Genomic DNA, 54855 nt, shown 5'->3' with positions numbered 1-54855 from the left:
GCTCCACTTCATCAACCGCGCCAGCCACGGGGCACGAGCCGGCAGGCCTCCGGGTCACTGTAGCGAGGACGGCGCTCCTCCGAGCCGGGAGACAGTCCTCCCGATAGTCCCTGTGGGCCAGAGCGGTTTCGCAGGATACGAGGTAGCGCTCGCCGCCGCGGAGCGTGGACATGGGTTCCGTTCCGGTAGTGAGGGTGTGCCCGGCGTCTCAGATCGGTCAGGTCGGGCCGAGCCCTGCTACATCTGAAGGTGCGCGTCGCACACCCAGGACTGGACCCAGCCCTCGGTCACGCGGTCGACCAGGACGTCGTGGCTGTTGGTGCCGGGCTCGCACGCCATGCAGTCGACGCGCTCGCTGCGCAGCAGCTGGCGCGGGGTGAGACGGGTGGTCGCGGGCAGGGTCCACCGCTCGGAGCGGACGGTCTCGGTGTCGTACGGGTGGTAGCTGACGGGGATGCGGGTCATGCCCGGGAGGTCGTGGTGATCGGTTCCGGTCACGGTGACCGTGGTGCCGCCGACGGAGAGGATGTCGCCCTCCCGCAGTTCGCGGGCCTCGACGGCGGTGACGACGGAGCCGGTCATGATGATGACTCCCTGGGGCAGGTCAGCAAGGCGCATCAGGCGTGTCCGTTCTCGGTGAGGGGCAGGTCGCATCCGGCGTCCGCTTCGGCCACGTCGGCCCAGATGACGGTCTCGTGGTTGTGGCCAGGTGCGCACGGCGGGGGTTCCTCGCCGGGTTCCAGGTCGAAGTACGGTTCGGTCTCTCCGGGGGAGGAGGGGCTCACCAGTGCTCGTCGGCAAAACGCACAGAACGGCAGGCAGATCTTGGGTGATGACGCGGAGGAGGCTTCCGCGGTGCGGCGGTCCTCGTCCAACTCGTGGTCAAGGTCGACGGTGAGCTGTGCTCCCTCCTCCGGACGCAGCAGTTCAGCGAGGGCACCGAGCGCGCTGGAGAGTACGGCGTCGTCCAGGTCGACGATTTCGTTCGGGTCTTCCTGACCGGCGGCGTAGAGCGCCACGTCGCGCTCGCTGTAGTCGGCGTGCCCCATGCACAGCTTCGCGTCGACAGCGTCGAACACGGCGGTCTCGTACTGGCGGCCGTCGCCCGGAGCCAGGAGGCGGACGCGGCGCGCGATCGCGCCTCTCAGTCGCGCTTCCTCTGCCTCGGCGGCGGTCTCGCGCAGCTCGGTGAGCATCGTCAGACCGACACTGTCAAGGAGCTGCCGCAACGCTCTCGTGCGCTCCTCCCGGCGCACCCGGTCCTCGGCTACGTGCGCGCAGCACTGCGAACGCCAGCATGCGCACCGGTGGCAGTCCTGACAGTCCTGAGCGCGGTCGCAGCCGCACTGGCAGGCGAACGCCCGGCAGCCGGCCCCGTGCTCTGGCTCCGACGTAGGCGCCTTCGGGATCGCGGACAGCGAGTGGGTGAGCTCGGTGCAAGCACCGTCGCCTTCCACGAAGGCGGCGGCCAGCGCCTGGCCGTCGCGGCGGAGCGCCTCGGCGAGTTCCGCGCAGGTCTGCCGCCGGACTACGAGGGCGAACGCCTCGACCTGTGAGCCGATGAGCAGCGGGACGGACTCCGGCGGCGAGGTGTGGTCAGGGAGGGGCAAGGTCTTCCTTTCGCGTGGGTGCCGGGTTGCGTGGTGTCGTGCGGGTCCGGGCAGCCGGCTGCCGAATGGCTGCTGAGCACCAGACACGTCGGGGGCACGCGAGAGGTGTCCTCTCAGCCACGGCCGGCAGCCGGGCGGGGGGTGGCGGTTCTGGGATTGGGCGACGGCGCCCGGTCGGGCGCCGCCGGGCGACTACTGCGCCTTCGCCTGCGCGCGGGCCCGGATGATGTCCGCCGCCTTGCGACCGATCTGGGCGTAGAGGGCCTCGACCATCTGGGCCTGACCCTCCGCGTCCAGAGTGAAGGCCGCCGAGAACGTCCCGGCGATCAGCCGCCGGGCCATGCCCTCCAGCACCTCGATCTGCCCGGCCTCGTCCGCCGGGTCGAAAACCGTCTCACCGGAGGTCTGCGTCATGGAGTGATCCCTTCCCAACAACCTTGCTGACTCTTAAGACTATACATACACATTCGCCGAGAGTCAAGTCTTAAGAGACGGTGGGGCCCCGCAGAGGTGGCGGGTCAGTGGGTCGGCTTGAGCACCAGCGCGGGCACGTGGGCCGGGATGGCGCCATCCTCCGCGTAGTCGATGGCTCCGCCGAAGGCCCAGCCGGAGGTGCCGCTGGCGGGGTCGGGCTGGTAGTAGCCGACCTCGACGCGGACGTCCGCGGGTGAGCCGATGCCCTGGCTCGGGTAGTCGGCGGCACGGATGGCGACGATCGCGTCGTCGGGCAGATCGATGTCGGTGACGGCCGCGCGCAGCTCGCTCAGGCGCAGGCCCTGGACGAGGACGGGGAAGGCGCCCCGCCATCCGGGCGCGCGACGGGCGTCGTGAACGGGCGCGCCTGCAGCGATAAGTGCATCGGCGACGTCGGCCCCCAAGGGCTCCAGGTCGCGCAGCGAGCAGGGATAAGCACCCTTGCTGTAGGTCCAATCAGTGCGAAGCATGCCGGCCTTCATCCCGAGAGTGTCTTCCTCCAGGCGCAACAGGTGATCCCTCGGAACCTGTGCGAGGCCGGGGTATCCGTCGACTTCGACGGCCCGGACGTCCACGGCCACGGTGGACCTGTCGTCGTGCATGAGCTGGCAATCTCCTTCGGTCAGCGAGCAGGCGAGGGCACATCAGGCGGGTTGCGTCGCAGGGCAGCCGACACCGGGTGGGGCGCGGGAGTTCACGCCGGCTCCCCGCCCTTCTCGAACAGCGTGATCGGGCAGCCGTCCTCAAGACTCAGGGACACCTCCGTCAGCAGTGCAGACTCACCGAGCAGGGCGAGCGGGGCGTTCACGTCGTATGCCTCGATCGCCTTGACCACGTCGAGCGCGCGGCGGTACGAGGAGGCCTTGACCCGTACGACGGCGGACAGTTCGACAGCGAAGGCGTACTCGGTCATCCCAGCGGCGTCCGCCGGGCGGACAGCAGCGTCGACGGCCTGGCAGCTCACCGGCCCGCCCCCTTCGGTGCGGCTTCGCTCAGCATCACTTCGATGGCCCTGAGCGCGTGATTGACGTAAGCGTGGGACGACGGACGGATCGGTGCCAGCCACTGGTCCGTATGGCCGTTGTGGTACTCGACCGTGGTGGTGCCGTGCGACTTCATCGTCACGACGACTTCATCCTTGGACAGTTCTGCGCCGATCAAGAGCAAGTAGTGCTCGACGTCAGCAAGGTGGTTCCTCTGGCGGCGGGTCAGACGGGGCACAGATTCCTCTCATAGAGACGGGTGAAGCAGGGCGCTACGTCCAGCAGTGGCGGCCCGAGGGGAGTTGAACCCCTTCCCTCCCCCGGCTTGGGGGTCGCTCTACCTACTGAGCTACGGGCCTGCCGGAGAGCGCGGATCGGCCGCTCCTCACTGTCCGGCGTCAGCGGGGTCGATCACCCCCGTCGACTCTTAAGACTATACACGTAAGCAGCTTGCACTGCAAGCCATAAGAGACGGCCACAGAGGCGAGCGAGTCACCCCCGGCGCTCAATACGACCGACCGCGCGACCAGGCCCAGGCTCTCACCGGACACCCCCCGCGAGCGCGCGAGGCAGTCGCGGGAGTCCCAAATTTCCGTCTCTTAAGACTTGCACGCCCAGCTTTCCGTGTGTAGAGTCTTAAGAGACAGCTCGGGGAGCCCCCCGAAATCTCTTGTGCAGAGGCTGCGATGGAGTCGCGGCCTGTCGAAAGGACTTGCGTGATCAGCACCGTCAGCACGACCGCCTCCCCCCGCTCGAACGCGTCGACGTCCGCCGCGTCGTACCTGGAGCCCGCCGACAAGCGCAACCTCGGCGGTGACTCCGGTGGCCCGCTCCTGGAGCTGCCGACCTGGAGCGCTGTGCGGGCCCACTACGGCCTGACGTGGGAGCCGGTGGCTGCGCCGGTCCTGGCCTCCGGCCCCGACGGGCTCCCGATCCTGGAGGGCATCGACGAGTCGGGCAACCCCGTCTACCAGACCGAGGGTGACCACAAGAAGATCGTGAGGGACGACTCCTGGGCGACCCTCGGCATCCCGCGCTCCGGGTACGAGGTCCTCGACCACGCGCTGCTCGGCCGGATCATCGCCCCGGTCATGGAGGCCCCCGGCGCGAAGGTCCGCATGCTCCGTGAACTCCGGGGCGGCCGTTCGGTGATGGGGCTGATCGAGTTGACCAGGGAGGCGCGGGGCTTCGCGGGCGACCCCTCGCCGTGGACCCTGACGGTCGGCTTCCAGGCCTCGCACGACGGCAAGGGGTCCCTGAAGGTGTGGGGCAGCGCGGAGCGCCTGTGGTGCACGAATCAGTGGAACGCCGCCATGAGGCGCTCCCGCGCGGCGGGCCACTTCTACACGATCAAGCACACCAAGAGCGCACTTGACCAGATCGAGCAGGCCCGGCACCTGGTGAGCGTGCTGCGCCGCGACTTCGACGGCTTCCTCAAGGACCGCGAGGCCCTCCACCGGATGCCCGTCACGCGGGCCCAGCGTGAGCAGTTCATCGAGCGCATGGTGCAGCTGCCCGAGCAGGCGGCGGAGATGAAGGAGGACGACTACCGCATCCGCCGCGTCCACGAGCGCCGGGACGTCCTGCGGGGCATCTTCGCCAGCTCCACCATGGCGGGCGTCGGTCTGACGGCGGGCGCGCTGGTGGAGGCGGCCGGGGAGCTGTCGGACTGGGGCGGACGCCAGACGGTGGACGGCCGGATCCGCCGGTCGCTGCTGGAGCAGAACACGTTCAAGATGCGCGCCATGCACGAGGCCCTCGCCCTCGCCGCGTGATCTCCCGTCCGGGGGCCCGCCCCCGGACTGTTCCCGGCCGGTCCGCCGCGACTCGGCGGACCGGCCGCCGCCCTGAACCCAACCCCCGATTCCGGCGCCCACAAGCCGCCTTGACCGAGAAAGAACCCACGACCTCCACATGACCGCAACGCACGTGAAGGGCGTCGCCGTCGTCGCCGACGAGCCTGCCCAGTCCCCGATCAGCCGCCCCGGTGTCAACGTGGTCTTCGACCAGATCCGGCATCTGTTGCTGGCCGACGAAAGCGAGTGGTACGGGTGCGTCCACTGCGACTACGTCTCGCAGAACCCGAACTCCATCCGGCCGCACCTCAAGGCGCACAAGCCCAAGCCCGCGCCGGAGGTGCGCAAGCCGCACAAGCCGTCGGGACCGGTCGGACGGACGGGCACGGCCCCGGCGAACCGCTCGGAGCCCGCCACCCGGCGCCGCCAGCCGAGCAAGCCGGCGCCGCCTCCGACCAGGGACCTGGGATCGCTGAATCTGGGGGAACTGGTTGAGCGCGCGCAGCTCACCGAACAGATGCGCGCCCAGCGGGACGCGGCCCGCCGCGAGGCCGCAGACGCCCAGGCCCTGGCGAACGACTGGAAGTCTCGGGCGGACGACTGGCGGCTGCGGTTCGAGGGCATGAAGGCGCGGATGGAGAAGGCGGAGGGCACGCTGTCCAGGATCCGCGCCATGGTGAAGTAGCGCCCGCAGCGGGGCCCGAGGAAGTACCCCAACCCAACCGCGTCTCTTAAGGCTTGCATTCACTCGACCTTGAACGTATAGTCTTAAGAGACATCAGGGGCTATGAATCGCCTCTCGACCAGGAGAGATCGGAGCCGCAGCATGCGTAAGCACAAGCCGCACAACACCTCGGGCAACCTGGCGCGCGTCGAGGCGGTGCAGAACCGCCGCCGGTCCGGCGCCAGCGGCACTCACGCTGCCGGTCCCCGCCGAGCCCGCGACCGCCGCGGCGGACAGCGCGCGGCCATCCGCTTCTCCGCCGACGCCGGCTGACCGGCCCTCCCGATCCGTCCCCGTTCGAAAGGTTCCCCGCGTGCGCGTCACCGTCTTCCACAACATGGCCCCCGGCTACCGCTCCGGGTACCGCCTTGAGCACCCGATGCTGCCCGTGTACGCCTACGACGCGCCCGACGGGCCGGTCGAAGACCAGCTGTGGCGGGCGGTCGCACTCTTCAACGGCGACCCGGAGTTCTTCGACGACAGCGGAGACCACGACCTCTGCGCCGACTACCGGAACAAGCACCATCGGTCCTTCTGCCCCGGCGACGGCTTCAGCGTCATCACCGAAGGCCCCACCCAGTTCTGGGTCAGCAACGGGCGCTCCCTCGATCCCCTCCCTGGCGGATTCCCGTCCCTCGCCGTCGACGGCGACCACGGGTCCGTGCCGATCGGGCAGCGGATCACGTACCAGGTCCCGGCCTTCAACCGCCAGGTCCGCGAAGGCCTCTTCGAGACCGGCGGCCCGAACGGCCAGACTGCGCAGAACGGGCCTTGCGGAAAACGTGGCTGAATACTCTGCGTGAGCATTCGCCCAAGCTTCTGCAAGGGTTGGGACCGCCACTGAGGGCGGTCCCAACAGGTTAGCGGATCGGGGCGGGGTGGTGGGGCCCGAGGCTGAGGTGTCAGCTCGGTAGTGATCGCCGGGGTTCGGAGTCGCTGTCGCTGAGGTCTGTGGCTTCCGCGTCGGCGTCGGAGTAGGTGGGGTCTTCTTGGTAGCGGGCGGCGCTGGTGGCGTTCTGGGCGAGGAGGAAGCCGAGGACGACGAGGCTCTGGGCTTCGGCGCCGAAGGCGATCATGCGGCGGTTCCAGAGGGAGCGGTCGAACTGGGAGAAGCCTGCTTCGGTGTCTTCGCGGCCTCCGTAGAGGGTTTGGTGGACGGCTGTGTTGTCGGGGATCTGGAGGAGGTGCTCGGCGCGGTGGAAGCCGGTTTCGGCGTCGCTCTGGCCTTCGTCGCGTTCTCCGGCGGTGGTGGTGACGCCGACGGGTTCTCGGTGTTCGTGGGGGCCGCGGGGGCAGATGATCGTGAGCAGGTGGTACCAGCGGTGGCTGTGGGCGCTGGCGCGTCGTTCGAGTCTGCGGACGGGCAGGGGCAGCAGGGTGCTGGTGCCGTCGTCGAGGAAGGCGCGTTCGTGGACGCGTCCGCCGCTGGACCACAGTTCGTGGCGGCAGCGGCCGTAGCTGACGGTGCGGATGTAGCGGGGCTTGGCTCCTTTGTGCTGTTTGTTGATCAGCAGGCGGCCGCGGCGGGCGATGACGTCACGGTGCATGCCGCGGAAGGCGCCGTCGTAGAGCACGCCCATGCAGCCTTCGGCTTCGTCGATGATGGCGCAGGCTAGGTCGAGGGCGACGGCGGCCTCGCCGCCCTCCTGGTCGTGGGGGACGTGGCGGTAGTTGAGGAAGACGCGTCGGAAGTAGCCGCGGTGCCGGGTGGAGAAGACCACGAACTTGGTGCCCAGGACCATCGCTTCTTCGCCCCCGCCCTCCTTCTCCCCGCCGCTCGTGCCGCTGTCCGCTTCGGCCGGCGCCGTGGGTTTGTCGTCCTCGTCGCGGTCGCCTCCGCCTTCCTTCTGCCAGGAGGAGGCGGGGTCGACGCGGTGGCGGCGGATCTCGCCGGTGGTTGGGTCGATGCTGTAGGGGGTGGTGGAGAGGGTCGGGGACTTGGCGACGGTGCCGTCTCCGGCGATCAGCTGGTGACGCTGAGGGCCGCTCCAGGAGCGTCGTGCGTCGGTGGGCAGCAGTCCTTGGCGCAGAGCCTGGGTGAGGGCGAGGTTGGCGAAGGCGTCGTTGAGTTCTTCCAGGCGGGGGACGAGGAGCTTGCGCTGGGCGTGCTGCCACTGGTGGCGGGAGGGCCCGGTCTTGGGCAGGCGTTTGGCCTCGTCCTTGCCGAGGTGGTGGGCGACGCCTTTGCGGATCTTCTTCCAGACGGTCTTGTCCTGCAGGTCGCCGGCGCAGTAGCGGGCGGAGCCGTGGATGCCGCGCAGGGCGAGGAAGAGGACGTAGACATAGGGCGGGTACTCGGGCGGGCGGCCGGGGCGGGGCCCGGACGTCGATTCGACGGTGGCGGCGAGGCGGTAGAGGTCCTCGAAGCGGGCGACGTCCTTGACCCGGCGGGAGGCGGTGCGCAGGTCGGCTTCGCAGGCCCGGCGGGCGGTCTTCTTGCGCTTGGCGCGCGGTACGCGGTCACCGAAGAGGTCGTCAGGCATCTCGGCTGTCTCCGTTCGGTGCGGCATCCGGGCCGGTGGTGTGCTGCCAGTCGTGGCCGATGAGGGCGGCGGCGCTGTCGAGGGAGCCCATGCCGAGGTGTCGGGCCGCGGCTTCGATGCGGCGGGTACGGGTGAAGGTCTCCCAGCCCGCGTAGGCCGTGATGGAGGCGGGGCGCACAGCCGGGTCGCCTCTGAGCCCGATGCGGTTGATCAGGTCGCGCAGGGCGACGCAGACCCGGGCCTGGATCTGCTCGTCGGTGCCGTTGCGGGACGACACCGCCAGCCGCAGCCGTCGGACGTCCTGGCCGGGCGGTGCGGTGGTCTGGACGTGGTAGGCACGGGCGGCCAGGACCTGGATGGCCCAGGCGTCCAGCGGGCACCAGCGGGGCCGGGTCTTGGTCGAGCCGTGCATCCACACCCGCACGCCGGTGAGGTCGAGGTCGGCGGGGGTGATGTGGCCGATCTCGCCGCTGAAGCCGCCCGCCAGCGCGAGGGCGGCCGCCGCGGCGTGGCGGGTGGGGCGGTCGGTGAACTCCGCCGCCAGGCGCAGTTCGACCGTCTCGGCCTCGTCCAGGGGCCGGGTCTCGCCGACGGTGCGCGTCGGCAGGTCGATGTCGCGGGCGGGGTCGCTGTCGGTCAGGCCGAGCCGGCGGGCGGTGGCGAAGCACATCCGCAGCACACTGCGGCGCAGGTGCCGGGTGGACAGGGAGGCCGGTGCGATGTGCCCGTGGCGGGTGCGGCCGTGCGCGTCGACGAACTGCGTGGCCAGGGCCCTATCGAGGTCGGTCAGCAGTGGGGCGCCGCGCACGGTGGCGAACGCCTCCAAGCGGTGAAGGAGTTGGCCGAACCGGCCGAAGGTCTGCTCGGACATCTCGCCGCGCGCGGCCAGGTCCTGCCAGGCAGTCAGAACCTGGCTGACGGCGGCTGTGAGCGTGACCTCACCGGCCATGACCGACACCCGCCATCGGCGCGGCCACCGGTCCGGGCCCGGACGGCGGCGGGACGGGCGGGTCTGGGATGCGGGGCATACTTCGACCTCCACACGAGCGGTGCGAACATGCACCACCGTGGGGAGGGTTGCGGGTGCCCGCAACGCGAGGGCGTCGAAGTGGTGAAAGGCTCGTCCGTTCGGTGTACGCCCTGACGTTCGCTCAGTGTGCTGGGCGCAGCGGGGTGTTGGGCATGGGTGCTGGTTCCCTTCGGGGGCTGGATGTCATGCTGGCCGGTGCGGGGTGGATGGCGAGGGGATCGAACCCTCCGCGTGCGGGTCCAGAAGCCATACGCGGACACCAGCCGCCACCCCCGGGTGTGCGCCGTCCCGGCCAACGCCGGGACGGCGCACTGCTGTTGTCGGGTGGCGTCGGCGGTCAGGCGGGGGGTGCGAGGGCGCCGCGCAGGCTGAGCAGGACGCCTTCGAGGAAGGCCGCGTACCGGGCGTCGGGCAGGGCCTGGACTTCCCTGCGGGTCAGCCCGAGCAGGGTGGTGCCCGCGGCGCCTTCGGCCAGATCCTCACCCGGCGCCCGCTCGTCCTGCCGCTCGTCCCGCTCGTCCGGCTCCGGTGGCGCAGGTGGCTCCGCCTTCGCTTCCGGCGCCGTGTCCTTGCCTGGCCCGGCTTCCGGGACGGCCGCGGGCGGCACGCCGTCGGGGGGTGCGAGGTGCATGCGCAGTTGTTCGTCGCGGACCAGGACCAGGCCGATCACGAGCCACTCCACCAGGTACATGCCGCGCAGCGGCACCCCGGGCAGGCCCGCACGCAGCCGCTTCGCCAGCTGCTCCTGCGGCAGGGGTCCGTCGGCCAGATGCTGGTCCGCCGCCTCGGCGGACCAGTGCGCCTGCAGCAGCGGGCGCAGCAGCAGCCGAGCCCGGGCGGAGTCCTTGGGCCACAGCTGGGCGAACGCCCGCCCGTGGTCGGTGACCGCGTACCGGCCCCGCCCGGCCCGCACCAGCCCCACGTCCGACAGGAAGGCCATGCAGTCGCCGACGGTGGCCGGGCTCCGTCCGGCGTGCTGCGCCAGCCGGTCGCGCTGCACCTCGCCCGCGTGCTCGGCCAGGAAGGCGAGCCCGAGAAGGATGTTGATCTGCTGGGCAGGGCTGGAGCGGCCGCTGGGCAGTGTCCGGCGCGGCACCGCGCCGGACACTGCCGACTGCCCGGTCTGCCGGCGGGGTGCTTCCCTGCCCGCCTGCCAGGGCGTACTGGAATTCGGATGCGAAAAGAATGACACGGTGAGCCCATTTCCTGGCCCATGGTGGGCCGAATTTACTCCGGGCTCTCGCGTGCACACCGAAAAGTGCATATAGTGAAGGCGATGCGTGAGCCCAGAAAACCGCGCGTCCCAGTGCCGCCGAACTAGGCCTCGGCGGCACTCGCGTGTGTACCTCTAACGTGCTGCGTGGGATATGGCGTCCGCTAGGTATCACCGCCCCTGGCCGGAGGGATCCCGTACACACCGCGTGCGACCCTGGCCAGCGCTCCCGCCCGCACTAGTTCGGTCAGTTCCGGTCCCAGCCCCGCTGAGTTTGATGTCCGGGCGCACGGCGCTCAGGTGCGCCGCGATCTCCCACCTCTGTACGCCGCGCTCCTGGCCGCGCACGAAGGCGAGGATCTCCTGCGCGAGCGTCGGCCGTGCCCGGCTCGCCTCCGGGGGCTGAGCGGCATCCGGGGTGGGGGGCGGTTCCGGCACGTCATCGGACATCTGCGCGGCGTCGGCCAGCAACTCCTCGGCGCCGCACGCCACCCGCTGGGAGACCTCCGCCCGCGTGCTCGCGGAGTCGAACGCACTCTGGGCCGCCCCCATTTCCTCCTGAGCCCGGGCGAGGCGGTCTTTCGCCGCCGTGAGCCGCTCCTCGTCGTCGGCCGCCAGCGACCTCAGCTCGGTCAGGACGGCCCGCGCTCCGCGTGACTGCACGAAAGAACCTCCCCTCAATTCCCGGATCCGGAATCCGCAATGAGCGTATCCAGCAGCACCTCAGCCCGATAGGGATTCTCCTGAAATACCCCAGCCGCGACCCCAGGGGAAAGAGGGGGATAAATTCGAACGGAATCCGAAAGAGGGATCTCAGTCATCGGCATTCGGTGATACCCCGCACGTCCCACGCTCCTTGGCCTGCGCTTTCTTTCCGAGACCTCAGTTACCCAGCGTCAGCGGCATCTGCGCAGAACGGGAGGGGGCGCACAGGAGTGAAAGGCCCCGGCGGGCAGAAAGGGGCCAGGGCCGTCCTCTCGCCCATCGCCCTGCCCGGGGCTCGGCGGCGTCCCGCGGTCGCTCGAAAGTGCGAGGGAGGTGATGTGTCGGTGCGGGTGGGTGCCATCCCGCCGCGAATGGTGTATGTGGTGTATGTATGCACCGAACGATGAGAGTGGGCGCCGCGGCGCCCCGCAGCGAGGACTGGCAGCACACGGGCGCGTGGGATGATCCAGGCATGCCCCGGAGCAGTAACGACAAGGTGCCGCGCGACTACGTCGCTTCAGGCATCTGGCCACATGCCGCTCTCGCCCCCGACGCTCCCGTCAGCGCCCACTACGGCCAGGCCCTCGCCCGCAACATCGAACGCGCCCTCGCCTCCACCGGGCAGAGCCTGCGGACCCTAGCCGAGGCTACGGGAATTACCCACTCCACCATCAGCCGGGTCGTCAACGGCAAGGTGCTGCCCGACCTCGGCACCCTCGCCCGCCTGGAGGCCGCCCTCGGCTTCCAGATCTGGCCCGGCCTTGCGGCACTGCCCCACTCCGTCGCCGCTGACTGACGGGCTCCGTGCCGCCGCGCGGGTGGCGCATCCCCCCGCCTGCCCGCCTGGACGCGCGCGGCGCCGGGAGCTGCCCCTACGCTCACGTCATGTGCATGTATGCACCGGGTGGGTGCTGTGGCTGCGACGTTCTCCTGGCCTGTTTCGACCCCGCGCACCGCATCGCGCTGATCCGCCGCGACGCTCCAGGCGGCGGCCGGCGGCTGGACCTGCCGGCCACCCGGCGCCGGGCGGACGAGCCGTACCGGCAGGCGGCCGACCGCCTCGCTGGGGCGATGGCCCCTGCCGGTGCGCTCCGATTCGGCAAGGTCACCGGCCGGATCCCCGCTGTCGCGCCGGGCAACTCAGCACAACAGCGGGCAGAACGCCGCCTGTTCACCACGCATGCCGCCGCGCGGGGTGACCTCCACGCCCCGGGGGACGGCGCGCAACTGGTGTGGCTTCTGCACGGCGACGCCGCCGCACAGATGACGCACCTGGCGATCGCCGACCTCGACCTCTTCCTCCAGGGCTACGCGGAGGGCTGGATCCCGGACGGCTGGATCACGCTAGGCTGAGCCCATCCCCGGGGCCTGCCTGTCTCGCCTGACTCCCGCGCCCTCAAGCGGGGATCGGGACCTGCCGTTCCTCGCCATCCGTTCGCCCCCGGAACCGGGCCGCAACCCGCGCGGTGATCTCGCCGCTCAGCCTCAGAGGCTTCTCCGCCGAGCCGGTCACCGCCGACACGCTCCAAGTGGCCTCCGGCGTACGCTACGACCTCCTGGTCACCCTGGACGACGGGGCCTTCCCGCTGGTCGCGGTCGCCGTTGTGGCCCGCCTGGTGGCCGGGGCCGCCGTGGGCCGCCGGCTGGTGCTGCGCGTACGGCCGGGAGCGGGGTGGATCACCTTCGGCCGGGCCTTGGTGGTGCTGGAGATCCGTCAGCAGGGCAGGGCGGAGCTGTTGATGAGTACGGGCCTGCACTGACCGCGCGCAACCCCGGCCCGGGCCAGGCCTCTTCCACGGCATTGCGGACGCGGCCGTGCGACCTGCCGGAGACACCCCGAGCGGGCGGAGCAGCAGTGCACGGTACGCCCCGGGTGGCGTCACCGGCGCTCAGGCGGCCGAACCGCCCTTTCGCGGCCTCGCGTACGACGTCGTCGGCAACACTGCCACGTACCGTCGACGCCCCTGGCGTCCTGAGCCGCACGGTGACGACGCACCTGCGCGCGGCCGGCACCTGGGTCGGGCCTGGTCACCCCAGGCCAACTGGCCGTCGCGGCCCGGCGTCCGGAGCGCGGCAGGAGATTCCGGCGGGCCCGGAGCGGCTGTGCGCACAGTCGGAGCGTCAATGTCGTACTCGTGGCGGCTGCTCGCCGGCTGGGAACGGCGCGAGCGTGACTGAGCCCCGGGGTCGCCGACAACCGCGGCCGGCCAGTGCATACTCGCGCGAGACGATGAACCCGGTCGGCGCGGCGGTCGCTGGACCTGCCGACCCGAGGCGTGGAGGTGCTCGCACATGGCCATGGCGTGGCTGCTCGTCATCGTCGCCGGACTGTTCGAGACCGGCTTCGCGGTGAGCCTCAAGCTGTCCGACGGCTTCACCCGGCTCTGGCCGACCATCGGGTTCTGCGTTTTCGCGCTGGCCAGCTTCGGTCTGCTGACGCTCTCGCTGAAGAAGCTGGATGTCGGCCCCGCGTACGCGGTGTGGACCGGCATCGGCGCGTCGGGCACGGCGGTCTACGGCATGGCCTTCCTCGGCGACCTGGTCTCCCCCTTCAAGATCCTCTCGATCACGTTGGTGATCGTCGGGGTCATCGGTCTGCAGCTGTCCGGTTCCGCCAGTGAGCCCGGCGACCGCCCACCGCAGCTCTGACCAGCTGGTGAAGGTCGCAGCCGGGCGAAGTGCCGGCCGCGCGCAGGTGCGGCGTCCACGAACAGTGCACACTGCCGACGTACCGCGCGAACTCGAAGCCGCACAGGGCGACCGGTTTTACCCGGCAGACTCTCCAGCAGGTGACGCTGTCGCGGAGCACGCACCGCGTCTTGAACGACTGCCGTCCGACTCCTACGGCACCGAGTCTCTCCGACTCGGCAGTTCCCATCAGGAGCTGTGGGCCGTTGTCGGAGCCACGGGTGTACGCGGCGCGGGTTCGGCGGGCGGAGTGGGTGCTTCGGGCAGCCGCAGCCGTTTGAGGGCGAGGGCGTTGACGGCGACGATGATGCTGGAGCCGGACATGGACAGGGCGGCGATCTCGGGGCGCAGGACCAGGCCGATGGCGGGTTCGAAGACGCCGGCGGCGATGGGCAGGGCGATGGAGTTGTAGCCGATGGCCCAGGCGAGGTTCTGGCGCATCTTGCGCAGGGTGCCGCGGCCGATGCGCAGGGCGGTGGGAACGTCGAGGGGGTCGGAGCGCATCAGTACGAGGTCGGCGGTCTCGATGGCGACGTCGGTGCCGGCGCCGATGGCGATGCCGAGGTCGGCCTGGGCCAGGGCGGGGGCGTCGTTGACGCCGTCGCCGACCATGGCGACCTTGCGGCCGCTCGCCTGGAGTTCGGCGACCTTGGCGGCCTTGTCGCCGGGGAGGACCTCGGCGATGACGGTGTCGATGCCGAGCTGTTCGGCGATGCGGTCGGCGGTGGCCTGGTTGTCGCCGGTGAGCATGACCACCTCGACGCCCAGGGCGTGCAGTTCGGCCACGGCTTGCCGGGAGGTCTCCCGGGGCGCGTCGGCGATGCCGATGAGACCGGCGGCGCGGCCGTCTACGGCGGCGGTGACGACGGTGCGGCCGGTGGTGGCCAACTCCTTGCGGAGCTGGTCGAGTTCGCCCAGGTCGATGCCCTCACGCTCGGCCAGGCGGCGGTTGCCGACCACCACGCGGTGACCGTCGACGTCGGCGATGGCGCCGTGCCCGGGGACGTTCTCGAACCGCTCGGCGCGCACCGCGTCCACGCCGTGGGCCTCGGCGTACCGGACGACGGCCTCGGCCAGCGGGTGCTCGGACTCCCGTTCCACCGCGGCCACCAGCCGCAGCAGTTCGCTCTCAGCCGTCCCGTCGACGGTGACCACATCGGTCACCTCGGGTTCGCCCTTGGTCAGGGTCCCGGTCTTGTCCATGACGACGGTCTGGATACGTGCCGAGGTTTCCAGGCCGACGGCGTTCTTGAACAGCACGCCCCGCTGGGCGCCCAGCCCGGTACCGACCATGATCGCGGTGGGGGTGGCCAGACCCAGGGCGTCGGGGCAGGTGACGACCACGACCGTGATGGCGAACAGCATGGCCGTGCCGAGCGAGCGGTCGGTGGCCAGCAGCCAGACGGCCAGGGTCGCGGCTCCGCCGATCAGCGCGACGAAGACCAGCCAGAAGGCGGCCCGGTCGGCGAGCCGCTGTCCAGGGGCTTTGGAGTTCTGGGCCTGTTGCACCAGCTGGACGATCTGGGCGAGCGCGGTGTCGGCGCCGACTTTGGTGGCCCGCACGCGCAGGGTGCCGTTGGCGTTGATGGTCGCGCCGACGACCTGGGAGCCGGGAGCCTTGTGCACCGGCAGGCTCTCGCCGGTGACCATCGACTCGTCGACCTCGCTCTCGCCCTCCTCCACGACCCCGTCGACGGCGATCTTCGCGCCGGGGCGGACCAGCAGCAGGTCACCGACGAGGACCTCGGCGGTGGGTATCTCGACCGGCTCGCCGTCGCGCAGCACCAGTGCCTTGGGCGGGGCCAGGTTGAGCAGGGTGCGGATGGCGTCGTTGGCGCCGCCGCGGGCGCGCATCTCGAACCAGTGGCCGAGCAGCACGAAGGAGGCCAGCACGGTGGCCGCCTCGTAGAAGACGTCGCCGCCGCCTGTGAGCGTGACGATCAGCGAGTACAGCCAACCGGAGCCCACGGCGACCGCGACCAGCACCATCATGTCCAGGGTGCGGGCGCGGAGCGCGCGTACGGCGCCGTCGAAGAAGATCGTGCACGAGTAGAAGATCACCGGCAGGCTGAGCAGGAGTGCCCACACGTCTTCGCGCAGGCCGAACGGGACCGGTACGTCGAGTCCGAAGACGTCCTCGCCGATCGGTGACCAGATGACGATGGGGATGGAGAAGAGCACGGCGACGAGGAAGCGGTTGCGCATGTCCGCCACCATCGCCGCCATCGACATGCCCTCGTGCCCGCCGTGGCCCATCACCTCGTGCGGAGAGGGCATCGCCTCCGGTGCGGCGTGCGCCTCGTGCTCGGCGTGGGTGACATGTTCCGCGTGAGCAGGGGGAGTCGGCGGCTCGGTGACCGCCGTATGCCCCTCATGGCCCACGTGGCCGTGCGTTGCGTGGGGATGCGGCGGGTCCGGTTCGGCCATCGGATCGCACAGGTGGGCCGGAACGGACTGGCCAGCGCAGTGGTAGCCGCACTCCTCCACCCAGCGGCGCAGCTCGGCCAGCGAGGTGAGGTTCGGGTCGAAGACCACGTTCGCCGTCTCCGACACCGGATTGACCTCGACCTCCAGCACCCCTGGTCGGCGCCCCAGGACGGAGGCGGCGACGTTCTGCTGGGACGCCCAGCGAAGCCCGCCCAGTTCGAGCACAGCCGTGCTGCGCTCCTTGCGGTGATCCGTCGGACGATCCGCGTGATGCTGCACGGGCACTCCTCCTTCGAGTGACGGGGATGCGTGGGGAGCATCGCCCGTGGCCCTTGCCCACAAACTAATGGTTTTAGTATTCCTGTGCGAGTGCGCGGCTCGCCCGCTACTCTCGGCGCACGTCCGTGGGGTGATGACTCCGGTGTGCGTGGAGCCGGGGCGGGCCGGTAAGTGCGGTCAGGATCCGGGCGGCCTGGACGGTGGACGAGATGAGGACGAGGGCGCTGCCCGCCACGAGGAGGCCGGTTCCGGGACCTGGCGCGGCGCGCAGGCCCTGGTAGAGGTCGCCCATCGCGAGTACGGCGAGGGCGAGCAGGGTCCAGAACCAGCGCGGGGCGCGCCGCGGGTCGGCGGCGTACATCAGTGCCCCTTGGGGTTGTTGACCCACACGTTGACGGTGATGGCGGCCAGTACGAGAAGCAGGACGACAGCGGTGGCCGTGGCCGTCTTCCGCTCCCGCCAGAGGCGTTTCGGGCCGCGGTCGAGGAAGGGCACCAGGAAGATCAGTCCGAAGACGCCGGCGATGACGTAGGCGATGGAGGCGACTCCGAACCATTCCTCCAGGGGGAAGTACCACCAGAACATCCACAGCGGGCGGGTGATCTCGATACCGCTTGACGAGCAGCGCGTGCCACACGAGGAGCAGCACGATCAGCCCGGGGCCGATGACCGCGTGCACGGTGTACGGGCGCAGCACGATCGGCACCCGGTCGGTGAACTCGGGGGCGAATCAGATGCCGGCGCCGCCGAGCAGCTTGGCGACGTCCAGGTTGTGGACCAGCGCCTCGTACCCTTCCTGGTCCCACTGGATGACCGTGCAGTGAAGATCGCGAGGAAGGTGAGCAGGAACATGGCGCTGCCGGTGATCCAGTTGCCCTCGCGCGGCTTCTTGAAAGAGGCGTGGAAGAAGACACGGAGCAGGTGCAGCAGGGCGAGGACGAACATCGCCTGCGCCGGCCAGTAGTGCAGGCCGCGGGCGAAGCAGCCAAGCCAGACGTCGGTGACCAGGTCGCGCACGGACTGGTTGGCGTCCTTTGGGGTCGGTGAGTAGAACTGCGCGATGTAGATCCCGGTGACCAGCAGCGTCACGAAGGACACGACGGTCAGTCCGCCCAGGCTCCAGGTCAGGTTGTTGGCGTGCTCGGACATCGGACAGGCCAGCGCCTTGATGCCCATGCGTTCGTCGATCGCGTCGACGGCCCGCCGCAGCCGGCCAGGACGAGCGGACTGTGGTGTGGCGGTCTCCGGGCCGGCGGCGGCAGCACGTTCGGGGCGGTGGCTGGTCATGACGCCTCCCGGTGCCCGCGGTCGCGGTGTTCCAGCTCGCGCAGGGTGTGCGGTGGGCGGGAGCCTCCCGGCCAGCACCAGGCGGCGGTCGGTGGCGCGGGCGGAGGGCACCTGGAAGTACATGGCGATGGCCGAGATGAACGCGGCCCCTTGGCCTCGTACACCCGCACCGCTTTGCGGGGCAGTCCCGCGGCCTGGGCTGCCTGCCCGATGGTCAGTGCCCGCAGCGTCACGTCCGCCACCTCCTACCCCCAGTGTTGACCTTGCCCCAGGGGTCAGGTTCTAGCGTCGGGCACGTACGGATGGAGAGCGTGACGAGGGAGGTGATGACCATGCCGTTCCGCGAAGGCGAGGTCTACCGCTGCCCCGATGCGGCATGCGGGTGCGAGCTGACCGTGACCAAGGCGGCCCCGCCGACCTGCACCGGTCGGCAGAGCCCGACGTGCTGCTGCGGCAAGACCATGGTCAAGAAGTCCGGGTAGGCGTCCGCCAGGCAGGAGTGGCGCACCCTGGGCATGCCGGTTGTCCCGCCCCGGCGGGGCATGGCCCGCCGGGGCGGTGCGAGGCCGGTTCAGCAGCAGCCGCCCTGGGCGTTGCCGGCGAGGACTTGCTCGATGATGGGCCGTCCGACCTCGAAGGCGTCGGCGACCGGCAAGACCTGCGCGTCGGGGTGCTCGCCCAACCAGTCATTGGCGGCGTCGGCGCCGGCGAAGAAGTGGACCTGGTTGCAGAAGGCGGCGCGGACCGAGGTCGGTGCGTCGGGGGTGACCACGGAGACGACGGCCGTAGTCGGCTCCACGTGCGTGGGTCCGTCGGGGGTCACGGTGAGGCGGACCGGTTCCCCGGTGGCCCGGCAGGGGGAGGTGACCTGGGCGGTGTGGCCGATGATGGCCGGGAAGACGAGGGTGTCCATGGCGCACCAGGCGTAGAGGGTGCGGCCGCCGGTCTGGTAGCGGTGCGGGGTGGGGTTGTGGGTGAGGCCGTTGCCGATGATGCGGCCAGCGGTGTCGTATTCGGTGTCGGGCATGTCGGCCAGTGCCTGACGGATCTCGTCCACGGTGCGGTCGGCCTGGGCGGCGAGCTGGTCGAGGGTGACCGGCTCACCGCTTGCCAGCAACGTCAGTAGGGGGCGCAGGAGCGAGAGCTTCACGCCCGGGGCGCGGTTGACGGTGTCGGTGAAGCGGGTGGCGAGCTTGCGGGTGTCGGTGTCCACAGCGGGTCCTTCCCTTCCCTTCCCTGTGCGTGGATGGGTCCGATGCCACCGACCGTAGGGTCTGCCCCAGGGGTGAGGGTCAAGCCCGCGTCTCGCAGCCGCGCGGATCACCGGCCCAGCACAGGTCGCCCTCGGCGAGATGCTGCTGGTGCTCGGTCTCGAACTTCTCGATGCGGTCCAGGATCTGCTGTTGGGCGGCGATGCGCTCCCGCAGCCGCTCGCGGGAGCGGTGCAGCAGCTCGGCCAGATACGAACCGATCTCTCGCCCGGCGCCGTCCTCCCCGGCGGCGGTCAGCTCACGGATCTCGGCGACGGTCAGCCCGAGGCCGCGCAGTTCGCCGATGAACCGCACGCACCACAGGGCGTCGGTGTCGTACAGGCGGTAGTTGGCCGGGCTGCGGCCGAGGGTGTAGATCAGGCCGAGGTCGGTGTACTCACGCAGGGCCTTGACGGTCACGCCGGTGCGGCGGGAGAGCTCTCCGACCGTCATCGGCCGGGCTCGCTTCGCACCCATGAACGCCTCCGCATCGGTCAGGGCGCTCTCAGCCGGCGCAGCAGGAGAGCTTGACGACATCGCTGGTGAAGGTCTGGGCGGCGAGCTTGAGGGCTTCGGCCATGGTCAGGTACGGGGCCCAGGTGTGGGCGAGCTGGTCGACGGTCATCCCGGCGGTGATCGCGTAGGTGGCGGCGGTGATGAGGTCGCCGGCGCCGTCGGCGATCACGTGGACGCCGAGCACGCGACCGGTGTCGGCGTCGGCGACGAGTTTGACCAGGCCGCGGGTGTCCCTGTTGGCCAGAGCGCGGGGCACATGCTGAAGCGGCAGGGTGCGGCAGTCGCAGCGCAGCCCGGCCTCGGCCACCTGGGCGTCGGTCATCCCCACCGCGGCGATGGCCGGGCTGGTGAAGGTGACCCGGGGCAGCGCGGTGTAGTCCAGGGTGCGGCCCGCCCCGGCGAGGGCGTTGTCGGCGGCCAGGGTGCCCTGGGCGGCGGCGACGTACACGAACTGCGGGCCTCCAGCGACGTCCCCTGCGGCCCAGATCCGCTCGTTGGTGGTGTGCTGGTGGTCGTCGACGACGACTTCGCCGCGCGTCCCGGTCTTCACCCCCACGGTGTCGAGGTTCAGCCCCGCAGTGACCGGGCGGCGGCCGGTGGCGATCAGCAGCTGCTCGGCCCGCAGCTCGGTGAGGGCTTCGCCGCGGCGGGCGGTGACGGTGTAGCCGTGCTCGTCACGCCGGACGGCGGCCAGCGCGGCGCCGGTGTGCACGGCGATGCCCTCGTCGGCGAAGACCTCCTCGATCGCGGCGGAGACTTCGGGTTCCTCGAACGGGGCCAGCCGGTCCAGGGCCTCGACGACACTCACGCGGGTGCCGAGGCGGGCGAAGAGCTGGGCCTGCTCCAGGCCGACCGCGTTCCCGCCGGCCACCACCATCGACTCCGGCGGCGCGTCGAGCTCCATCGCCGTGGTGGAGGTCAGGTATCCCGCCTCCTCCAGGCCGTCGACGGGCGGGGCCCAGGGGGCGGAGCCGGTCGCGATCAGGTAGTGCGCGGCCTTGATCCGGCGGGCGCCACCGCCGTTCAGCGCGACGTCCAAGGCCGGGGCCTCGGTGGTCCCGGTGAAGGTGGCGGTGCCGTGCACAATCTCGAAGCCGTAGTCGGCGGCCAGGTCGGTGTACTTCTCCGTGCGCAACTGTGCGACCAGGGCGTCCTTGCCGCCGATCAGCGCCGGGAAGCCGACCGGGACGTCGGCCGGGGCGAGTCCGGGGAACCGTCCCGCCGCAGCGGCGCCGTGGCGGGCCTCGGCGGCGGCCAGCAGCGCCTTGGACGGCACGCAGCCGACGTTGACGCAGGTACCGCCGGTGGTCCCGCGCTCGACCATCACCACCCGCCTGCCCTGATTGGTGGCGGCGATGGCGGCGGCGAACGCCGCCGAGCCGGAGCCGATGACCGCCAGGTCGTAGCCGGATTCCGTCGTGGTCACGATGCCGCCTTCTCCTGCGGAGCCCGGGATTCCAGGCCCGCTGCTATGCGTCTTGCCGAATATCTCATTGCCGCCATACTATACGGACATGCGAATAGTTCCAGTTGTGGAGGCCACCCGTATGCCCCAGCGCCTTAACACCCCCGCCCCGGCGGCGTCGGCTGCCGATGAGGTGCCCTGCACCCATCTGGACACGGTGGCCAAGTTCTTCCGCGCCCTGTCGGACCCCACCCGGCTGAAGCTGCTGGAGTTCATCCTGCGCGGCGAGCGCACCAGTGCCGAGTGCGTCGAGCACGCCGGAATCTCCCAGCCGCGCGTCTCGGTGCACCTGTCCTGTCTCGTGGACTGCGGCTACGTCACCGCCCGCCGGGACGGCAAGAAGCTGCGCTACTCCGTCGGCGACCCGCGCGTGGCGGACCTGGTCGTCCTGGCCCGTTCGCTGGCCGCGGACAACGCCGCCGCCCTGACCTGCTGCACCCGTATCCCCGGCAACTAGGGCTGAGACCCGCAAGGAGCACCCCGCCCATGCCTGCGACCCACCGGCCCCCGGCCGCAGCAGGGAGGCCTCCGGCGCCGGCACGGCCACCGCCGGGCTCGGCGTCGCCCTGCTGATGATCGCCCGCTACGGCCCCCGCGTCACCGCCGCCGTCCTCGTCGCCACCGGCGCCCACCTGGCCTGGTACTGGTACCCGACAGCCACCAACGGCACTGCCACCAGTTCGGGGGGCCTGGCCCGCTTTTCCGCCACGGTCTCCACCTGGATCCAGGCCCATACCATCCTCGTTGCCGTGTCCGCAGCGATCATTGGTCTCGCCGTGACCGCACGTGTGCTCCGCCACCGCCTTCGCTCTCGGAACAGCGCACCGTCCACGCGCACGACGACGTGCCGCAGCCCGTCCCGGCTGCCGCCCTTCCGACCAGCAACGGGAATCCGACGGCCCCTGCTGCTGACCCGCCCTCGCAGAACCGCACCAGGAAGCGTCCGATGAGCGCCGCGCCCGCCAACTCCAACCAGACGGGCGGCCTGGCCCACCGGATCGCGGGCCGACCGCTCACGGCCGCCCTTGCCGCGCTGGGCACAGTGGTCACGTTGCTCGGGACCGGGCTGTCCCTGATCGGTCTGTGCTGCGGCGGCGCGCTGATCGCCGCAGGCGGGGCACGGCCGCCACCGGCACCACCGCGGGCACCCCCAGGGCATGGCTGTTCCTCGCGGCAGGAACCGCCCTGATCGCCGCCGCCTGGCTCGCCCACCACCGACAGCGCAGGTCACGCGGAGAGACGGAGAGGCGGCGCACGGCGATGACTACAGCCTCCGGTCGCGGTCTCCGCCCGCGGGTGTCCGAACGGGGCACCACAGCCAGAAGGCCGATCACCTGTCCCGGCTGCACAAGATCGAGGGCCAGGTGCGCGGGGTGGCGCGCATGGTCGACGAGGACCGGTACTGCATCGACGTCCTCACCCAGATCGGCGCCGTCACCCGGGCGCTTCAGGAGGTCGCCCTGGGCCTGCTCGACGACCACGCCAGGAACTGCCTGCTGACCGCAGCCCGTTCGGACCCGGAAGACCCCGCGACGCGAGGCTCGGCGAACTCGCCCTCGCCCTGCGCCGGTTGACGCGGATGTGACCTCGGTCGTCCGTCGGCGGTCCGACGAGAGGGCCGTTGTGTGGACGCTGGGGCCAGTCGCCCATCCCCCAGGCGGCAGGCGAGCGGCCCTGGCCACGGGGTCGCCACACACAAGAGAGCCACGCTGTTCGGGGTGTGGGCAAGGTCTGCTCCGGCTACGACTTGGCGTCCATGACGCCCGCCCTCCAGAGTCCGATGGCGGCCGCGACAATGCCGCCCCCCAGGTAGAAGAAGGAGTGGCCGCCGGGGAGCACTTCCAACTCGCTGAACTCCTCTATCCAGTTCACCACGATGACCACCAGGCTCAGCCCGAACAGGGACCATCCGAAGATCCTGTTGGGCACGGACCGGGTGTGCACCTTCCCGATCTTGAGCTTGCTGTGCTTGATGCTGTTGCTGCCGCTCATGCGCTCGCCTTCTCTGCCGCGGGGGCGTCCGCCCCGGTGTCGTTCTGCGCGATGTCCTCCATGCCGGGGCGCCGACGGGCCGAGATCACCAGGTAGGTGACGGCGCCGGCGAACACCACGATCGAGGTCCAGTTGTTCAGCCGCAGGCCCAGGAACTGGTGCGCCTCGTCGATCCGCAGGTACTCGATCCAGAACCGGCCCGCGGTGTAGGCGGCCACGTAGAGCGCGAAGGTCCGCCCGTGACCGAGGGCGAAGCGCGCTCCGGCCCAGATGACCAGCACCGCGACGCCCACGTCCCACAGCGACTCGTAGAGGAAGGTGGGGTGGAACGTCGCCACGTTCTCGTAGCCTTCGGGCCGCTTGTCGGGAGAGATCTCCAGGCCCCAGGGGAGGGAGGTGGGGCGGCCGAAGAGCTCCTGGTTGAACCAGTTGCCCCAACGCCCGATCGCCTGCGCGAGCGCGATGCCGGGCGCGACCGCGTCCGCGTACGCGGGGAACGGAACCCCGTGCCGGCGGCACCCGATCCACGCGCCCAGGCCGCCCAGCGCGATGGCGCCCCAGATACCGAGGCCGCCCTCCCAGATGTACAGGGCCTTGATGGGCTCGCCGCCCTCCCCGAAGTACGCGTCCGGGCTGGTGATCACGTGGTACAGGCGGCCACCGACGAGCCCGAAGGGCACCGCCCAGATGGCGATGTCCGCGATCGTCTCCTTCTTGCCGCCGCGCGCCACCCAGCGGCGCGTGCCGAGCCAGACGGCGACGAAGGCGCCCAGGATGATGCAGAAGGCGTACGCCCTGAGCGGGACCGGGCCCAGGTACAGGACTCCGGTCGACGGGCTGGGCAGTGCGGCGAGTTCCATACCTGCACTATAAGAGATTCAGCTAAGTAGCTTAGTAAACGGTTGGTCATGCTCGGGCCTGGAAGCAGGCGCCTGAGCTGCGGCTGCGGCGCGCCGCGAGCGACGCAGCGAGAGCGCCAGACCGACGAGAACGGGCGCCCCCAGCAGCACCTCGGGCCACACACCGAGCCACTCGGAGAGGGTGAGCCCCGAAGCGAGCGGCACCCGCTCCACCAGGTGGCCGCCACGCCAGGTCCCCAGCCGGTCCATGACCTGTCCGTCCGGCCCGACGACGGCGCTCACCCCGCTCGTCGAGGCGAGGGCGACCGCCCGTCCGTACTCGATCGCGCGGATGCGGGCCATCGCCAGCTGCTGCTCGGACTGCCCGGCCTGGAGACCGCGCTCGTACGTCGCGTTGTTCGTCTGGACGACGAGGAGGTTGGCGCCCGCCCGTACGGTGTCGCGGACCCGGTCGTCGTACGCGATCTCGTAGCAGATCACGTCACCGAGCAGTACCCGCCCGGCCGCCAGCGGGGCCGTGGAAGTACCGGGCAGGAGGTCGCGGGGGATGAGCTGGAGCGCGCCGAGGCCGCCGAGGAGCGAGCGGGCCGGGATGTACTCGCCGAAGGGGACGAGCTGGCGCTTGGCGTACCAGGAGACCGGGCCCTGGCCGGGCAGCCACAGCTGACCGGCGTTGTAGGCCCGGGCGCGGGGGGCTTCCAGCATGGCGCCGATGAGGAGGGGGCTGTCCAGTTCGCGGACCGAGTCGGCGACGAGGGAGCCGAGCTCCGGATCGCGTCCCGGGTCGCCGTCGAGGGAGTTCTCCGGCCACAGGACGACATCCGGCCGCGGGACCTCGCCGCGGCGTACGGCGTCGGCCAGGGCCTTGGTCTCGCGGGCGTGGTTCTGTGCGACGTTGCGCACCCGGGCCTGCTCCTGAAGCGTGCGCTCGCGTTCGACGTTGCCCTGGACGACGGCGACCACGGCGCTCGGCCCGGATGTCCCCGGGGCAGGGAGGGCGAGCGGTGTCGCGATCAGGGTGGCCATGCCGAGGCATACGGCCGCGCTGATGTGCCGGCGGCCGCCGCGCCACTCCGTCAGGCCGTACACCAGGAGCGATCCCAGGAACGCGACGGCGAAGGAGAGGGCTGGGCCGCCGCCGACAGCGGCCCAGTCGGCATAGGGGGCATCCGCCTGCCCGAAGGCCAGCCGTCCCCAGGGGAAGCCGCCGAGCGGAGCCCGGCCGCGTACCGCCTCCAGGGCCACCCACCACGCGGCGGTGTACAGCGGCCAGCCCGGCAGCGCGATCAAGCGGGGCAGCGGCATCGCGGCGAGTGCGAAGACTATGGCCTGGATGGCCGTGAGGGTGAGCCACGGGACCAGACCGAGGTTCGCCAGCCAGACGATCAGCGGGGCGAGGAAGGCGATGCCGAAGATCCCGCCAGCGGCGAAGGCGGACCGGGCGCGCCGTCCGCGCACCGCCAGGATCAGCAGAGCCGGACCGAGCGGGGCCAGGAACCACCACCCGACCGGCGGGAACGAGGCGTAGAGAAGCAGCCCACCGGAGGAGGCCGCCGCCCAGGACCGGAGCGTGGCCGCACCGGGGCGGGCCACGCGCGGTGAAGCGGCCCTCACGAAGGCACTGCGCAGACGTTCGCGGTGCGCAGCCGCCGGACCAGCGCATGGACGAGCAGGGCAACCGAAGCCACGGCGAGCACCGGCTGCACCGGCGCGAAGAACGTCAGGGCGCCGCTGACACCGATGGCCAGCACCACGAGTTTGTTGCAGATCGGGCAGCCGACCGCGAACGCCGACAGCAGTCCCGCACCGAGGGCGCGAACGGTACGGGGACGCTCGGGCGGCCCGGCCGCGGGGACGTCGGCCGGGCCGATACGGACGTACGTGGCCACCAGGAGCCCCTCCAGCACGGAACTGACCAGCCACACCGGGTAGTTCCACCACAACACCGGAGTCATCCGCGTGTAGAAGGGGGTCGGCACCACGCCCGTCGGCACGCCGATGACGAGTGCGGCGATCACTGTGACCGCGACTGCCACGACCCATCTGCGGGCGGGCCAGGTGCGCATGGGCTGCTCCTCGGGATCGGGCCGCCGACCGGAGGGCCCGGCGAACGGGGAGCGCCTCGTGATGGCCGCCGGCCGGCGGCGGACGGCCATGCTAAATCACTAATTGGATTAGTAGCAATGAAGGAGTCGATCAGGGGCGCGGCCGAGGGTCGACGACGCGCTGACCGTGGGCAAGGCCGCTCATGCGTCGCCGGTAGGAGCTCGCGTCGATGTGTCCGTGCAGGAGCAGGCCTGTGCACCACCGCTCCTCGGCCTCAAGCGCCGAGCGTCTCCCCCTGAGGCGGGCGAGGGGAGGGCGCCGACTCTGGTAAGTGCCGATCAGTCGGCAGATGTCGTAGAAGATCGCGACCAGGAGCAGGCCGCCGATCAGAATCGCCGGCGCGGCCATGGGGCTGAAGATCAGTTCTGGAGGGTTTCGTGCGTGTCTTTCCGGGTGGCCTGTGCGGAGCGCAGCTCGGCGATTTCCTTGCGGAGCTCGTCCAGCTCGGTCGGGGTCGATGCCGATTCGTTCCGCCGCGAGGGATGCGAGCCTCCTCGCATCATGAGCCACATCATCAGGCCCATGCCGATCGGGCAGGCCAGGAGGAGCAGCGGATACAGAAACTGAGGCATGAGTGTCTCCTCCCGGTGGGTTGTGGGTCGCTCGACGAGCCCACTGCAATCTACTAAGAAGTTTAGATAATGCGGGAAGTCGGCGCCAGTCGCGTGCGGCCGCGTGCGGAAGGTGACGACTTGCTCGCTGTCGCGTTCCGGGGTGGGGGCGGGTGTGGCCGATTGTGGTTCGGTCGGCGATGTCGGTGGTGGGGCCTTCGCGTGCGGGTCGGGCGTGGCATCCTTGCCCTCACTTACTAACGTAATTAGTGTTCTCGTTCACATCCCACCATCGAGGCCTCGCGCAGGGATCACCGGTTGGGAGCCGGTCATCGCGCACCTCTCCGGGCCCCCGGAGGTCTCGGGATGCCATACCGAAGCAAAGGGGGAGCTGTGCGGTCGGGAGAGCCACCACGTCCGTCGCTCTCGGCCGGCGGCGCCCTCGAGGATCTGATGCGCGAGCGGCTCGGCCGGGCATGTGTGTACGTCCCGTCGTGCCGACTGGCTGTGTACCTGGCACTGCGCCGCTGGTGCGCTCTCGGTGGAAGCGTGCTGATGTCGCCGGTCAACGACGACGTGATGCTGTTCGTCGTGCTGGCGGCGGGGCTGCGCCCCGTACTGGCGCCTGTGTCCCCCCGGGACGGGAACATCGACGTCCGCGCGGTGCCGGAATCGACCTGGCGCAGCGTTGACGCCGTCCTGACGACCAACCTCTACGGGATGCCGGACGACGCCGGCGGGCTGCGCACGCGGTGCGACCGCATGGGCATCCCTCTCCTGGAGGACGCGGCACATGCGATCGGCACCACGGTGGGCGACCGCCCGATCGGCACCTTCGGAACGGCCGCGGCCTTCAGCCTGGGCAAGCATGCGGGGGCGACCGGTGGCGGATTCCTGGCGCCGGAGGATCCAGGGGACCGCAAGGCGCTGGAGGACCTGCGCGATGAGCTTCTGGCGCCGCGACAGCTGCGTCAGGACCTGGCGGCCGCCCTGCGTCCTGTCGCGCGCTCCGCGGTACAGCGGCTCCATCTGGTCCGGCCCGTGTGGCGGACCATGTGCGCCCTGGGGCTGTTGGAACGTGAGCACTTCCGTATGGAGCTGCACGAACGGCACCTGCGGGAGGCGGCGGGCCGCAGACCGGACCTGATGGCCTTCGATCGCTGGGTTCGAGTCGATCTGCACGGATACCGCAGGGAGCACGGACGCCTTCTGCGGCACGCGCTGCGGCGGCGGATGAGCGGCCTTGACGCGGACCTGTCCCGGCGCCGTGCGGGGACGAGGCTGCTGGGCGGCACGGTGTGGGCCGCCGCGGGTGTGCGGGGCGCGGTCGCGGAGGGGGTTGAGGACCGCCATGTGCCGCCGCTGTTCCGCGTACCCCTGATGGTGCGCGACCGGGACGGGCTGGTGGCGCGTCTGGAGCGGTGCGGTGTGGTGAGCGGGTATGTGTACGACCCGCCCCTGGACGACTTCGCCGGACCGGAGTTCGTGGAGCCGTCGCCGGCGCCTGAAGCGGCCCGCTGGTTCGCGGCGCACGCGCTGCCGGTGGACCCCCTCCTGGCGCGGAGGATGATGCGGTTGCTGCAACGGGAGGCTCCGCAGCCGGCGGAACCGCTGCCGGCCTCGACGCTCCGCGACGAGGCGCCGGGGGTGTGACCCCAGGCGTCGGCCTCCTCGCCGTCTTCGCTGGGCGGCGGCGAATCCGACGCCTGAGAGACGCCGCTTGCCCTGGTCTGCGGCGATGCGGGCGATGGCGGTCCGCCGACTTGGCGGGGCCGCTTCTGGCGCTGCCGGGACGGGACGATGAGCAGGAGTCGCCCATGCCGGTCAAGCTCGGCGTCTTCTCCGGGCGGAGAACTGGCCTGTTCTCCAAAGCGGCGGGCGGGTCACAGCGGGAGCTGGAAGCTGGTGATGAGTGTCTGGAGCTGGGCGATGAGCTGCCCCCACCAGCCGGTCACCTGCATGACTCCCACCGCCACCAGCAGCACTCCGCCGAAGCGCATCACGGCCCGCGCGTGCCGCCGCGCCCACGTGAAGCGCCGCATCGCGCCGTCGAACGACGCCGCCGCGAGCAGGAAGGGAATGCCGAGGCCGAGGCTGTACGTGAACGAGAGGACGGCCCCGCGCCCGGCGCTCGCGCTGTCCGCCGCCAGGGACAGGACGGCCGCGAGCGTGGGGCCGATGCACGGTGTCCAGCCGATCGCGAAGAGGGCTCCGAGCACCGGCGCGCCCGCGAGGCCCGCGCCGGGCCGGAAAGAGGGGCGCCAGCTGAATCCGGCCGGCGGCAGCTTGTCGAGGAGCCCGGCGAAGACCAGGCCCAGCACGATGGTGAGCGAGCCCAGCACGATGCCGAGCGTGCGCTGGTGCACCAGCAGTACGGCGCCCGCTCCGCCGAACAGCGCGCCGTAGCTGGTGAAGACGGCGGCGAAACCGACGACGAAGAGCAGGCAGCCGACCAGGACGCGCCACCGGGCGGTTCGCCTCGCCGCATCGGTGGCACCCGCGCCGGACATGCCGGCGACGTACGAGAGGTAACCCGGAACCAGGGGCAGACAGCAGGGGGAGAAGAAGGACAGGGCTCCCGCGGCGAGAGCCAGCAGGAGGGCGAGGAGCAGCGGGCCCGCCAGGACCGTCTCCCCGACGCCGGCGGCGAGTGTCACTTGGCCGCACCTCCGCTGTTCTTCTCCGCGGCGATGCCCTTCACCAGCTCGCTCAGCGTGGTGTAGGTCGTCGGGCCGATGATGCGGGCGGCGATTCGTCCGTCACGGTCGATGATCACGGAGCTGGGAACCGCGGACAGCGGGATGCGTCCGTCGAATCCCAGGAGGAGCTTGCCGTCGGGGTCGCGGAAGCTGGGGTACGTGATGCCGTAGTTCCGCTCGAAGGCCTTCGCGGCCGCGTCGTTGTCCCGTGTGTTGATGCCGACGAACCGCACGCCGAGGTCATATGTCTCCTCGGACGCCTTCTTGAGGTCGGGTGCCTCGGCCCGGCACGGGGCACACCAGGAACCCCACACGTTGAGCACGATCACCTTGCCGCGCAGATCGGCGAGGTCCAGTCGGCCGCTGGTGATCGTCTTTCCGCTGAGCATCGGGGCCGCGGTCCGTTTGCCGGGCGGGTACTGGGTGAGTGCCTGACGGGTGCCGGTCGCGTCTGCGTTCTTGGTGTCCGACGAGCCGGATGTCGTACCCGTCCCGCACGCGGTCAGCAGCAGGGCGGCCGCGACCAGGCCCGCCGCCCGCCGCCTGACCTGGAGACGACCCCGTGTGCGGCTGACGCCTCGGTCCGCCGGTGGCACCGCGGGGACGGAATGCGTGCGGCGTGCCGGTGGGGCCACGGCTGCCTCCTTCACGACGGCTTGATCTGAGCTTCTAAGGAGCTTAATAAGTCGCTTGCGGAGCCGTGGATGCGGGGTCTTATGGAGGGGCGCGGGTAGCGCTCGAGTGCCGTGTGGGGGTGAGTGGCGCCCGCTGGTTGCCAGTTACCCCCGGGGTATCCTGCCCTGCCCTGTACGGGCATCCGAGAGCTGTCGTCGATTCGTTCGAGCCGCTCCTGCCGGTCAGTGTGCCGTACTCGTTCATGCTGTACCCCGCCGCGGTCCGGGCCGACCGGCTGCTCGCTCGCCTGCGCGGCGGCCGCAGCACGCGCCGTGGCGTCCGGGAACTCTGCGAGGCCCACGGCATCGAGTACATCAACACCGGCAACGTGAACTCGCCCGAGGTGGCCGCCAGGCTGGAGGCTGCCGACCTCGACTTCATCGTCATCTACTGGTTCGACCAGATCATCCGCGAACGCGTGATCGCCGCCCCCAAGCGTGCGGTGATCAACGTCCACGCCGCCTACCTGCCGCACTGCCGCGGCCTGTTCCCCACCCTCTTCAGCGCCCTGGAGCCGGGCACACCCTTCGGCATCTCGGCCCATCTGATCGAGAACCGGGAGATCGACGCGGGCCCGGTCCTCGCCCAGCGCACCACCGTCCCGCCCGCGGGCCGCAGTGTCCTGTTCAACGACTCCTGGGTCAACCGTGCGGGAGTCGGGATACTGGACGAGGTCCTGTCCGACTTCGACCGCCTCCTCGACGAGGCGCGGCCCCAGCCGGAGGGCGGCTCGTACTACTCCTATCCGGAGCGCAACCACATGGAGCAGGCCCGCCGGACGGGCCTCAAGCTCGTCACGCTGCGGGACTTCCTGTCCGTGGTCCGCGGCACAGGTGCCACGGACGCAGACGGCCACCGGCCCGGCCTCGCGCCGACTGCCGACGTGGATGCCGCACGTCACCAGTAACCGTCGCCCTGCGAACGCCCGGCCGGTGTCAGTGGAGCCCCCGCCACGACACCGGCCGGGCTCTCGGGTTTCACCGATGCGAAGCTTCCCGGCGCGGTGACCCGCGGAGAGAAGGTAGGACACAGCTTCCGAGTGGGCGTTTGATGTTGATGCGCGATGGGTGCAGCGACTCGCTTTGCCGTATTCATCGCCAACGTACACAGCCTGAAATGCCTGGAAGCTCCTCACTGGTGGGCGACTGAGTGCCCCGAAGAGAGCCGGCGCCCCCAGCGCCGCACAAGCTGCCCGGTCTGCCACCTGCGGGCCGATTGCCGCACGCGCGTGAGCCGAGACTGCTTCGACAGGTGCCCGGCGCACTCGTTGTCGTCGTTCATGACGTCCATCCCCGTCCTGTCAGCCGCCGATTGACCGGCCGGACGTGATACAGGCAGCGCAGCAACCACGCCGAGCCGGGGCGACGGAACACGCCGTCCGCGGCACCGGGAGACGCCGGGCCGACCCGCCTGGCCACCTGTCGAGTCACGCCAGGCAGGGCGGGTCGGCGATGAGCGACCGCAAGGGGGCGGTGGGACGGCGGGGAGGGCGCGCGGCAGGAGGAGCCTTCGACTGCCCGGCAGGCTCAGGCCCTTGCAGCCGGACCCCGGGCCTCCTGCGGGGAGGTGCGTCCGGCTTCCGTCCGGCGCCGCCAGGTAATACCTTTGGGGGGTATGAGGCAGCTTGAGCAAGCCGAGGTCGAGCAGGCGTCACCGGGCTACCACGACGACAAGGACGCCGTCCTCAAGCGACTCCGTCGCATCGAGGGCCAGATCCGCGGCCTGCAGCGCCTGGTGCAGGAGGATCAGTACTGCATCGACGTGCTCACCCAGGTCGGGGCGACCACCAAGGCTCTCCAGGCGGTGGCCATGCAACTGCTGGAAGGCCACTTGGAGCACTGCGTGCGCGAGGCCATGGCGGCGGGAGGGGACGTGTCCCGGAACAAGGTCGCCGAGGCTGCGCAGGCCGTCGAGCGGCTGCTGCGCACGTGATCCCGGCCCGTGCTCGGCACGGGGGTGATCACTGGCCGCTCGGCGACTGAAGTACCGGACCGCTGTCGAGGTGGCGGAAGACAGTGGCGGGACTGCGCCGAGCATGGTGGCGATGTCCGTACCGGAATGCTCTGCGTGTACAGCTGCCGGGCGAGCGTTGCCTGCCGCCTGTGGTACCGCGGTACGACGCCCGTGCTCCGGATGGCCCCCGGGTACTACGGGGCGGGCGGCACCCGTGCCTAGCGTGGGCGGTGACGCGGGCCGGCGGGGTCCGTCGGAGTTCTGCCACGGAGGCGCGATGATCGAGGCGTATCAGCTGACGAAACGGTACGGGGAGAAGACGGCGGTGGACCGGCTCGACTTCACGGTCAGGCCCGGTGCCGTCACCGGCTTCCTCGGGCCCAATGGCGCGGGCAAGTCCACGACCATGCGGCTGATCATTGGGCTGGACGCCCCCACCGGGGGCACGGTCACCGTGGGCGGCCGCCGCTACGCGCGGCACGCCGCGCCGTTGCAGGAGGTCGGCGCGCTGCTGGAGGCCAGGGCGGTGCATCCCGGCCGCACCGCCTACGCCCACCTGATGGCGCAGGCCCACACACACGGCATCCCGCGCCGCCGGGTGGAGGAGGTCATCGAGCTGACGGGCCTGGGTTCTGTGGCGAGGAAGCGCGTGGGTGCGTTCTCCCTGGGCATGGGCCAGCGGCTGGGGATTGCCGCCGCGCTGCTCGGCGACCCGGCCACGGTCATCCTGGACGAGCCTGTCAACGGCCTGGACCCCGAGGGTGTGTTGTGGATCCGCAACCTGCTCACCGATCTCGCCGCCGAGGGCCGTACCGTCTTCGTCTCCTCGCATCTGATGAGCGAGATCTCGCAGGTCGCCGACCACCTGATCATCGTCGGCCGGGGGCGGCTGCTCGCGGACACCACCGTCCACGATCTGGTCCGCCAGGCCGGTGGCGACAGTGTGAAGGTGGCAAGCGCCGACCCCGGCCGCCTGCGTGAAGTCCTCGCGGGTCCGGGCGTGGAGATCACCGGCCGTGCGGGCTCCGAGGAGCTGCAGGTCACGGGGCTGTCGGCGCGCACGATCGGGATCAGGGCGGCCGAGGCCGGGATCGCCCTGTTCGAGCTCACCCCCCAGACGGTCTCGCTGGAGCAGGCGTTCATGGACATCACCAGCGACGCCGTCGAGTACCACGGCAGCACCACCCTTGGCCGACGCGCCGCCGGCGAGGCCGACGCCACCGAGAAGAGCGGGAGCGCAGCATGAGCACCGTCACCCAGGCCCCCGCTCCCGACGAGAGCCCCGTGCGCAGCGAGCGGCCCGTCTACAAGGTGACGTCCTGGCGGGTCCTGCGCTCGGAATGGTCGAAGTTCTGGTCGTTGCGTTCCACCTGGATCACCCTCGGTCTGGCGCTGCTGTTCGTTCTGGCCTTCGGGCTGATCGCCGCGGCACGGTACGCGTCCCAGAGCGAGGCGGGCCGGCCCGTGGAGGGGCACTTCGCCGGTGCCACAGCCGTCAGCCTGGCCCTGTTCGGGATCAGCTTCGGCCAACTGGCGCTGGGGGTCCTGGGAGTGCTCGTCACCGCGGGGGAGTACTCCACCGGCACGATCCGCTCGACGCTGGCGGCGGTTCCGCGTCGGCTCCCGGTGCTGTGGTCCAAGGCGGCGGTCCTCGCCCTCGTCGCCCTTGCCGTGGGCGGCGTCGGCGCCTTCGTCTCGTACAAGGCCGGCAGCCATTTCCTTTCCGGCACGCCGGTGGCGCTCTCGCTGTCGAGTGACGGTGTGGTGCGCAGCCTGCTGGGCGGCGGGGTCTACCTCGCCCTGGTCGGGGTGATCGGCATCGCCCTGGGTGCCGTGCTGCGCTCGGTCGCGGGAGGCGTCGCCGTGCTGGTCGCCGTACTGCTCCTGATCCCCGGGCTGGTCGCTCTGCTGCCGAGTGACTGGGAGCAGGACCTCGGGCCGTACCTGCCCAGCAACGCGGGTGAGTCGATGTACGGCCTGTCCCAGTCCTCCGATGCGCTGTCGCCCGGAGCCGGTCTCGCCGTGCTGCTGTGCTGGACGCTGCTGGCGCTGGCCGGCGCCGCCTACCGGCTGATGCGCAGCGACGCGTGACGGCCCCGCCCGGTGCGCCCCGTGTGCGACGCCCTTCGCGGAACTCCTGGAGGTGTCGCTCGAAGGATCACCGATGATGGACAGGTGCCGCCCATGACGACCGTGATGACCGAGGACCCCCTGTGGGGTCACCCCCAGGTCGCGTGGCTGACCCGCGTCGCACGTCGGCTGCGGCGCGTCGACCAGGCCCGCCCCTGGGTGCTGGACACCGCGCTGGTGCTGGCCGCCCTGCTGGTCTTCGGCCTGCTGGACCTGCGCACCGGCCGGCAGCACGTGGCGCTCGTCCGTACGGGGGGCCTGCCCCCGTACGGCATCGTGGCTCTGCAGCTCGGGCTGATCCTGCCGCTGCTGTGGCGGCGCAGAGCGCCTTCAGCGGTCCTCGGCGCCGTCCTGGCGGTCTTCCTGGTGCAGTGGTCGCTGGATGTCTCGCTGCACAGCGACATCGCCCTGTTCATCGCCCTCTACAGCCTGGCCAGGCACGGCAGGCTGCGGCATCTGGGGTTCGGCTGCGCGGCCGTGCTCGCCGCCCTCGGGCTGGCGGCGGTGCGCGTGCCCGTCCCGCTGTCCCCGCTCGTCGCGCTGTTCTTCCTCGGCAGCGCCGCGACCGCCGCCGTCGCCCTGGGCCTGGGCATCCGGCTCGGCTGGGCCTACCTGGTGGCGCTGCGGGACCGGGCGGCCCGGCTGGAGCTGGAACGCGATCAGCGCAGCCGGCTGGCCGCCGCCGCCGAGCGTGCCCGGATCGCACGCGAGATGCACGACATCGTCGGCCACAACCTCGCGGTCATCATCGGGCTGGCCGACGGCGGCGCCGACGCGGTGGACTTCGTCCCTCAGCGCGGCAAGCAGGCGCTCCAGCTGATCGCCGGCACCGGCCGCCAGGCCCTGGGCGAACTGCGCCGCACGCTCGCGGTGCTGCGCGAGGCGCCCGGCCAGGACCCACCGGACGTGACAATGGCGAGCGAACTCAGCCCCCAGCCCGGCATCGCCGGCCTCGACGCGCTGTGCGAACGCGTCCGCGCCGCCGGCCCGCAGGTCCACTACCGCACAGTCGGGCAGCCGGAGGCCCTGGGCGCGGGGATACAGCTCGCCGTCTACCGCATCGTGCAGGAAGCACTGACCAACACCCTCAAGCATGCGGGCACCGACACCAATGCCCGGCTCACCGTCGCCGCCGAAGGCGAGGAACTGCACGTCCGCGTCGAGGACACCGGCCCGGCGGGCGGCCTCCCGCAACCCGCGCACCATCCTCCGACCGACCCCGAGGGCGAAGGGCACGGCATCGCGGGTATGCGGGAACGAGCCGCCCTGTACGGCGGAACGGTCACGGCCGGACCGCGCCCGGGCGGCGGCTGGGCCGTCGACGCCGCCTTCCACCTCACCACGGCAGGCGGGTCGCCGCTGCCGCGAACGGACAGCCCGACATGACGACCGTGCTCATCGTCGACGACCAGCCGCTGCAGCGCCTCGGCTTCCGCATGCTGCTGGAGAACAACCCCGAGACCGAGGTCATCGGCGAGGCCGCCCACGGCGCGGAGGCGGTCCGCAAGACCGCCGAACTACGCCCGGACGTCGTGCTCATGGACGTACGCATGCCCGGTATGGACGGCATCGAGGCCACCCGGCACATCGTCGCCGCCGGCGGCCGCTCCCGCGTACTGGTCCTCACCACCTTCGACCTCGACGAGTACGCCCACGCCGCACTGCGCGCCGGCGCCAGCGGCTTCCTCCTCAAGGACGCCCTCCCGGAGGAACTCCTGGCCGGTATCCGCGCCGTCGCCTCCGGTGACGCGGTCATCGCCCCCGGGCTCACCCGCCGCCTCCTGGACGCCTACGCCCACCAGCTGCCGGGCATCCCGCACGGCCGCGAAGCCGACCAGGATCCCCGGCTGCGTTCCCTCACCGAGCGCGAGCGCGAGATCCTGGTCGCCATCGGCCGCGGCTGGACCAACTCCGAGATCGCCGACCGGCTGGTGCTGTCCCAGTCCACGGTCAAGACCCACGTCGGACGCGTCCTCGCGAAGATCGGCGCCCGCGACCGGATCCAGGCCGTGATCTTCGCCTACGACCTTGGACTGGCCCGGCCCAACACCCCCACCTGACCGCCGGCCCGGCCTTGCTCGCTCCGGCTTGTTCCCTGGCTCCGCCCCTGCGGTGACGCGTTCCGCAGCCTTCCAACGCACCAGAGAGCGACGGAGAACTGGCGTCACGAAGCTCTGAACGTCACAGCGGAGCGGCTCAACGCCGAGGGGCCCGGCCAGCAAGGCCGGGCCCCTCCGATCAGCAGCGTTGTTCTCAGGCCTACTTGAACGACCGCAGCCGCAGGCTGTTGGTCACCACGAAGACCGACGAGAACGCCATCGCCGCTCCCGCGATCATCGGGTTGAGCATGCCGAGGGCGGCGAGCGGCAGCGCCGCGACGTTGTAGCCGAAGGCCCAGAAGAGGTTGCCCTTGATGGTCGCGAGGGTCCTGCGGGAGAGGCGGATCGCGTCGGCGGCCACCCGCAGGTCGCCCCGTACGAGGGTCAGGTCGCCCGCCTCGATCGCGGCGTCCGTGCCGGTGCCCATCGCGAGGCCCAGGTCGGCGGTGGCGAGGGCGGCCGCGTCGTTGACGCCGTCGCCGACCATCGCGACCGTACGGCCCTCGTCCTGCAGCCGCTTGACGACCTCCACCTTGTCCTCGGGCAGGACCTCGGCGATCACCTCGTCGATGCCGACGGAGCGGGCGACGGACTCGGCGACGAGCTGGTTGTCCCCGGTCAGCAGGACGGGCTTCAGGCCGAGTGCGCGCAGTTCGGCCACGGCCTGGGCGCTGGTGTCCTTGATCGCGTCGGCGACGGTGAGGACACCGCGTGCCTCGCCGTCCCAGGCGACGGCGACCGCGGTGCGCCCCTCGGCCTCGGCGGCGGCCTTGGCTTCGGCCAGATCCCGGGGCAGCTCGATGACCCACTCCTTGAGGAGTTTCTCGCGGCCGACGAGCACCGCGTGTCCGTCGACGACGCCCTGGACGCCGAGGCCGGCGATGTTCTCGAAGTTCTCCGGCACCGGCAGACTGCCGGCCCTCCCCCAGCCTTCGGCAGGGGGGACCCCTGTCTCGCTTCGCTCGACGGCCCCGGCCGCGATGGCCTGGGCGATCGGGTGCTCGGAGGCGTGCTCCAACGCACCCGCCAGCCGCAGTAGTTCGCCCTCGTCCGTGCTCGGCGCGGTGAAGACGTCCAGGAGCTGCATGCGGCCCGTGGTCACGGTTCCGGTCTTGTCGAGGACGACGGTGTCGACGCGGCGGGTGGACTCCAGGACCTCGGGGCCCTTGATGAGGATGCCGAGCTGGGCGCCGCGGCCGGTGCCGACCATGAGGGCGGTCGGGGTGGCCAGCCCCAGCGCGCAGGGGCAGGCGATGATCAGGACGGCCACGGCGGCGGTGAACGCGGCGGTGGCGTCACCGGTCACGAACAGCCAGGTCAGCAGCGTGCCGAGCGCGATGAGGATGACCACGGGAACGAAGACCGACGATATCCGGTCGGCGAGGCGCTGCACCTCGGCCTTGCCGTTCTGGGCGTCCTCGACGAGCCGGGCCATGCGGGCGAGCTGGGTGTCGGCGCCGACCCGGGTGGTCTCGACGACCAGTCGGCCGCCCGCGTTGACGGTCGCGCCGGTCACGGCGTCGCCGACGGTCACGTCGACCGGCACGGACTCGCCGGTCAGCATCGAGGCGTCCACCGCCGACGAACCCTCGACGACGGTTCCGTCCGTGGCCACCTTCTCGCCGGGCCGTACGACGAAGCGGTCGCCCACGGCCAACTGCGCTACAGGGATGCGTACTTCCTTGCCGTCGCGCAGTACGGAGACGTCCTTGGCGCCCAGCTCCAGCAGCGCTCGCAGGGCGGCACCCGCCTTGCGCTTCGACTTCGCCTCCAGATAGCGCCCGGCGAGGATGAACGTGGTCACCCCGGCAGCGGCCTCCAGGTAGATGGAGGAGGAGCCGTCCCCGCGGGAGACGGTGAACTCGAAGCCGTGCCGCATGCCCGGCATCCCGGCATGCCCGAAGAACAGCGCCCACACCGACCAGCCGAGCGCGGCGAGCGTGCCGATGGACACCAGGGTGTCCATGGTCGCGGCACCGTGGCGGGCGTTCGTCCAGGCGGCCCTGTGGAAGGGGAGGGCACCCCAGACGACGACCGGAGCGGCCAGCGTCAGTGACAGCCACTGCCAGTTGTCGAACTGCAGGGCCGGCACCATCGCCATCAGCACGACGGGCACGGTGAGCACCAGCGACACGTACAGCCGCTGCCGCAGTGACAGGAGCTCGCCGTCCGCCGCCGGTGCGGCCTCGCCCTCGCTCTCGTCGGCAGTGGCGGACGCAGGCGGGGGTGGCTCCTCGGCGGTGTACCCGGTCTTCTCGACGGTGGCGATGAGGTCGGCGACCTCGATGCCGTCCGCGTAGGAGACCTTCGCCTTCTCGGTGGCGAAGTTGACGGTCGCGGTGACGCCGTCCATGCGGTTGAGCTTCTTCTCGATGCGGGTCGAGCACGAGGCGCAGGTCATGCCGCCGATGGAGAGCTCGACCGCATGGGCGGGCGCGGCTGCTGTGTCGGGGACTGCCTTCTCGGGAGCCGTGCTGGTCATGGGCGTATCTCCAGGGGGAGGCCGGGACGTACGGCGTCCGTATCAGCGGAGCGATACGTCCCGGCGCGGGGAGGAATTCGTGTATCCGAGGCCCGTGGGGCCCGACTGAGCCGTCAGGCGCGGCCGACGAGCTCGTAGCCCGCCTCGTCGACGGCGGCGCGGACGGCCTCCTCGTCGAGCGGGGCGGCGGAGGTGACGGTCACCTCGCCGGTCTGGGCGACGGCCTGGACCGCGGTGACGCCGTCCAGGGCGGAGATCTCCTTCGAGATCGCGCCCTCGCAGTGGCCGCAGGTCATGCCGGACACCTTGTAGACGGTGGTGACACCGACGCCCTGGACGTCGACCGTCGCGCCGGAGCCGCAGGACCCGGTGCCACAGCAGGAGCCGGGGTTCGTCTCAGTGGTCATGGCTTCTTCCTCGGGGGTCTGGATGCGTGGGTCGTTTCCGGGAGGGGCGTCGCTTCCCCGTCCCTCCCGGCAGAGGGCAACGCTATACCCCCTAGGGGTATTCCGCATCTGCGGTGCTGCTCACGCGACCTGTTTGAGGCGAGGCCAACTCGCTAATTTACTTAGTAGGCGCGTCGCGACCGAGGTGACGGTGAGCAGGAACCCGGTGACACTCCGGGACGGTCCCGCCACCGTGACCGGTGCTGCCCCGGGAGTCGGACACTGACCCGTCGTCCTCCTGAACGGCGGGGCGTGTGCACCCCGCGAGGAGGTTCCATGAGTGCTTCGGCGTCTCAACGGACGATCAGAGTGCCTGTCATGTTCGGGTGGAAGGTGCAGACGAAGGCGTAGCGACCAGCCTCGGACGGGGCGGTGAACGTCCCGGAGTCTCCGCCGGAGATGCTCCCGGTGTCGAAGGCGTCGCCATCCGTCGCCGTGACGGTGTGTGCGGCGGAGTCCTTGTTGACCACGGTGATCTGCTGCCCCGGCCGCGCCTCGGGATCCGCAGGACGGAACGCGAAGTTCTCCATCGTGATGCCAGCTGTGTCCGCGGGGGCGGACGCAGGGCTCGATGACGAGGAAGTCGGGCTGGGAGAGGTCGAGGCGGGCTCGTCGGCCCCGTTGGAACAGGCTGTCGCGAACAGCAGAACAGCGGCTGATCCGAGCGCCAACGGGACGGCATGCCTGCGGCGGCGTGTGGGCGACATCGGACCGGTCCCTTCGGACGGGCGCCCGCGGGCAAGGCATGCGCCGGGGGTCGCGGAGTCCGAGCCCGCCCGGGTGCGTGGATCGCTTGGATCCATTGTCTCCATCCCGGAGGCTGAATACGAACCGGCTTCGCAGATTCGGGTGACTACGGTGCTCTGAGCCACCCGCAGGCGGCGCACTGCCGCCGCGCTGCTGCGCAGACCGCCCCTGCTGTTACGCGACCATCATCAGCAGCATCGCGGACATGGTTCCGGCCATGCCGATATGGGCCGTAAGGGCCGCGTCCGGGGCCGCTCCGAGCTTGCGGCGCCGACCGTGGCCCCGGCGCTGCGCCGACTTGGTCTTGTCCCACACCGAGATCGTCAGGGACGCCAGGAACACGAGCACCGTGTCGGGCATGGCGAGCAGCCAGCGCCCCCAGCCGGACCGCGAGCCGGCACCCCGGCCGTCCCGGCTGGTGCCCCGGACCCGCGCCCACACGGACGCGCCGATCGCCAGCAGGAAGTACAGGGCAAGCGCCGCGATCACGAACCGCCACACGGAAGACGACCCCGTGGCGGAACCGGCGTCCACCGCGGCCCTCGCCATGCCCGGCATGTCCATCCCCTCCATGGACTCCATGTCGGCCATCTGCTCCGTGCCCGTCGTGCTCGCCGAGTGTTCCATGCCCGGCATGTTCGCCATGGAGGAGCCACCCAGGGCGAGCACCGGTCCGGACGGCGTACTCGTCATGGCGAGCGTCATGATCACCATACCGGCGCTGCCGACGACGAGGTGCACCCAGTGACGGCCGTGCTTCCATCCGCACGTGCGCGTGTGCTTGACCGCCATCACCACGCCACCGAGCGTCAGGATGCCGAACGCGACCGCCCACCACATGCCGTAGCCCGCATACCAGCCGACCGTCGCGGGCAGCGCCATGGCAGCCATGCACAGGCCCATCAGCAGGTCGCCGCCCGCCGCGAACCGTGTCCAACTGAGCGCCAGAAATCCCATCTTCACCTTCCCGATCGTCCGAGTACGGCTGGCCGTACGGCCGACGCCGCCGCGTCGTACGAGCGCCACGGGCGCCGCATGGGCACCAACTGCTAGTGCCCTTAGTACGTTCTGGGGGCTGAAGGTGTTCAGTCACGCCGTGAGGGTGAGCGGGACCAAGTGCGGCGTCCTTCGTTTGTCAGAGCGCTGGTGGCTGTCGAGACGACAGAAACAGCCGAGACACACAAGCCGTCGCTGCTGAGCACGGTGGCCGACGAACCGGGGGTATCACTGTCATGCGTCTGCCGCGCCCGCACCTGAACGCCGTCCTCAGGCCCCGTCTGCCGCGCACGCGCGCGGGGCAACGGCGGGCAGTGCAGGCGCTGATGCTGCTGTGCGTGCTGGCGCTGCTTCCCGCGACATGGGTGTTCACGGCGGCGGACGAGCGGCTGCGGACGACGGCCGACGCCCCGCGCACCGGTGTGGCCGTGGTCTTCGGCGCGGGCCTGTTCAGGAACGGCGAGCCGTCGATCTTCCTCGCCAGTCGCCTCGACGCGGCGGCGGAGCTGTACCGCGAGGGCCGTGTCGAGGCGGTCCTGGTCACCGGCGACAACAGCAGTGAGCACTACGACGAGCCGCATGCCATGCGCCACTACCTCACCCATCGCGGCGTGCCCGACGCCCGTATCGTCAGCGATTTCGCCGGCTTCGATACCTGGGACTCCTGCGTGCGCGCCAAGAAGATCTTCGGCGTCGACCGCGCGATCCTCGTCAGCCAGGGCTTCCACATCCGCCGGGCGGTCGCCCTGTGCCAGGAGGCGGGAATCGACGCGTACGGCGTCGGGGCCGCCGACCACCACGACGCGGTCTGGTACTACGGCGCCACCCGCGAATTGTTCGCCGCGAGCAAGGCGGCCCTGGACGTGGTGTTCGAGCCGGACCCACGGTTCCTCGGGCCGAAGGAACCGGGGGTGGCGCGGGCGTTGGCCGACGCCCGGTGATCAGGCGTCGGCCGGCGAGCCGCTGAACCGTGGCGTGCGCTTCTCCACGAAGCCGCGCGGGCCTCCCGTCTGGTCCTCTGTCGTGGACAGGACGTGGAACACGCGCCGTTCGGAGAGCACGCCGTCACCGAGGCCAGTCTCCCGGAGCACGGCCGACGCACTCGCGGCCCGCCCGCGACACCGCCGTACCGGACCGTCATCCGGCAGTCCGGGGTTCAGGTCATGGTCGGCCGGCCGGTACCCGGTGCACGCTCACCCCTGCGGCAGCGGTGTACCGGAGCGGGCGACGGCGACCAGGATCGCCACCGACAGCCCGTACAGCGCGACGGCGCCGGCCGTCCGGCCCACGCCGTCCTTCTGCGGGGCGGGAGGTACGTACAGCGGCCGTGTCTCGTGCAGGACCTGCGAGGAGTCGGCCTCGACCGGGATCCAGGTCTCCGTTGTGGGCGTCCCGGCGTCACGGAAGGCGACGTAGACGAACCAGCGGCCGGGCTGGGGGCATGAGGAACCGGTGTGTCAGTCCAGGGCGCTGCCCTTCTTCCAGGTTTCCCAGTCGACGTTCCAGTCGCCGTAGCCGTTGTTGACCGCCACGGTGTCGACGGAGTTGACGACCGTGACCGGGTCGCCGAGGTGCACCTGGTCGTAGAACCACTTGGCATCGCTCGTGCTCATGCCGATGCACCCGTGACTGCCGTTGACGCGGCCGAACTTGCCCTCGTTCCAGGGAGCCGCGTGTGCGTAGGTGCCGGAGGGGGTGAGTTGCACGTCCCACTTCACCGCCCCGAGGTCGTACGCCTCGGGGCCGAAGATGCCGACCGTCGCCGAGTTCATGCGGATCGTGGGCACCTTGCTCAGCACGACCATCGTGCCGTTCCAGGTCTCGAAGTCCTTCTTGCCGGCGGAGACCTTCAGCGTGCGCAGCGTCCTGCCGTTCTTCGCTACCGTCATGGTTTCTTCACCACGTCGACGGTGCTGGTCACGGCGTCGCCGATGCGGAAGTTCACGACGCGCTGCTGGGTGCCGTACACCCCGCCGCCCGCGTTCACGCCGGCCAGGTCCATGCGCAGGGTGACGTCGGTGCCGGGCTTCCAGTACTCCTTGGGGCGGTAGTCGACGCGGTCCTTGCCGTCGCGGTCCTTCATCCAGCTCCAGGCGCCCTCGACCGCGGGGGTGGCGGTGACCTTGAGGTTCCGCTCGACGGCTGCCTTGTCGTGGATCGGCTTGTTGAACGTGATCGACACCGGCATCGCGACGCCGACCTTCGTGCCCTTGTCGGGGTTGTAGGTGCCGACGAAGGTGTTCTTCGCCGCCTCGGTGGTGAAGGAGGCGGTCTTGCCGATGGCCGACCCGCCGGATGCCTTGCCCGGGCCTTCACCGTGTAGGTGGCGCCCGGGGCGAGGGGGGTGGTGGAGGTCCATACGGACTTGTCCTTGGACCAGGTGCCGGAGAGGCTGCCCGGGCCGGGGGAGCCGACCTCGACGGACGTCAGGGATCCACCGTCGGCGCGCACCGTGACCTTCCGGCTGACCGGCACCTTCTCGCTGTCGGCGCCCGGTTCCACGACTATCGCGGCCGGGCCACCGTTCTTGGCGTCGTCGGCCGCCATGTCCGCGCCGCTGTCCGCCTTGCCGTCGGTGCTGCACGCGGCGAGGACGACGGCGGCCGAGGCGAGCGCGAGCGGCTGGACGGTCCGGCGGCCCAGCCGTGCTGTCAGGCGCTGTCGCATGAGAACCCTCCCCTGGTTACCTGAACGCTAAGTGATTTCGTAGACGGGCGACGTGGCACCCCGGTTCCCGGTTCGAGGTTGTGTGGGGGTGCTCGGCGGAACGGATCCGCCGTGTGCCACACTCCCCCGGTGGCTACTAAAATCATTCGTAGTCTCGTCGATCCTCCCACGCAGGGCGACGTAACTGCGAGCGAATCCGCGCCGCAGGCCGACGAGCCCAAGGGGCTCGGCCCGGCCGGCTGGCTGCGCTGGGCCTGGCGTGCGCTGACCACGATGCGCACGGCGCTCGTCCTGCTGCTCCTGCTCGCGCTCGCCGCAGTACCGGGTTCCCTGGTGCCGCAGGAAGGACGCCAGCCTGCCCAGGCCGCGGACTTCCGCAGGCGCTACCCGGATCTCGCGCCGGTCCTCGACGGGCTCGGCTTCTTCGACGTCTACGCGTCGCCTTGGTTCGCCGCGGTCTACCTGCTGCTGTTCGTCTCCCTCGCGGGCTGCATCGTGCCGCGGACCCGGCAGTACGTGCGCACCCTCCGGTCCCGTCCGCCGGCCGCGCCGAGTCGGCTGGACCGCCTGCCGCAGCACGCCGCCCGGACGGCGTCGGCCGACCGGGACCAGGCGCTGCGCGCAGCCGCGGACCTGCTGCGACGCCGCCGGTTCCGGGTCGTCGTCGACCTGGAGGGGAACGGCTCGGTCGCAGCGGAGAAGGGCTACCTGCGCGAGGCCGGAAACCTGGTCTTCCACGCGGCCCTGTTCGGGCTCCTCATCGCGCTCGCCGTCGGCAGTCTCTTCGGCACGACCGGCCAGAAGCTCGTCCTCGAAGGGGACAGCTTCACCAACACCCTCACCCAGTACGACGACTTCACCCCGGGCACGCTGGCCTCCGCCGGCAGCCTGAAGCCGTTCGGCTTCCGGCTCAAGGGGTTCTCCGCCACGTACCAGCGCGGCGGCCCGCAGCGCGGCACCGCCAGCTCCTTCGTCGCGCGGCTGAGTTACACCGAGCGCGAGGGCGGGCGGGCACGGGACGCCCGGGTCGAGGTCAACAAGCCGCTGGAGGTGGACGGTTCGAAGGTCTTCCTGGTCGGCCACGGCTACGCGCCCGTGGTGACCGTCCGCGACGGCAAGGGCGAGGTCGCCTGGCGGGGGCCCGCCGCGTTCCTGCCGCAGGACGGCAACCTGACCTCGGTGGGCGTGGTCAAGGCACCCGACGCACTCGACCGCAAGGGCAAGCGGGACGGTCTGGGCTTCACCGGACTCTTCCTGCCCACTGTGCAGTTGACCAAGAACGGCTGGCTGTCGTCCTTCCCCGCCACGGACGACCCGGTGCTGGTCCTGACCGCCCATCACGGCGATCTCGGCATGGACAGCGGACGGCCGCAGAACGTCTACCAGCTCGACTCCAGCCGCATGACGCAGTTCCGCGACGCCGACGGCTCGCCGTTCGCGCGGGCGCTGCGCCCCGGGGACCGGATGAAACTCCCCGGCGGGGCGGGCTCGCTCACCTTCGACGGCGTCAAGCAGTGGGCGAGCTTCCAGATCGCCCGCAACCCCAGCAACGCCACCGCCCTGTGGAGCTCGGTGGCCATGGGCCTCGGCCTGTGCGCCTCGCTCTTCGTCCGCCGCCGCCGGGTGTGGGTGCGCGTGGAGCCCATGCTGGGCGGCCGCGTGCGGATCGTGGTCGCCGGACTGGACCCCGGTGGGACCGAGCGGACGGCCGGGGAAGTGGTCGAACTCGCCGACGAGTTGCGCGATCGGTTCCCCGCCCTGCGCGCCACCACGCCGGACGTGAACGTCCCAGAACCCCTGGAGGAGCAGAAGTGAGCGGTACCTCCCTCGCGGACCAGAACCTGGCCCAGCTTGCCAACTGGCTGATGTACTCGGCGATCGCCGTCTATCTGCTCGCCTTCGTCGCCGCCTGCGCGGAGTGGGCGTTCGGCAGCAGGGGACCGGGCGTCCGCACGTCCGCCGCATCTTCAGCGGAAGAGCAGACTCCGGTCGCTCGCACGGGCGGCCGGACAAGGAGCGCGGCCGTGGGCGGTACAACAGGAAGCAGCACGCAAGTGCTGGCGCCGCCTGCGGCCGCGTCTCCTGAAGAACCCCCGATTTCGGCGGGAGACGGTACCGGCGCGGCTGGCGACAGCCCCCTGGCCGACCTCGTCGGACGGATCGCCGTCTCGCTGACCGTGCTGGCGCTCCTGCTCCACTTCGGCTCGGTCCTCGCCCGCGGTCTCGCGGTGAGCCGTCCGCCGTGGGGCAACATGTACGAGTTCTCCACCGCCTTCGCCCTGATGGCGTCGGCCGCCTACGTGGGCCTGCTCGCGGCGAGGAAGCCCGTGCGCTGGCTGGGAGTTCCGGTCCTCTTCTCGGTCCTGCTGACTCTCGGCCTCGCGGTGTCCGTGCTGTACGTCGACTCCGCGCAGCTCGTGCCCGCCCTGGACTCGTACTGGCTGTGGATCCATGTCTCCGCCGCGATCATCTCCGGCGGAGTGTTCCACACGGCGGCCGTGGTCAGCGTGCTGTATCTGATGCGCGACCGCTGGGAACGCGCGGTCGCCGCGGGCCACGGCCAGGGACGAGGGGCGGGCCTGTGGCGGAGGCTGCCGTCCGGCCAGACGCTGGACAAGCTGGCGTACCGCCTGACCGGCCTGGTCTTCCCTCTGTGGACTTTCGCGGTCATCGCGGGCGCGGTGTGGGCCGAGGCCGCGTGGGGCCGCTACTGGGGCTGGGACCCCAAGGAGACCTGGGCCTTCATCACCTGGGTCGCCTACGCCGCGTACCTGCACGCCCGTGCCACCGCCGGGTGGAAGGGGCGGCGCGCGGCGGTGCTCGGCCTGGTGGCGTTCGCCACCTTCGTCTTCAACTACTACGGCGTCAACATCCTCATCACCGGCTTGCACTCCTACGGAGGGCTGCCGACCAACTGAAGATCTCATCGGTCCCCCGACCGCTGTAAGTTACCCCCTGGGGGTAAGGTGGCGTCTCGTTGACCGGAAGCACGGCAGGGCACGGGCGGAGTTCATGGCGATACGGGCAGTTCGCAGCGGTGGCGTGGCCGTCCGCTGGGCGTACGGGGTGTTCCTCACCCTGTGCGTCGCGCTGGCCGTGCTCGTCCACCACGAGACAGCCGCGACGGGCATCTCGCGCGCGATGAGCGCCGCGTCCATGTCCACGACGGATGCCTCGCCCATGCCGAGCGCCGCCCATTCCGCCCACGTCATGCCGGGCGCGGCGGCGCCGACCGCCTGGGAACCGCCCTCCGCGCACAGCATGGACACCGGCGGTTGCTCCGCCCCGGGCATGCAGCACTGCACCACGGCGAGTGTCGCCTCCGTGCAGCTGGCCGCCCCCGGCGAGAACGAGTTCTCGCTGCTCGCCGATCTTCGTGAGGCCGCCGCAGGGCCCGCTCCCGCCGGTACGGTCGGCCGGGCCCCGCCCGACCTTTCCGTCCTCTCGCAACTGCGCATATAGGCCGCGCCGGACGGCGCGCGATGTGCCGTCCCTCCGCGACCGCATCGGCAGTTTCGAGACTGAGGACAACAACGCAATGAACAGCATCAATCGCCGCTCCATCCTGCTCGCCGGGCTGGGAGTCGCGGGCGCCGGCACGCTCGCCGCCTGCACCAGTGGGAGCGGCTCCAGCAGTGGCAACGCTTTGATCAACCCCTCCGGCTCGGCGGTCGCCGCCACCGAGAAGAAGCGCAAGAGCACCGGACGGCAGCAGAAGCTCACCCTGACCGCGGCGCCCGCCATGATCGACCTGGGCGGCGGCGTCATGCCCAAGACCTGGGCCTTCGACGGACGCACCCCGGGCAAGGAGATCCGGCTCTCCGTCGGCGACACCCTGGTCGCCGAGCTGTCCAACCAGCTCCCGGACAGGACCACCACGTCCATCCACTGGCACGGCATCGCCCTGCGCAACGACATGGACGGCGTGCCGCCCCTCACCCAGACCGCGGTCCGGGCCGGCTCCACCTTCACCTACCGGTTCATCGCCGACGCCCCCGGTACGTACTTCTTCCACCCGCACGTGGGTGTCCAGCTCGACCGCGGCCTGTACGCCCCGCTGATCGTCGAGGACCCCAAGGAGACCCTCGACTACGACGACGAGTGGGTCGTCCTCCTCGACGACTGGGTCGACGGCGTCACCGGCACCCCCGACGAGGTCTTCGCCGAGCTCAAGCAGGGCATGGGCGGCATGGACATGGGCAGCTCAAGCTCCAGCAGCTCAGGCGATGACATGGGCGACATGGGCGGGATGGACATGGGGGACTCCGCGTCCCCCTCGGCCTCCGCCTCGTCCGGCGGCATGTCGATGGGCAAGTTCATGCTCATGGGCGCCGAGAGCGATCTGCTCGGTGGCGACGCCGGAGACGTGAAGTACCCGCACCACCTGATCAACGGCCGGGTGGCTACCGACCCGGACGTCCACACCGGCAAGCCCGGCAAGAAGGTGCGGCTGCGGATCATCAACGCCGGTTCGGACACCGCCTACCGGGTCGCCCTCGGCGACCACAAGCTGACCATCACCCACACCGACGGCTTCCCGGTCCAGCACCAGGAGGTGGACGCCCTGCTGGTCGGCATGGGCGAGCGCTACGACGTCCTGGTCACCCTCGACGACGGCGTCTTCCCGCTCGTCGCCCTGGCCGAGGGCAAGAACGCGAACGGCCTGGCCCTGGTGCGCACGGGCTCCGGGAGCAAGCCGTCCGCGACCGTCCGTCCGAAGGAACTCGACGGCATGATCATGACGGCGTCCCAACTGCGGGCCACCGACGACGTGCGCCTGAAGTCCGCCAAGACCGACGTCACGCACCAGATCAAGCTGACCGGCGGCATGGACAAGTACAACTGGGCCATCAACGGCAAGCCGTTCGACATGATGGATCCCGGGGCGAACCCGATCGTCATCGAGGAGGGCCGGCGCGTACGGCTGGACTTCGTCAACGACACCGACATGTGGCACCCGATGCACCTGCACGGCCACACGTACCAGATCGGCGCCTTTGGCCCGCGCAAGGACACCGCGATCGTGCTCCCCAAGAAGAAGCTGTCCGTCTTCTTCGACGCCGACAACCCGGGGCAGTGGATGCTGCACTGCCACAACGCGTACCACGGCGAAGCCGGGATGATGGCCAACGTGGCCTATCAGGCCTGACGCTCTCCTCGCACCGTCCGGGCGGGCCCATCGGCCGAGGATGGGCCGGCCCGGACACGGCGGGGCGGCCGGAGCCTCAGTTCTCCGGCTTGCGGGCGACCCCGATGACGCACGGAGAGCTGGGAGTCGTACGGCCGTTGACCAGAAAGTCGAAGTGCCGCGCGTGCTCGATGGTGAAACCGGCGTCCTCGATGGCCTGTTCGGTGTCCCGGTCGAGGTTGCAGCCGCCGGCCAGCAGCGGCCAGACGAGGTTGATCCTGCGCTGTTTCCTGGCGAACCGAGGGTCGGTCGAGCGGATGTGCTCGTAGAAGTACAGACGGCCGCCGGGCCGCAGCACGCGAACCGCCTCCGCCAGCGCCGCGGGGACGTCGGCGATGCTGCACAGCACGAGCGAGGCCACGACCCCGTCGGCGGAGCCGGCCGGCACCGGCAGTTCTTCGGCCCGGCCCGCGCGTACCTCGACCGGCGTCGCCGACCCGGCCGCCGCCTGCAGGGCGAGCTTGTGCAGCCGGGGTTCCGGCTCCACTGCGATGACCTTGTCCACCGTGGCCGGGTAGTGGGGGAAGTTCGCGCCGGTTCCCGCGCCCACTTCGACGACACATCCCTCGGTGCCCGCGAGGAGTTCCTTGCGGTGGTCGAGACTGCCGTGGGCCTCCGCGAAGGCGTTGATTCTCGGGTAGACGCGCGCGAAGAACGGGTGCCTGACCTTCGGGCGCCTGGCTGTGGCTGTGGACATGGCGGCAACTCCTTGGCGGTGAGCGACGCCATCATGCTACTACGATCGCGTAGTAGATACTATCTGTGTGTAGTAGATGGATCAGAGTCCGCCAGGCATACAGCTCAGCGGGGTCGCGGCGACCAACACCGCGGAGCCCGCGAGTCCCCATACGTGGACAGCACCCCCGGCGACGGAGGCGGCCACCCGCCATCGGGTCGGAGGCGCCGAACGCGGCGGGCGTCCGGCTTCGAGCTGGGCGATCCGCGCGTCGAGCAACTCGGGGGTTCCCATGGCACTGGCCGGTACGGCGATGGCCCAGCCGGGCATGCCGGACACCTTGAGCAGAGCCCCGGCGACCGCGGGCGTACCGCAATGGGCGACCGCCCGGCGATCCGCGGTAAGCTCGCGGTCGGCGGCGAAGGCTGCCCTCAGGTGGCCCAGGACGGGAAGGGCGAAGTGACGTGCGGCCAGGACGTCTGCGATCAACGTCCGGAGCGGGTCGCGGCCCCGTACGTGCTCGGCTTCGTGGGCCAGGACCGCGTTGAGTTCGCGCCCGGTGACGGCCGTTGCGAGACCGCCGCTGACCGCCACCCGGGGCCGGAGCAGGCCGTACGTGAAGGCGAACGACGCCCTGGAGTCGACCACCGTGGTCCGACGCGCCAGGCCTGCGCGTGCGGCCGCGTCGCCGATCTCGCGAGCACCCGCGGCGGCACTGTCGCCACGAGCTCGCACCTCCTGGCTCACGGCTCGCGCAGCACGCAGCCCTCTCCAGAGGCGGACTGCCGACCGCACGCCGCCGACGACCGAAACAGCCAGTAAGACGGTGCCCGCCCAAGCGGTGCCGGACAGCAGTACGCCCGTGCCGTGATGCGCGACCTGCCATGCGAGCGCCATGGTCAGACAGCAGGCGACATAGATCACGGCGGCGCGGATGACCGTGGCGACGGCGACCAGCGTCCAGAAGGCGCGGTTGCCGCGGTCGAGTACGGCAGCACCGGTCACGACGACTCCTCCAACAGGCGCAGCAGCCGGTCACGGAGACCGGGGTCGAGCGCCGCCTCGGCGGCGAAGCGCGCGACAGCCGCGTCCCCGTGAGCGCGCAGCACCTCGCGCACGGCGAGCGCGGCCTCGTCCGCCACGGCGGGGGTGTACGCGTAACCGCGGCCCTGCGGAGCGCGGTTGAGGACGCCTTTCTCCGCGAGCCGGCTCATCACCGTCATGACGGTCGTGTACGCGAGCGGCTGGGTCCGATCCGTGTTGAGCTCATCCAGCACCTGGCGGACCGTCACCGGCTTCTCGGCGCCCCAGCAGACCCGCATGACCTCGCCCTCGAGCGCTCCCAGGACCACCGCCACCACCTTTTCGAGACCACGGCTACTATGCGAGCGTAGTACTCCTGCCTCCAGCGCGGGACCGAGGGCGCGCCCGGTCCTGCGGAAACGCGGGGCCGCGGTCGCGCGGCCCGACACCGACCCAGTCCTCAACCGGCGCCGGCACCAGCACCAGGGAGCCCGCGCGTACGGGAACGACCCCCTGCTGACCACAGCCCTCATCAAGATCGCCACGATGGGCGGGCAGGCTCACCACGGCGTCCACTCGCGACCAGGCAGACGCCGCATCGTGCTGTACGGGCGCCTGATGGGATGGGCGTACGCGGCCTGAACGGCACCCGTCGGCCGCGGGGCTGTCCGAGGCGTGGCGAAGAACGGAGCCAGACTTGGCTCGAAGGGGCAGCGCGCGTACCGTGCAGCTGCCAAGAATGGCAAGTTCGGCAAGTCCTCAAACCTTACGCATGGAACGAAGGGACACAGTTCCGGGGGCAAGAGCGGTCACTTCAACGTCCACATCAACCACGTGAGGATCTGGCGGTGGGGTCGATACCGATAGATCGCGCGTCCTGGCCGGAGGACGGCAGGATCGGTCGGATCACGGCAGGCGAGTACGCGGGGTTGTACCTGCTCCTCGCCGTGGAGATCAATGATTCCTGGGCCTTCTACATCAGCGAGGACCCGAGAGTCGGCGAAGCCGACCAGCTCGAAGCCGACGACTTCTGGGCCACTGACGAGGACACGCCTGCGCTGGTCGAGGAGATGGCCGTTGTGTGGGCGGACGAGTCGCAGGACGCGGAACTGGAAATGGAGATCTTCGACATCCGTGGCGAATGGCACCGGCGGCGCCGTGGAAACGCCTTGATTCGATCAGTTTTCCGGCGTCCGGGACGGCGCGACTGATCACCTGGCGCCACCCGCCGGTACGATCCTCCGGCCGGTGGCCTCATCTGTGGAATCAGCTCATCGCTGTCTCTGCTCTTGGTCACCCGGCAGAGCCTGCGCGACTGCGCCCCGACCCTCGCGGTCCGTGTGTACCGGGCACTGCCGTCCGGCTTCCGCGACCGCACGGCGACGGCTTCATGATGGAGGCGACCGGCACGTCCACCGTCGCCGACCGGAGCACCGGATGGCAACGGAAGCACTGGAGTGGCATAAGAGGGGGGTGAGGCGCATGGCGAATCCCACAGCGGGATGCGACGAGGTCCGGGAGTGGCTCGGGGCGTACGTGGTCGGGGCGCTGGAGCCCGGGGAGGATGCGCCGACAAGGGCTTACCTTGGCCACTGCCCCGGGTGCCGGTCCGAGTGCGGCGACCTCGCCGACGGGGTCCGTCTGCTCCGCGACGCTCTGCCGCTGCCGGCCGAGGCCCACGGTGCGCGACCACCACGCCCTCAGCGCGGAGACCAAGAGGATTCCGGGGAGAGCGACGGTCGTGCGTCAGACGGTGCTGCCTGGCATTGGCCGCCGCAACCACCGCGACGTCGGCGCATGTGAGGGCGGCTGGTCCGCAGGTGGCGGTCTCGCTCAGCCGACACATCAGTCCTTGCCCCCGGCTTCGGGGCGGGCGTGCCGCCCTTCTGATCGTGTTCGCTGAGCCACACGGGGGATGAGAACCGAGGATCCGGCCTATGGCTGCCGACCTCGCGCCGGATGATCCGCTTGAAACTAAGTGACTTAGTCGGATAGCAGATAAGGTGTGTGTCGGCCAGTCGAGCTACACCGGGTCGGCGGTGAGTCGCGACGACGCGCCGTCGGGCGCTCGCCGGAGAGCAGGAATTGTCGTGTCCATCGCTCGGGCGGGTGGGCCTGCCCTGCGTCATGTCGTCGTCCGCTCCGGCGGCCGGGGGAGCACTTTTCCTTCGCCCGGCCGCCGGACGCCGTGCGGTGCCCCGCTCCGCGTCGGCGGCGAGGTCGAAGCCGTCGTAGTCGGCGCATGGCGTACGGCTCCGGGCGTCAGGGTCTCCTCCCGGAGGAACCGGCGGCAGGGCCTGCCGCACGAGGCCCTGCGCGTGGCGAACTGCCGTTCCGGCGGGCGGCTCAGCCACAGCGCGAAGACTGGTGACGGAACTTACGGAAACATCACGAAAATACTCATAGCATCACCCGGCGTGCGGCCCGCTGCGCTGTGCGAGTCCTGCCCGCGCCACGTGACCGCCACAGACGAGGAGAACCAGTGCTTCGCTCATCCCTTCTCGGCGAGCCTGCCGACACCACGCCGACCGCGGATGCCACGTCGGCCGGTCGTCGCCGAATAGGCCGCCGTGTGGCGCTCGTGGCGGGGGCGGCGGGTGTCGGTTTCGGCGGGCTGTATCTGGTGGGCCTGCTGGCCTCCGGTGACGACGTCCCCGCAGGCACGCGGGTGAGTGGTGTGGACATCGGAGGGCTGAGTCGCTCACAGGCGCGGGAGAAGCTGGACAGCAGCCTGGGCGGGGCCTGGTCGGAGCCGGTGAAGGTGCGCCTCGGTGACAGTGACGGCACCGTCCAGGTGTCCGGCATATCCGTGGACAGCAAGGAGACCGTCGCCCGTGCCGCGGGGGCGGGGTCCGACCCGTTCACGGTGATCGGCCGCCTGTTCACGAGCGGTGACCGCGATGTCGAACCGGTGATCCGTGTGGACGAGGCGAAAGCCCGCGCGTCACTGGCGGAGGAGGCGAAGACGTACGGCCGGAAGGCACGGCAGGGCGCCGTCGCCTTCCATGCGGGCGAGGCGATGTCGACGCAGCCGGTCACAGGGCGGTCCCTGGACGTCGACGGCGCGGTCGATGCGCTGGCGTCGGCGGTCCCGGGCCAGGGGGAGCCGGTGCGGCTGCCCGTCCGCACGACCGATCCCCGGGTCGGCGCGGCGGAAGTGAACCGCGCGATGAAGGAGTTCGCGACCCCCGCGATGTCGGCGCCGGTCACACTCACCGTGGGCGGCCGGGAGGTCGAGATCGGCCCGGCGACGCTCGGCAAGCACCTCGCCATGAAGCCGGACGGGGCGAACCGGCTGGCACCCGTACTCGACGGCAAGGGGCTCCTGGCCGATCCGGCGTTGGCAAGTCCGCTCGCGCCGGCCACCGATGAGGCGGTCAACGCGAGGCTGCGCCTGGACGGCGGGCAGGTCGTGGTGGCCTCGGACGGCAAGGCCGGGCGGGAGGTCACGGCCAAGGCGCTCCAGAAGGCCGTACTGCCGCTGCTGACCGAGACCGGGGCGGCCCGCACCGGGGCGGTGGACACCGAGAACGTGCAGCCCAAGCTGACCCGCGACAACGTCGGCCGCCTGGGCATCAAGGAGAAGATGTCCACCTTCACGGTGAACTTCGAGCCCGCCCCCTACCGCGTCACGAACATCGGCCGTGCCGCGGAACTGATGAACGGGTCGGTCGTGCTGCCCGGCGAGACCTGGAGCTTCAACCGCACCGTGGGCGAGCGGACCGAGGACAACGGGTTCGTCGAGGGCATCATCATCAACAACGACCAGTTCGAGAAGGCTGCCGGAGGCGGCGTCTCAGCCGTCGCCACCACCACCTTCAACGCCATCTTCTTCGCCGGAGTCAAGCCGGTCGAGTACGGGGCGCACTCCTTCTACATCGAGCGCTACCCCGAGGGCCGGGAGGCGACGGTGGCCTGGGGCAGCCTCGACCTGAAGTTCAGGAACGACTCGGGCAACGCCATCTACATCGACGCGCGGGCCACGGACTCCTCCGTCACGATCACCTTCCTCGGCACCAAGAAGTACGACTCCGTCGAAGCGGTCAAGGGCCCGCGCACCAACGTGAAGCAGCCGGCAACCCGTGAGGGAGCATCCGGAGAGAAGTGCGTGCCGCAGACCCCGCTCGAAGGCTTCGACGTCGCGGTCGACCGGGTCTTCAAGGACGGCGGCAAGGAAGTCGGGCGGGAGACCTTCAAAACCCAGTACGTGCCCCGCGACGAAGTCACCTGCGACTGACGGCCCGGCGCGTGACCGCCACGGGCCCGGGCGGCGCACCTCGCGGTCGCCCGGCCCGTGGCGGCCGGGTGGGCGCCGGGCCGACTCCCGCCTCGGCTGTCGGTGTCCTGCGCCCTCCGTCCCGCGGACGCGGTCTGCCTTGGGGAGTCGAGGGCGGCTGCCCCGCCGCAGGTAGCCCTGAACTACTAAGCCTCTAAGCAATGTAGTAGTTTCAGCTCCGTGGACGCCGATACGCGCTCAGCCGCATACCCGAGCCCTGCCCGATCCGCCGCAAGCCGGTTCCCGGACGGCGGGCCCCCGATTCCGGTGATGAAAGACGGCAGCCAACCGGTGCACAGCGGCGTCCGGATCCGGTTCATGGACCCTGACGACCTCCCGTTCGTGGTCGCCGAGCACCT

Annotated in this window: 61 protein-coding genes, 1 tRNA gene, 1 pseudogene and 1 riboswitch (1 of these 64 cut by a window edge); of the genes and pseudogenes, 27 read left to right on the top strand and 36 right to left on the bottom strand. The window is 70.8% G+C overall.

Annotated elements, in window-relative coordinates; all coding sequences use genetic code 11:
- Positions 1-237: 237 nt before the first annotated feature.
- From SZN_RS04790 to SZN_RS04760, 7 genes are all read right to left on the bottom strand, one after another.
- The gene (locus tag SZN_RS04790) at positions 238-582 is read right to left on the bottom strand and encodes a hypothetical protein (RefSeq protein ID WP_043728288.1); all 345 of its coding nucleotides are present in this window, start codon (positions 580-582) and stop codon (positions 238-240) included.
- Positions 583-617: 35 nt separating this feature from the next.
- On the bottom strand, positions 618-1610 hold the full coding sequence (locus tag SZN_RS41250) for a hypothetical protein (RefSeq protein ID WP_167546283.1): 993 nt from the start codon (positions 1608-1610) through the stop codon (positions 618-620).
- A 192-nt stretch (positions 1611-1802) separates the two neighbouring features.
- Positions 1803-2024, bottom strand: coding sequence for a hypothetical protein (locus SZN_RS04780; RefSeq protein ID WP_007491912.1), 222 nt, complete (start codon positions 2022-2024; stop codon positions 1803-1805).
- Between the two features lie 104 nt (positions 2025-2128).
- A complete protein-coding gene (locus tag SZN_RS04775) occupies positions 2129-2686 on the bottom strand; it encodes a hypothetical protein (RefSeq protein WP_007491911.1) in 558 nt (185 codons plus the stop codon).
- Between the two features lie 92 nt (positions 2687-2778).
- Entirely contained in the window at positions 2779-3048 is a 270-nt protein-coding gene (locus SZN_RS04770) for a hypothetical protein (protein ID WP_139063525.1), read from the bottom strand.
- The gene (locus SZN_RS04765) at positions 3045-3305 is read right to left on the bottom strand and encodes a hypothetical protein (RefSeq protein ID WP_007491907.1); all 261 of its coding nucleotides are present in this window, start codon (positions 3303-3305) and stop codon (positions 3045-3047) included. Before SZN_RS04765 ends, SZN_RS04770 begins: the two co-directional genes overlap by 4 nt.
- A 47-nt stretch (positions 3306-3352) precedes the next feature.
- A tRNA-Ala gene (locus tag SZN_RS04760) sits at positions 3353-3425 on the bottom strand.
- Positions 3426-3783: 358 nt separating this feature from the next.
- Between SZN_RS04760 and SZN_RS04755 the strand changes: the two genes are divergently transcribed.
- The 4 genes from SZN_RS04755 to SZN_RS04745 all read left to right on the top strand — a co-directional run bounded on the left by SZN_RS04755 (position 3784) and on the right by SZN_RS04745 (position 6377).
- Entirely contained in the window at positions 3784-4842 is a 1059-nt protein-coding gene (locus SZN_RS04755; protein ID WP_007491905.1) for a DUF932 domain-containing protein, read from the top strand.
- Positions 4843-4981: 139 nt separating this feature from the next.
- Positions 4982-5548, top strand: a complete 567-nt coding sequence (locus tag SZN_RS04750; protein ID WP_007491903.1) for a C2H2-type zinc finger protein — start codon at positions 4982-4984, stop codon at positions 5546-5548.
- Positions 5549-5689: 141 nt separating this feature from the next.
- Positions 5690-5860 (top strand): hypothetical protein, encoded by a 171-nt coding sequence (locus tag SZN_RS41245; protein WP_007491901.1) that lies wholly within the window; start codon positions 5690-5692, stop codon positions 5858-5860.
- 40 nt (positions 5861-5900) lie between these two features.
- Positions 5901-6377 (top strand): hypothetical protein, encoded by a 477-nt coding sequence (locus SZN_RS04745; protein WP_007491898.1) that lies wholly within the window; start codon positions 5901-5903, stop codon positions 6375-6377.
- Positions 6378-6489: 112 nt separating this feature from the next.
- Here SZN_RS04745 and SZN_RS04740 read toward each other — a convergent pair whose 3' ends face one another.
- From SZN_RS04740 to SZN_RS43430, 4 genes are all read right to left on the bottom strand, one after another.
- A complete protein-coding gene (locus tag SZN_RS04740) occupies positions 6490-8070 on the bottom strand; it encodes a hypothetical protein (RefSeq protein ID WP_007491896.1) in 1581 nt (526 codons plus the stop codon).
- Entirely contained in the window at positions 8063-9019 is a 957-nt protein-coding gene (locus SZN_RS04735) for a hypothetical protein (RefSeq protein ID WP_007491895.1), read from the bottom strand. Before SZN_RS04735 ends, SZN_RS04740 begins: the two co-directional genes overlap by 8 nt.
- A gap of 418 nt (positions 9020-9437) precedes the next feature.
- Entirely contained in the window at positions 9438-10196 is a 759-nt protein-coding gene (locus SZN_RS04730) for a hypothetical protein (protein ID WP_139063524.1), read from the bottom strand.
- Positions 10197-10477: 281 nt separating this feature from the next.
- Positions 10478-10552, bottom strand: a complete 75-nt coding sequence (locus SZN_RS43430) for a hypothetical protein (protein ID WP_425274410.1) — start codon at positions 10550-10552, stop codon at positions 10478-10480.
- A 938-nt stretch (positions 10553-11490) separates the two neighbouring features.
- Here SZN_RS43430 and SZN_RS04720 point away from each other — a divergent pair.
- The 4 genes from SZN_RS04720 (at position 11491) to SZN_RS04705 (ending at position 13667) form a co-directional block, all read left to right on the top strand.
- Positions 11491-11814: a helix-turn-helix domain-containing protein gene (locus tag SZN_RS04720; protein WP_063741733.1), complete on the top strand. Its 324-nt coding sequence runs from the start codon at positions 11491-11493 to the stop codon at positions 11812-11814.
- A gap of 89 nt (positions 11815-11903) precedes the next feature.
- Positions 11904-12371, top strand: a complete 468-nt coding sequence (locus SZN_RS04715; RefSeq protein ID WP_007491891.1) for a hypothetical protein — start codon at positions 11904-11906, stop codon at positions 12369-12371.
- Between the two features lie 113 nt (positions 12372-12484).
- A complete protein-coding gene (locus SZN_RS04710) occupies positions 12485-12778 on the top strand; it encodes a cupredoxin domain-containing protein (protein WP_007491890.1) in 294 nt (97 codons plus the stop codon).
- Positions 12779-13316: 538 nt separating this feature from the next.
- Positions 13317-13667: a DMT family transporter gene (locus tag SZN_RS04705; RefSeq protein ID WP_043728274.1), complete on the top strand. Its 351-nt coding sequence runs from the start codon at positions 13317-13319 to the stop codon at positions 13665-13667.
- Between the two features lie 228 nt (positions 13668-13895).
- On the opposite strand, the gene SZN_RS04700 is transcribed toward SZN_RS04705, so the two are convergent.
- The 4 genes from SZN_RS04700 to SZN_RS04695 all read right to left on the bottom strand — a co-directional run bounded on the left by SZN_RS04700 (position 13896) and on the right by SZN_RS04695 (position 17699).
- Positions 13896-16412, bottom strand: coding sequence for a heavy metal translocating P-type ATPase (locus SZN_RS04700; RefSeq protein WP_007491888.1), 2517 nt, complete (start codon positions 16410-16412; stop codon positions 13896-13898).
- A gap of 106 nt (positions 16413-16518) precedes the next feature.
- On the bottom strand, positions 16519-16773 hold the full coding sequence (locus SZN_RS37575; RefSeq protein ID WP_007491886.1) for a hypothetical protein: 255 nt from the start codon (positions 16771-16773) through the stop codon (positions 16519-16521).
- Positions 16773-16997: a hypothetical protein gene (locus tag SZN_RS39635; protein ID WP_007491884.1), complete on the bottom strand. Its 225-nt coding sequence runs from the start codon at positions 16995-16997 to the stop codon at positions 16773-16775. Before SZN_RS39635 ends, SZN_RS37575 begins: the two co-directional genes overlap by 1 nt.
- Before the next feature lie 66 nt (positions 16998-17063).
- A complete protein-coding gene (locus SZN_RS04695) occupies positions 17064-17699 on the bottom strand; it encodes a cytochrome b N-terminal domain-containing protein (RefSeq protein WP_007491882.1) in 636 nt (211 codons plus the stop codon).
- 311 nt (positions 17700-18010) lie between these two features.
- Here SZN_RS04695 and SZN_RS41240 point away from each other — a divergent pair, with 311 nt between their 5' ends.
- Positions 18011-18181: a hypothetical protein gene (locus SZN_RS41240; RefSeq protein WP_167546279.1), complete on the top strand. Its 171-nt coding sequence runs from the start codon at positions 18011-18013 to the stop codon at positions 18179-18181.
- An 89-nt stretch (positions 18182-18270) separates the two neighbouring features.
- On the opposite strand, the gene merB is transcribed toward SZN_RS41240, so the two are convergent.
- From merB to merA, 3 genes are all read right to left on the bottom strand, one after another.
- Positions 18271-18912 (bottom strand): organomercurial lyase MerB, encoded by a 642-nt coding sequence (gene merB, locus SZN_RS04690; RefSeq protein WP_007491878.1) that lies wholly within the window; start codon positions 18910-18912, stop codon positions 18271-18273.
- A gap of 79 nt (positions 18913-18991) precedes the next feature.
- Complete coding sequence (locus tag SZN_RS04685; RefSeq protein WP_208865760.1) at positions 18992-19426, bottom strand: MerR family transcriptional regulator; 435 nt, start codon at positions 19424-19426, stop codon at positions 18992-18994.
- Between the two features lie 28 nt (positions 19427-19454).
- On the bottom strand, positions 19455-20891 hold the full coding sequence (merA, locus tag SZN_RS04680; RefSeq protein WP_007491874.1) for a mercury(II) reductase: 1437 nt from the start codon (positions 20889-20891) through the stop codon (positions 19455-19457).
- A gap of 121 nt (positions 20892-21012) precedes the next feature.
- Here merA and SZN_RS04675 point away from each other — a divergent pair, with 121 nt between their 5' ends.
- From SZN_RS04675 to SZN_RS42285, 3 genes are all read left to right on the top strand, one after another.
- Entirely contained in the window at positions 21013-21387 is a 375-nt protein-coding gene (locus SZN_RS04675; protein ID WP_050815002.1) for an ArsR/SmtB family transcription factor, read from the top strand.
- A gap of 489 nt (positions 21388-21876) precedes the next feature.
- Complete coding sequence (locus tag SZN_RS41235; RefSeq protein ID WP_167546282.1) at positions 21877-22119, top strand: hypothetical protein; 243 nt, start codon at positions 21877-21879, stop codon at positions 22117-22119.
- A 193-nt stretch (positions 22120-22312) separates the two neighbouring features.
- Positions 22313-22504, top strand: a complete 192-nt coding sequence (locus SZN_RS42285; RefSeq protein WP_244313292.1) for a metal-sensitive transcriptional regulator — start codon at positions 22313-22315, stop codon at positions 22502-22504.
- Between the two features lie 166 nt (positions 22505-22670).
- On the opposite strand, the gene SZN_RS04660 is transcribed toward SZN_RS42285, so the two are convergent.
- The 6 genes from SZN_RS04660 to SZN_RS04635 form a co-directional block, all read right to left on the bottom strand.
- A complete protein-coding gene (locus tag SZN_RS04660) occupies positions 22671-22922 on the bottom strand; it encodes a hypothetical protein (RefSeq protein ID WP_007491865.1) in 252 nt (83 codons plus the stop codon).
- On the bottom strand, positions 22919-23782 hold the full coding sequence (gene lgt, locus SZN_RS04655; protein ID WP_007491863.1) for a prolipoprotein diacylglyceryl transferase: 864 nt from the start codon (positions 23780-23782) through the stop codon (positions 22919-22921). Before lgt ends, SZN_RS04660 begins: the two co-directional genes overlap by 4 nt.
- Before the next feature lie 18 nt (positions 23783-23800).
- On the bottom strand, positions 23801-25396 hold the full coding sequence (gene lnt, locus SZN_RS04650; protein ID WP_167546281.1) for an apolipoprotein N-acyltransferase: 1596 nt from the start codon (positions 25394-25396) through the stop codon (positions 23801-23803).
- Positions 25393-25848 carry a hypothetical protein gene (locus tag SZN_RS04645; RefSeq protein ID WP_007491859.1) on the bottom strand — a complete coding sequence of 152 codons (456 nt, stop codon included), beginning with the start codon at positions 25846-25848 and terminating at the stop codon, positions 25393-25395. The genes lnt and SZN_RS04645 overlap by 4 nt, the downstream gene beginning before the upstream one ends.
- Positions 25849-25978: 130 nt before the next feature.
- Positions 25979-26236 carry a hypothetical protein gene (locus SZN_RS04640; RefSeq protein ID WP_007491857.1) on the bottom strand — a complete coding sequence of 86 codons (258 nt, stop codon included), beginning with the start codon at positions 26234-26236 and terminating at the stop codon, positions 25979-25981.
- Between the two features lie 11 nt (positions 26237-26247).
- A complete protein-coding gene (locus SZN_RS04635; protein ID WP_007491856.1) occupies positions 26248-26460 on the bottom strand; it encodes a hypothetical protein in 213 nt (70 codons plus the stop codon).
- A gap of 432 nt (positions 26461-26892) precedes the next feature.
- On the opposite strand from SZN_RS04635, the gene SZN_RS04630 reads away from it, so the two are divergent.
- A complete protein-coding gene (locus SZN_RS04630) occupies positions 26893-28092 on the top strand; it encodes a DegT/DnrJ/EryC1/StrS family aminotransferase (protein ID WP_043728156.1) in 1200 nt (399 codons plus the stop codon).
- 230 nt (positions 28093-28322) lie between these two features.
- On the opposite strand, the gene SZN_RS04625 is transcribed toward SZN_RS04630, so the two are convergent.
- Together SZN_RS04625 and SZN_RS04620 are read right to left on the bottom strand one after the other, a co-directional pair.
- A complete protein-coding gene (locus SZN_RS04625) occupies positions 28323-29096 on the bottom strand; it encodes a cytochrome c biogenesis CcdA family protein (RefSeq protein ID WP_007491854.1) in 774 nt (257 codons plus the stop codon).
- A complete protein-coding gene (locus tag SZN_RS04620; protein WP_007491853.1) occupies positions 29093-29773 on the bottom strand; it encodes a TlpA family protein disulfide reductase in 681 nt (226 codons plus the stop codon). The genes SZN_RS04625 and SZN_RS04620 overlap by 4 nt, the downstream gene beginning before the upstream one ends.
- Positions 29774-30015: 242 nt before the next feature.
- On the opposite strand from SZN_RS04620, the gene SZN_RS04615 reads away from it, so the two are divergent.
- The 6 genes from SZN_RS04615 to SZN_RS04590 all read left to right on the top strand — a co-directional run bounded on the left by SZN_RS04615 (position 30016) and on the right by SZN_RS04590 (position 35956).
- Positions 30016-30720 carry a formyltransferase family protein gene (locus SZN_RS04615; protein WP_139063523.1) on the top strand — a complete coding sequence of 235 codons (705 nt, stop codon included), beginning with the start codon at positions 30016-30018 and terminating at the stop codon, positions 30718-30720.
- Between the two features lie 707 nt (positions 30721-31427).
- Complete coding sequence (locus tag SZN_RS04610; protein WP_007491849.1) at positions 31428-31745, top strand: metal-sensitive transcriptional regulator; 318 nt, start codon at positions 31428-31430, stop codon at positions 31743-31745.
- A gap of 298 nt (positions 31746-32043) precedes the next feature.
- Entirely contained in the window at positions 32044-33012 is a 969-nt protein-coding gene (locus tag SZN_RS04605) for an ABC transporter ATP-binding protein (RefSeq protein ID WP_007491847.1), read from the top strand.
- Entirely contained in the window at positions 33009-33857 is an 849-nt protein-coding gene (locus tag SZN_RS04600) for an ABC transporter permease subunit (RefSeq protein WP_007491845.1), read from the top strand. Before SZN_RS04605 ends, SZN_RS04600 begins: the two co-directional genes overlap by 4 nt.
- Positions 33858-33950: 93 nt before the next feature.
- Positions 33951-35282 carry a sensor histidine kinase gene (locus tag SZN_RS04595; protein WP_007491843.1) on the top strand — a complete coding sequence of 444 codons (1332 nt, stop codon included), beginning with the start codon at positions 33951-33953 and terminating at the stop codon, positions 35280-35282.
- Positions 35279-35956: a response regulator gene (locus tag SZN_RS04590; protein ID WP_007491842.1), complete on the top strand. Its 678-nt coding sequence runs from the start codon at positions 35279-35281 to the stop codon at positions 35954-35956. Before SZN_RS04595 ends, SZN_RS04590 begins: the two co-directional genes overlap by 4 nt.
- A gap of 199 nt (positions 35957-36155) precedes the next feature.
- Here the strand turns inward: SZN_RS04590 and SZN_RS04585 are convergent, their stop codons facing one another.
- The 4 genes from SZN_RS04585 to SZN_RS04570 form a co-directional block, all read right to left on the bottom strand.
- The gene (locus tag SZN_RS04585; RefSeq protein WP_007491841.1) at positions 36156-38477 is read right to left on the bottom strand and encodes a heavy metal translocating P-type ATPase; all 2322 of its coding nucleotides are present in this window, start codon (positions 38475-38477) and stop codon (positions 36156-36158) included.
- A 113-nt stretch (positions 38478-38590) separates the two neighbouring features.
- A complete protein-coding gene (locus SZN_RS04580) occupies positions 38591-38884 on the bottom strand; it encodes a heavy-metal-associated domain-containing protein (RefSeq protein WP_007491840.1) in 294 nt (97 codons plus the stop codon).
- A gap of 149 nt (positions 38885-39033) precedes the next feature.
- Positions 39034-39168, top strand: a riboswitch (cobalamin riboswitch).
- Between the two features lie 48 nt (positions 39169-39216).
- Positions 39217-39630 (bottom strand): cupredoxin domain-containing protein, encoded by a 414-nt coding sequence (locus tag SZN_RS43125; RefSeq protein WP_078508438.1) that lies wholly within the window; start codon positions 39628-39630, stop codon positions 39217-39219.
- 214 nt (positions 39631-39844) lie between these two features.
- Positions 39845-40627: a DUF5134 domain-containing protein gene (locus tag SZN_RS04570; RefSeq protein WP_106432590.1), complete on the bottom strand. Its 783-nt coding sequence runs from the start codon at positions 40625-40627 to the stop codon at positions 39845-39847.
- Between the two features lie 275 nt (positions 40628-40902).
- On the opposite strand from SZN_RS04570, the gene SZN_RS04565 reads away from it, so the two are divergent.
- Positions 40903-41607, top strand: a complete 705-nt coding sequence (locus SZN_RS04565; RefSeq protein WP_007491837.1) for a SanA/YdcF family protein — start codon at positions 40903-40905, stop codon at positions 41605-41607.
- On the opposite strand, the gene SZN_RS41230 is transcribed toward SZN_RS04565, so the two are convergent.
- From SZN_RS41230 to SZN_RS42270, 3 genes and pseudogenes are all read right to left on the bottom strand, one after another.
- Entirely contained in the window at positions 41608-41757 is a 150-nt protein-coding gene (locus SZN_RS41230; RefSeq protein WP_007491835.1) for a hypothetical protein, read from the bottom strand.
- Between the two features lie 366 nt (positions 41758-42123).
- A complete protein-coding gene (locus tag SZN_RS42275; RefSeq protein WP_007491831.1) occupies positions 42124-42555 on the bottom strand; it encodes a L,D-transpeptidase in 432 nt (143 codons plus the stop codon).
- Positions 42552-43213 (bottom strand): annotated as a pseudogene (locus SZN_RS42270) (Ig-like domain-containing protein). The gene SZN_RS42275 and the pseudogene SZN_RS42270 overlap by 4 nt, the downstream one beginning before the upstream one ends.
- A gap of 249 nt (positions 43214-43462) precedes the next feature.
- On the opposite strand from SZN_RS42270, the gene resB reads away from it, so the two are divergent.
- The 4 genes from resB (at position 43463) to SZN_RS04540 (ending at position 48482) form a co-directional block, all read left to right on the top strand.
- Entirely contained in the window at positions 43463-45148 is a 1686-nt protein-coding gene (gene resB / locus SZN_RS04555; RefSeq protein ID WP_244313289.1) for a cytochrome c biogenesis protein ResB, read from the top strand.
- Positions 45145-46251 carry a c-type cytochrome biogenesis protein CcsB gene (gene ccsB, locus SZN_RS04550; protein ID WP_007491825.1) on the top strand — a complete coding sequence of 369 codons (1107 nt, stop codon included), beginning with the start codon at positions 45145-45147 and terminating at the stop codon, positions 46249-46251. Before resB ends, ccsB begins: the two co-directional genes overlap by 4 nt.
- A 94-nt stretch (positions 46252-46345) precedes the next feature.
- Positions 46346-46795 (top strand): hypothetical protein, encoded by a 450-nt coding sequence (locus tag SZN_RS04545; protein WP_043728153.1) that lies wholly within the window; start codon positions 46346-46348, stop codon positions 46793-46795.
- A 76-nt stretch (positions 46796-46871) separates the two neighbouring features.
- Complete coding sequence (locus SZN_RS04540; protein WP_043728242.1) at positions 46872-48482, top strand: multicopper oxidase family protein; 1611 nt, start codon at positions 46872-46874, stop codon at positions 48480-48482.
- A 76-nt stretch (positions 48483-48558) separates the two neighbouring features.
- On the opposite strand, the gene SZN_RS04535 is transcribed toward SZN_RS04540, so the two are convergent.
- The 3 genes from SZN_RS04535 to SZN_RS42265 all read right to left on the bottom strand — a co-directional run bounded on the left by SZN_RS04535 (position 48559) and on the right by SZN_RS42265 (position 50549).
- On the bottom strand, positions 48559-49218 hold the full coding sequence (locus tag SZN_RS04535) for a class I SAM-dependent methyltransferase (protein ID WP_007491820.1): 660 nt from the start codon (positions 49216-49218) through the stop codon (positions 48559-48561).
- Positions 49219-49299: 81 nt separating this feature from the next.
- Positions 49300-50202, bottom strand: a complete 903-nt coding sequence (locus SZN_RS04530; RefSeq protein ID WP_007491818.1) for a M56 family metallopeptidase — start codon at positions 50200-50202, stop codon at positions 49300-49302.
- The gene (locus SZN_RS42265) at positions 50199-50549 is read right to left on the bottom strand and encodes a BlaI/MecI/CopY family transcriptional regulator (RefSeq protein WP_244313288.1); all 351 of its coding nucleotides are present in this window, start codon (positions 50547-50549) and stop codon (positions 50199-50201) included. The genes SZN_RS04530 and SZN_RS42265 overlap by 4 nt, the downstream gene beginning before the upstream one ends.
- Positions 50550-51068: 519 nt before the next feature.
- On the opposite strand from SZN_RS42265, the gene SZN_RS04520 reads away from it, so the two are divergent.
- The 3 genes from SZN_RS04520 to SZN_RS37550 form a co-directional block, all read left to right on the top strand.
- Positions 51069-51431, top strand: coding sequence for a hypothetical protein (locus SZN_RS04520; protein ID WP_007491816.1), 363 nt, complete (start codon positions 51069-51071; stop codon positions 51429-51431).
- Between the two features lie 1361 nt (positions 51432-52792).
- Complete coding sequence (locus SZN_RS04515; RefSeq protein WP_007491815.1) at positions 52793-54457, top strand: VanW family protein; 1665 nt, start codon at positions 52793-52795, stop codon at positions 54455-54457.
- 357 nt (positions 54458-54814) lie between these two features.
- On the top strand, positions 54815-54855 hold the 5' portion of the coding sequence (locus SZN_RS37550) for a GNAT family N-acetyltransferase (RefSeq protein WP_106432594.1). The gene runs 622 nt beyond the window's last position; 41 of the gene's 663 nt are visible here — the first part of the coding sequence; it begins with the start codon at positions 54815-54817; its stop codon lies off the right edge, out of view.

This window comes from Streptomyces zinciresistens K42 (assembly GCF_000225525.1).
GTDB lineage: Bacteria > Actinomycetota > Actinomycetes > Streptomycetales > Streptomycetaceae > Streptomyces > Streptomyces zinciresistens.
The sequence above is the reverse complement of the archived record's forward strand: the minus strand, read 5'-3'. Positions and strand labels throughout refer to the sequence as shown.

Bases quoted from the DNA above. Each gene is read 5' to 3' on its own strand.
- SZN_RS04540 (WP_043728242.1), top strand. From the start codon at position 46,872: ATGAACAGCATCAATCGCCGCTCCATCCTGCTCGCCGGGCTGGGAGTC.
- SZN_RS04605 (WP_007491847.1), top strand. From the start codon at position 32,044: ATGATCGAGGCGTATCAGCTGACGAAACGGTACGGGGAGAAGACGGCG.
- SZN_RS04615 (WP_139063523.1), top strand. From the start codon at position 30,016: ATGCTGTACCCCGCCGCGGTCCGGGCCGACCGGCTGCTCGCTCGCCTG.
- SZN_RS04565 (WP_007491837.1), top strand. From the start codon at position 40,903: ATGCGTCTGCCGCGCCCGCACCTGAACGCCGTCCTCAGGCCCCGTCTG.
- SZN_RS04595 (WP_007491843.1), top strand. From the start codon at position 33,951: ATGACGACCGTGATGACCGAGGACCCCCTGTGGGGTCACCCCCAGGTC.
- SZN_RS04775 (WP_007491911.1), bottom strand. From the start codon at position 2,686: ATGCACGACGACAGGTCCACCGTGGCCGTGGACGTCCGGGCCGTCGAA.
- SZN_RS04780 (WP_007491912.1), bottom strand. From the start codon at position 2,024: ATGACGCAGACCTCCGGTGAGACGGTTTTCGACCCGGCGGACGAGGCC.
- SZN_RS37575 (WP_007491886.1), bottom strand. From the start codon at position 16,773: ATGTACGCCGCCGACCCGCGGCGCGCCCCGCGCTGGTTCTGGACCCTG.
- SZN_RS04675 (WP_050815002.1), top strand. From the start codon at position 21,013: ATGCCCCAGCGCCTTAACACCCCCGCCCCGGCGGCGTCGGCTGCCGAT.
- SZN_RS04685 (WP_208865760.1), bottom strand. From the start codon at position 19,426: ATGGGTGCGAAGCGAGCCCGGCCGATGACGGTCGGAGAGCTCTCCCGC.
- SZN_RS04645 (WP_007491859.1), bottom strand. From the start codon at position 25,848: ATGCGCACCTGGCCCGCCCGCAGATGGGTCGTGGCAGTCGCGGTCACA.
- SZN_RS04735 (WP_007491895.1), bottom strand. From the start codon at position 9,019: ATGGCCGGTGAGGTCACGCTCACAGCCGCCGTCAGCCAGGTTCTGACT.
- SZN_RS04695 (WP_007491882.1), bottom strand. From the start codon at position 17,699: ATGACCAGCCACCGCCCCGAACGTGCTGCCGCCGCCGGCCCGGAGACC.
- SZN_RS04750 (WP_007491903.1), top strand. From the start codon at position 4,982: ATGACCGCAACGCACGTGAAGGGCGTCGCCGTCGTCGCCGACGAGCCT.
- SZN_RS43125 (WP_078508438.1), bottom strand. From the start codon at position 39,630: ATGTCGCCCACACGCCGCCGCAGGCATGCCGTCCCGTTGGCGCTCGGA.
- SZN_RS42275 (WP_007491831.1), bottom strand. From the start codon at position 42,555: ATGACGGTAGCGAAGAACGGCAGGACGCTGCGCACGCTGAAGGTCTCC.
- SZN_RS04720 (WP_063741733.1), top strand. From the start codon at position 11,491: ATGCCCCGGAGCAGTAACGACAAGGTGCCGCGCGACTACGTCGCTTCA.
- lgt (WP_007491863.1), bottom strand. From the start codon at position 23,782: ATGGAACTCGCCGCACTGCCCAGCCCGTCGACCGGAGTCCTGTACCTG.
- SZN_RS04640 (WP_007491857.1), bottom strand. From the start codon at position 26,236: ATGGCCGCGCCGGCGATTCTGATCGGCGGCCTGCTCCTGGTCGCGATC.
- SZN_RS04545 (WP_043728153.1), top strand. From the start codon at position 46,346: ATGGCGATACGGGCAGTTCGCAGCGGTGGCGTGGCCGTCCGCTGGGCG.
- SZN_RS04660 (WP_007491865.1), bottom strand. From the start codon at position 22,922: ATGAGCGGCAGCAACAGCATCAAGCACAGCAAGCTCAAGATCGGGAAG.
- SZN_RS41245 (WP_007491901.1), top strand. From the start codon at position 5,690: ATGCGTAAGCACAAGCCGCACAACACCTCGGGCAACCTGGCGCGCGTC.
- SZN_RS04635 (WP_007491856.1), bottom strand. From the start codon at position 26,460: ATGCCTCAGTTTCTGTATCCGCTGCTCCTCCTGGCCTGCCCGATCGGC.
- SZN_RS04790 (WP_043728288.1), bottom strand. From the start codon at position 582: ATGACCGGCTCCGTCGTCACCGCCGTCGAGGCCCGCGAACTGCGGGAG.
- SZN_RS04715 (WP_007491891.1), top strand. From the start codon at position 11,904: ATGTGCATGTATGCACCGGGTGGGTGCTGTGGCTGCGACGTTCTCCTG.
- SZN_RS04630 (WP_043728156.1), top strand. From the start codon at position 26,893: ATGCGCGAGCGGCTCGGCCGGGCATGTGTGTACGTCCCGTCGTGCCGA.
- SZN_RS04535 (WP_007491820.1), bottom strand. From the start codon at position 49,218: ATGTCCACAGCCACAGCCAGGCGCCCGAAGGTCAGGCACCCGTTCTTC.
- SZN_RS04570 (WP_106432590.1), bottom strand. From the start codon at position 40,627: ATGGGATTTCTGGCGCTCAGTTGGACACGGTTCGCGGCGGGCGGCGAC.
- SZN_RS04585 (WP_007491841.1), bottom strand. From the start codon at position 38,477: ATGACCAGCACGGCTCCCGAGAAGGCAGTCCCCGACACAGCAGCCGCG.
- SZN_RS42285 (WP_244313292.1), top strand. From the start codon at position 22,313: ATGGTCGACGAGGACCGGTACTGCATCGACGTCCTCACCCAGATCGGC.
- SZN_RS39635 (WP_007491884.1), bottom strand. From the start codon at position 16,997: ATGTTCTGGTGGTACTTCCCCCTGGAGGAATGGTTCGGAGTCGCCTCC.
- SZN_RS04705 (WP_043728274.1), top strand. From the start codon at position 13,317: ATGGCGTGGCTGCTCGTCATCGTCGCCGGACTGTTCGAGACCGGCTTC.
- SZN_RS04610 (WP_007491849.1), top strand. From the start codon at position 31,428: ATGAGGCAGCTTGAGCAAGCCGAGGTCGAGCAGGCGTCACCGGGCTAC.
- SZN_RS04740 (WP_007491896.1), bottom strand. From the start codon at position 8,070: ATGCCTGACGACCTCTTCGGTGACCGCGTACCGCGCGCCAAGCGCAAG.
- SZN_RS04580 (WP_007491840.1), bottom strand. From the start codon at position 38,884: ATGACCACTGAGACGAACCCCGGCTCCTGCTGTGGCACCGGGTCCTGC.
- SZN_RS04590 (WP_007491842.1), top strand. From the start codon at position 35,279: ATGACGACCGTGCTCATCGTCGACGACCAGCCGCTGCAGCGCCTCGGC.
- SZN_RS04600 (WP_007491845.1), top strand. From the start codon at position 33,009: ATGAGCACCGTCACCCAGGCCCCCGCTCCCGACGAGAGCCCCGTGCGC.
- SZN_RS41235 (WP_167546282.1), top strand. From the start codon at position 21,877: ATGAGCGCCGCGCCCGCCAACTCCAACCAGACGGGCGGCCTGGCCCAC.